52 protein-coding genes and 1 riboswitch (2 of these 53 only partly in view) are annotated in these 57,671 nt (G+C 35.1%); of the genes, 20 read left to right on the forward strand and 32 right to left on the reverse strand.

Features of this window, described 5'->3' with window-relative positions; all coding sequences use genetic code 11:
* On the forward strand, positions 1-192 hold the end of the coding sequence (locus tag KO527_RS15075; RefSeq protein ID WP_216041105.1) for a methyl-accepting chemotaxis protein. The gene continues 2,133 nt to the left of window position 1, outside the view; only the last 192 of its 2,325 coding nucleotides appear in the window; the start codon falls outside the window, past its left edge; its stop codon occupies positions 190-192.
* 80 nt (positions 193-272) lie between these two features.
* Here KO527_RS15075 and KO527_RS15080 read toward each other — a convergent pair whose 3' ends face one another.
* Both KO527_RS15080 and dapA read right to left on the reverse strand, forming a co-directional pair.
* Positions 273-1,481 (reverse strand): DUF3300 domain-containing protein, encoded by a 1,209-nt coding sequence (locus tag KO527_RS15080; protein WP_216041106.1) that lies wholly within the window; start codon positions 1,479-1,481, stop codon positions 273-275.
* Between the two features lie 160 nt (positions 1,482-1,641).
* Entirely contained in the window at positions 1,642-2,556 is a 915-nt protein-coding gene (dapA, locus tag KO527_RS15085; protein WP_216041107.1) for a 4-hydroxy-tetrahydrodipicolinate synthase, read from the reverse strand.
* A 184-nt stretch (positions 2,557-2,740) separates the two neighbouring features.
* Between dapA and KO527_RS15090 the strand changes: the two genes are divergently transcribed.
* On the forward strand, positions 2,741-3,391 hold the full coding sequence (locus KO527_RS15090; protein WP_216041108.1) for a DUF6058 family natural product biosynthesis protein: 651 nt from the start codon (positions 2,741-2,743) through the stop codon (positions 3,389-3,391).
* A 4-nt stretch (positions 3,392-3,395) separates the two neighbouring features.
* On the opposite strand, the gene KO527_RS15095 is transcribed toward KO527_RS15090, so the two are convergent.
* The 5 genes from KO527_RS15095 to KO527_RS15115 all read right to left on the reverse strand — a co-directional run bounded on the left by KO527_RS15095 (position 3,396) and on the right by KO527_RS15115 (position 9,125).
* Positions 3,396-3,650, reverse strand: coding sequence for a hypothetical protein (locus KO527_RS15095; RefSeq protein WP_052379996.1), 255 nt, complete (start codon positions 3,648-3,650; stop codon positions 3,396-3,398).
* A 149-nt stretch (positions 3,651-3,799) separates the two neighbouring features.
* Complete coding sequence (locus tag KO527_RS15100; RefSeq protein ID WP_216041109.1) at positions 3,800-4,195, reverse strand: cytochrome b562; 396 nt, start codon at positions 4,193-4,195, stop codon at positions 3,800-3,802.
* Positions 4,196-4,300: 105 nt separating this feature from the next.
* Positions 4,301-5,665: a hypothetical protein gene (locus KO527_RS15105; protein WP_216041110.1), complete on the reverse strand. Its 1,365-nt coding sequence runs from the start codon at positions 5,663-5,665 to the stop codon at positions 4,301-4,303.
* Between the two features lie 83 nt (positions 5,666-5,748).
* On the reverse strand, positions 5,749-6,648 hold the full coding sequence (locus KO527_RS15110; RefSeq protein ID WP_216041111.1) for a Dyp-type peroxidase: 900 nt from the start codon (positions 6,646-6,648) through the stop codon (positions 5,749-5,751).
* A gap of 233 nt (positions 6,649-6,881) precedes the next feature.
* Positions 6,882-9,125, reverse strand: a complete 2,244-nt coding sequence (locus KO527_RS15115) for an acyl-CoA dehydrogenase (RefSeq protein WP_216041112.1) — start codon at positions 9,123-9,125, stop codon at positions 6,882-6,884.
* A 442-nt stretch (positions 9,126-9,567) separates the two neighbouring features.
* Between KO527_RS15115 and KO527_RS15120 the strand changes: the two genes are divergently transcribed.
* The 7 genes from KO527_RS15120 to KO527_RS15150 all read left to right on the forward strand — a co-directional run bounded on the left by KO527_RS15120 (position 9,568) and on the right by KO527_RS15150 (position 17,418).
* Complete coding sequence (locus KO527_RS15120; protein ID WP_216041113.1) at positions 9,568-11,871, forward strand: TonB-dependent receptor; 2,304 nt, start codon at positions 9,568-9,570, stop codon at positions 11,869-11,871.
* Positions 11,872-11,930: 59 nt separating this feature from the next.
* Complete coding sequence (locus KO527_RS15125; RefSeq protein WP_216041114.1) at positions 11,931-13,070, forward strand: alkaline phosphatase family protein; 1,140 nt, start codon at positions 11,931-11,933, stop codon at positions 13,068-13,070.
* A gap of 9 nt (positions 13,071-13,079) precedes the next feature.
* A complete protein-coding gene (locus KO527_RS15130; RefSeq protein WP_216041115.1) occupies positions 13,080-14,135 on the forward strand; it encodes an alkaline phosphatase D family protein in 1,056 nt (351 codons plus the stop codon).
* 355 nt (positions 14,136-14,490) lie between these two features.
* Positions 14,491-15,237, forward strand: a complete 747-nt coding sequence (locus KO527_RS15135) for a DNA alkylation repair protein (RefSeq protein ID WP_216041116.1) — start codon at positions 14,491-14,493, stop codon at positions 15,235-15,237.
* 101 nt (positions 15,238-15,338) lie between these two features.
* Positions 15,339-15,719: an HsmA family protein gene (locus tag KO527_RS15140; protein ID WP_216041117.1), complete on the forward strand. Its 381-nt coding sequence runs from the start codon at positions 15,339-15,341 to the stop codon at positions 15,717-15,719.
* Between the two features lie 118 nt (positions 15,720-15,837).
* Positions 15,838-16,086 (forward strand): hypothetical protein, encoded by a 249-nt coding sequence (locus KO527_RS15145; RefSeq protein ID WP_042145501.1) that lies wholly within the window; start codon positions 15,838-15,840, stop codon positions 16,084-16,086.
* Between the two features lie 609 nt (positions 16,087-16,695).
* Complete coding sequence (locus KO527_RS15150; protein ID WP_216041118.1) at positions 16,696-17,418, forward strand: methyltransferase; 723 nt, start codon at positions 16,696-16,698, stop codon at positions 17,416-17,418.
* Positions 17,419-17,468: 50 nt separating this feature from the next.
* Here KO527_RS15150 and ybaK read toward each other — a convergent pair whose 3' ends face one another.
* From ybaK to KO527_RS15215, 13 genes are all read right to left on the reverse strand, one after another.
* Positions 17,469-17,933, reverse strand: a complete 465-nt coding sequence (ybaK, locus tag KO527_RS15155) for a Cys-tRNA(Pro) deacylase (RefSeq protein ID WP_216041119.1) — start codon at positions 17,931-17,933, stop codon at positions 17,469-17,471.
* A gap of 10 nt (positions 17,934-17,943) precedes the next feature.
* Complete coding sequence (locus KO527_RS15160; protein WP_216041120.1) at positions 17,944-18,366, reverse strand: hypothetical protein; 423 nt, start codon at positions 18,364-18,366, stop codon at positions 17,944-17,946.
* 75 nt (positions 18,367-18,441) lie between these two features.
* The gene (locus KO527_RS15165) at positions 18,442-19,059 is read right to left on the reverse strand and encodes an ATP-binding cassette domain-containing protein (protein ID WP_216041121.1); all 618 of its coding nucleotides are present in this window, start codon (positions 19,057-19,059) and stop codon (positions 18,442-18,444) included.
* Complete coding sequence (modB, locus tag KO527_RS15170; protein WP_216041122.1) at positions 19,046-19,735, reverse strand: molybdate ABC transporter permease subunit; 690 nt, start codon at positions 19,733-19,735, stop codon at positions 19,046-19,048. Before modB ends, KO527_RS15165 begins: the two co-directional genes overlap by 14 nt.
* Complete coding sequence (gene modA, locus KO527_RS15175) at positions 19,732-20,460, reverse strand: molybdate ABC transporter substrate-binding protein (protein ID WP_216041123.1); 729 nt, start codon at positions 20,458-20,460, stop codon at positions 19,732-19,734. Before modA ends, modB begins: the two co-directional genes overlap by 4 nt.
* A 76-nt stretch (positions 20,461-20,536) precedes the next feature.
* The gene (locus KO527_RS15180; protein ID WP_216041124.1) at positions 20,537-20,989 is read right to left on the reverse strand and encodes a molybdenum cofactor biosynthesis protein MoaE; all 453 of its coding nucleotides are present in this window, start codon (positions 20,987-20,989) and stop codon (positions 20,537-20,539) included.
* Between the two features lie 4 nt (positions 20,990-20,993).
* Positions 20,994-21,242 (reverse strand): MoaD/ThiS family protein, encoded by a 249-nt coding sequence (locus tag KO527_RS15185; RefSeq protein ID WP_216041125.1) that lies wholly within the window; start codon positions 21,240-21,242, stop codon positions 20,994-20,996.
* Between the two features lie 69 nt (positions 21,243-21,311).
* Positions 21,312-21,785, reverse strand: a complete 474-nt coding sequence (moaC, locus tag KO527_RS15190) for a cyclic pyranopterin monophosphate synthase MoaC (protein ID WP_252733733.1) — start codon at positions 21,783-21,785, stop codon at positions 21,312-21,314.
* A 2-nt stretch (positions 21,786-21,787) separates the two neighbouring features.
* Positions 21,788-22,333, reverse strand: coding sequence for a molybdenum cofactor biosynthesis protein B (moaB, locus tag KO527_RS15195; protein WP_042145519.1), 546 nt, complete (start codon positions 22,331-22,333; stop codon positions 21,788-21,790).
* Positions 22,334-22,348: 15 nt separating this feature from the next.
* A complete protein-coding gene (locus KO527_RS15200; RefSeq protein ID WP_216041126.1) occupies positions 22,349-22,906 on the reverse strand; it encodes a molybdenum cofactor guanylyltransferase in 558 nt (185 codons plus the stop codon).
* A 3-nt stretch (positions 22,907-22,909) separates the two neighbouring features.
* Entirely contained in the window at positions 22,910-23,881 is a 972-nt protein-coding gene (gene moaA, locus KO527_RS15205) for a GTP 3',8-cyclase MoaA (protein WP_216041127.1), read from the reverse strand.
* Positions 23,871-24,027: riboswitch (molybdenum cofactor riboswitch) on the reverse strand. Its footprint overlaps the gene before it by 11 nt.
* Before the next feature lie 128 nt (positions 24,028-24,155).
* On the reverse strand, positions 24,156-25,352 hold the full coding sequence (locus KO527_RS15210) for an alginate export family protein (protein WP_216041128.1): 1,197 nt from the start codon (positions 25,350-25,352) through the stop codon (positions 24,156-24,158).
* Between the two features lie 378 nt (positions 25,353-25,730).
* On the reverse strand, positions 25,731-26,561 hold the full coding sequence (locus tag KO527_RS15215; RefSeq protein WP_216041129.1) for a LysR family transcriptional regulator: 831 nt from the start codon (positions 26,559-26,561) through the stop codon (positions 25,731-25,733).
* Between the two features lie 182 nt (positions 26,562-26,743).
* On the opposite strand from KO527_RS15215, the gene KO527_RS15220 reads away from it, so the two are divergent.
* From KO527_RS15220 to KO527_RS15255, 8 genes are all read left to right on the forward strand, one after another.
* The gene (locus tag KO527_RS15220) at positions 26,744-28,363 is read left to right on the forward strand and encodes a hypothetical protein (RefSeq protein WP_216041130.1); all 1,620 of its coding nucleotides are present in this window, start codon (positions 26,744-26,746) and stop codon (positions 28,361-28,363) included.
* A 63-nt stretch (positions 28,364-28,426) separates the two neighbouring features.
* Positions 28,427-29,152 carry a 3-oxoacid CoA-transferase subunit A gene (locus tag KO527_RS15225; protein WP_216041131.1) on the forward strand — a complete coding sequence of 242 codons (726 nt, stop codon included), beginning with the start codon at positions 28,427-28,429 and terminating at the stop codon, positions 29,150-29,152.
* Positions 29,149-29,853 carry a 3-oxoacid CoA-transferase subunit B gene (locus KO527_RS15230; protein ID WP_252733741.1) on the forward strand — a complete coding sequence of 235 codons (705 nt, stop codon included), beginning with the start codon at positions 29,149-29,151 and terminating at the stop codon, positions 29,851-29,853. The genes KO527_RS15225 and KO527_RS15230 overlap by 4 nt, the downstream gene beginning before the upstream one ends.
* The gene (locus KO527_RS15235) at positions 29,846-31,177 is read left to right on the forward strand and encodes an aspartate aminotransferase family protein (protein ID WP_216041132.1); all 1,332 of its coding nucleotides are present in this window, start codon (positions 29,846-29,848) and stop codon (positions 31,175-31,177) included. Before KO527_RS15230 ends, KO527_RS15235 begins: the two co-directional genes overlap by 8 nt.
* Before the next feature lie 4 nt (positions 31,178-31,181).
* A complete protein-coding gene (pcaF, locus tag KO527_RS15240) occupies positions 31,182-32,390 on the forward strand; it encodes a 3-oxoadipyl-CoA thiolase (RefSeq protein ID WP_216041133.1) in 1,209 nt (402 codons plus the stop codon).
* Positions 32,391-32,884: 494 nt separating this feature from the next.
* Positions 32,885-35,695 (forward strand): TonB-dependent receptor, encoded by a 2,811-nt coding sequence (locus KO527_RS15245; protein ID WP_216041134.1) that lies wholly within the window; start codon positions 32,885-32,887, stop codon positions 35,693-35,695.
* A 180-nt stretch (positions 35,696-35,875) separates the two neighbouring features.
* Positions 35,876-36,622 (forward strand): molybdopterin-synthase adenylyltransferase MoeB, encoded by a 747-nt coding sequence (gene moeB, locus KO527_RS15250; RefSeq protein WP_216041135.1) that lies wholly within the window; start codon positions 35,876-35,878, stop codon positions 36,620-36,622.
* A 207-nt stretch (positions 36,623-36,829) separates the two neighbouring features.
* A complete protein-coding gene (locus KO527_RS15255) occupies positions 36,830-37,753 on the forward strand; it encodes a glycoside hydrolase family 16 protein (protein ID WP_216041136.1) in 924 nt (307 codons plus the stop codon).
* 17 nt (positions 37,754-37,770) lie between these two features.
* Here KO527_RS15255 and KO527_RS15260 read toward each other — a convergent pair whose 3' ends face one another.
* The 5 genes from KO527_RS15260 to KO527_RS15280 form a co-directional block, all read right to left on the reverse strand.
* Positions 37,771-39,381, reverse strand: coding sequence for a winged helix-turn-helix domain-containing protein (locus KO527_RS15260; RefSeq protein ID WP_216041137.1), 1,611 nt, complete (start codon positions 39,379-39,381; stop codon positions 37,771-37,773).
* 168 nt (positions 39,382-39,549) lie between these two features.
* Positions 39,550-41,058, reverse strand: a complete 1,509-nt coding sequence (locus KO527_RS15265; protein WP_216041138.1) for a polysaccharide deacetylase family protein — start codon at positions 41,056-41,058, stop codon at positions 39,550-39,552.
* A gap of 294 nt (positions 41,059-41,352) precedes the next feature.
* Complete coding sequence (locus KO527_RS15270; RefSeq protein WP_216041139.1) at positions 41,353-41,535, reverse strand: hypothetical protein; 183 nt, start codon at positions 41,533-41,535, stop codon at positions 41,353-41,355.
* 30 nt (positions 41,536-41,565) lie between these two features.
* Positions 41,566-43,320, reverse strand: coding sequence for a bifunctional protein-serine/threonine kinase/phosphatase (locus KO527_RS15275; RefSeq protein ID WP_216041140.1), 1,755 nt, complete (start codon positions 43,318-43,320; stop codon positions 41,566-41,568).
* A 111-nt stretch (positions 43,321-43,431) separates the two neighbouring features.
* A complete protein-coding gene (locus KO527_RS15280) occupies positions 43,432-44,916 on the reverse strand; it encodes a NarK family nitrate/nitrite MFS transporter (RefSeq protein ID WP_216041141.1) in 1,485 nt (494 codons plus the stop codon).
* 315 nt (positions 44,917-45,231) lie between these two features.
* Between KO527_RS15280 and KO527_RS15285 the strand changes: the two genes are divergently transcribed.
* From KO527_RS15285 to KO527_RS15295, 3 genes are all read left to right on the forward strand, one after another.
* Positions 45,232-45,672 (forward strand): phosphate ABC transporter substrate-binding protein, encoded by a 441-nt coding sequence (locus KO527_RS15285; protein ID WP_252733742.1) that lies wholly within the window; start codon positions 45,232-45,234, stop codon positions 45,670-45,672.
* An 11-nt stretch (positions 45,673-45,683) separates the two neighbouring features.
* Positions 45,684-46,871 (forward strand): porin, encoded by a 1,188-nt coding sequence (locus KO527_RS15290; protein WP_216041142.1) that lies wholly within the window; start codon positions 45,684-45,686, stop codon positions 46,869-46,871.
* Positions 46,872-47,049: 178 nt separating this feature from the next.
* The gene (locus KO527_RS15295) at positions 47,050-48,564 is read left to right on the forward strand and encodes a sensor domain-containing diguanylate cyclase (protein WP_216041143.1); all 1,515 of its coding nucleotides are present in this window, start codon (positions 47,050-47,052) and stop codon (positions 48,562-48,564) included.
* Here the strand turns inward: KO527_RS15295 and KO527_RS15300 are convergent.
* The 7 genes from KO527_RS15300 to KO527_RS15330 form a co-directional block, all read right to left on the reverse strand.
* The gene (locus KO527_RS15300) at positions 48,561-49,559 is read right to left on the reverse strand and encodes a glycosyl transferase family protein (RefSeq protein ID WP_216041144.1); all 999 of its coding nucleotides are present in this window, start codon (positions 49,557-49,559) and stop codon (positions 48,561-48,563) included. The two genes, KO527_RS15295 and KO527_RS15300, sit on opposite strands and share 4 nt — an antisense overlap.
* Positions 49,546-50,430, reverse strand: a complete 885-nt coding sequence (gene cobA / locus KO527_RS15305; protein WP_216041145.1) for a uroporphyrinogen-III C-methyltransferase — start codon at positions 50,428-50,430, stop codon at positions 49,546-49,548. The genes KO527_RS15300 and cobA overlap by 14 nt, the downstream gene beginning before the upstream one ends.
* Positions 50,431-50,503: 73 nt before the next feature.
* Positions 50,504-50,845, reverse strand: a complete 342-nt coding sequence (gene nirD / locus KO527_RS15310; protein WP_216041146.1) for a nitrite reductase small subunit NirD — start codon at positions 50,843-50,845, stop codon at positions 50,504-50,506.
* A gap of 10 nt (positions 50,846-50,855) precedes the next feature.
* On the reverse strand, positions 50,856-53,384 hold the full coding sequence (gene nirB / locus KO527_RS15315) for a nitrite reductase large subunit NirB (protein ID WP_216041147.1): 2,529 nt from the start codon (positions 53,382-53,384) through the stop codon (positions 50,856-50,858).
* 361 nt (positions 53,385-53,745) lie between these two features.
* Positions 53,746-54,117, reverse strand: coding sequence for a hypothetical protein (locus KO527_RS15320; RefSeq protein ID WP_252733745.1), 372 nt, complete (start codon positions 54,115-54,117; stop codon positions 53,746-53,748).
* 91 nt (positions 54,118-54,208) lie between these two features.
* Positions 54,209-56,131, reverse strand: a complete 1,923-nt coding sequence (locus tag KO527_RS15325; protein WP_252733785.1) for a DmsC/YnfH family molybdoenzyme membrane anchor subunit — start codon at positions 56,129-56,131, stop codon at positions 54,209-54,211.
* Between the two features lie 65 nt (positions 56,132-56,196).
* Positions 56,197-57,671: the 3' portion of a nitrate reductase gene (locus KO527_RS15330; RefSeq protein ID WP_216041149.1), read on the reverse strand. 715 nt of this gene lie beyond the right edge of the window; the window shows 1,475 of its 2,190 coding nt (coding positions 716-2,190); its start codon lies beyond the right edge, outside the window — the gene reads right to left on this strand; it ends in the stop codon at positions 56,197-56,199.

Consider the following 57,671-nt stretch of genomic DNA (forward strand, 5'->3'; position numbering starts at 1 on the left):
CAAAATGCTGAAAATGCAACGGTTGCCAGTAAACAAAATGCCAATGTAGAAGAGGTACATAATAATATTATTGAGATATCTCGTTATACAGAAAATACTGCTGGCGCATCATTACAAACTGCGCAAGCATCTGATGAATTGGCCAAATTAGCGATTAATATGTCAAGTATTGTTAGGAAGTTTAAGTACTAGTTATTATTAATTAACGAGATAAAAGCCTAGTCTTTTTAATAAAAACCCTGCAATGCTGCAGGGTTTTTTTCGTTATAGAGTTAGTGATGCTCTCTTCTATTTTTAACTTTATTGCTCTGATTTTTTCTCTTAATTTTGTGTTTATGTCTATTTTGATGGTTGTTTTTTCTTACGCTACTTTTTGTTGATTTATTGCTTTTAGTTTTATGAGTATTGTTTTTTGTCACTTTTATTTTTGATGATTTAAAGTGAGTGGTTTTATGTTTTCGATTGTTAATTTGTTTTACAACTTTTTGTTTGTTGTAATTTTGATTTTTAATTACTTTGGTATGTTTTGAGCTGGCTTTTGTTACCTTCTGATTATGGCGAGTATTGGCTTTAAAAGATGTTTTGTGTTTATTTACCAGCACATTTTTTTTATACGGTTTTTGTATGGCTAATTTTTTAACTATGTTATTTTGTGATACCACAGCTCGGTTGGTTTGATATTTTTGCTTTACTTTAACTGAACGGTAAGCAACATTGTGTCTATGTTTTGGGTTATGGTGCCAACGTTTAGGTTTTACTATTGTGATATTGTGATGATTCCTTGGGTATTTTTTCCTAATAATCACATGGCGATTATGCCAATGGAATGTGGTAAAAAAATGATTAAACGAAATATGTACCCTAGGTGACCAAGAAAATACATCTCGGTGGTAGTAATTATGATGACGTGCATACTGCCAATATACTGGCGGGTGATGTGACCAATGCCAATCTCCATACACTACACGAGTATCATAGTAAGGCACATATACCACTTCCCTTTGAATTGTTTTGATAATGATATTGTCATTCGTTTGGCTGATCTGAACATTACCCATTTGGGATAAATTACCAGCTTGCTTTGCTTTATGACGTAATATTTGAATGCTTGCTAATATGCTTTGCTCATCATTTAAAAATGCATCACCTAAGTTTTGTGTCCAATTTAAGTCTGTATTTAATTTTTCAATGATCTTAGGAAATGGGATCAGGGCTTTTATGCTGGGATCCCAAGTTTGACTCTCTAATGTTGGGCGTGAATATTCACTCTCTTGCTGCCATCTGTGTGCTTGCACTATTTCAAGAGGATAGGTTGATGCAATCAAGATATGTGTTAATAAACTATCGGGATATAGCGCGATTGGCGCGAGCATTTGAGCCAGTTCTGCTTCAGTGAATTCATATTCTTCGTTTGAATAACTCGATAAAGACGTTACAGCAATTAAAATATATATGGTAAATCTAATTATTATATTTTTCATTTCAGCTTACTCTTTTGGTATTTATTACCTTATTAAAGAGCAAGTAAACTGAATCTAATATGAATCGCGCTTTAGGGTTACAATTTAGTTGGGTACAACCTATGACCAGAAAAAAAATGCCTTTTAGATGAAGGCATTTTTTATATGACTTTTGCGCTAGTTAGCAAATAATGAAATCATCATCAGACATAACATTAAGTGTAGTTCCCACTAAATCTGAAGAGTTGATATCAGACATTAATGCTAAGCCTGTTTCTCTTTGTTCAAGTGTTAGCGGCAAATATGGCAATCTAAATACTGGATTAGCAGCTGATGTCATTGCTAATGCTGTATTGATCGCAATTGGATTAGGCTCACAAAATAACCAGTTCATTAAAGGTATTAATTGTTTATTTAGCACATCATCTTGCTTATCCATTAATTGTCGCATTAATGCTGGTGATAAATTAGAAGTCACTGAAATAACACCGTGAGAGTTAAATAAATGGCGACCATCGTGACATTCATCATCATTACCTGACCAACATGCAATGCCTTTACTTTCATAGGCAGCAATGCGTTCATTACCGGCACATTCTTTTACGCCGATAAAGTTTTCATGTTTGGCTAGTGGTTCAATGATTTCAGGTGTTAAATCTTGGCCTGTACGCCCTGGTACGTTGTAAACAAAAGCAGGACCTAATGCTAATAGTCTCTCAAAGTGCTCTTTAACACCGCGAACTGATGTGCGTCCATAATAAGGGTTTATTTGAAGAGATGCATGCATGCCTGTCGCAAACCCATATTCTGTGGCTTTTATGGCTTCTCTTGTATTATTACTACCTGTATTACCGATAATAATCAGTTTATCCGAAAATAAAGTAACGGTATGGGCGATTAGCATAAGATGCTCTTCCCAATTCATTAATTGACCTTCACCTGTTGTACCGCCAACAACAATACCTTCTACGCCATTGTCTATTTGAGCATTAACTAATGCGTCGTAAGTTTTAAGGTCAATATCTCCGTTGCTTAAATACGGTGTTTTGATCGCTGTGATAAGACTTGCTTGTTTGATTTGTTCTATAGAGCGCATTAGCATAATTTGATTATTTAAAATTTTCCTATTTGTACCATATTTTTCGCAAAATTAGCATCTTTGAAGCCAGTTTTTTCAGCTTTTTTTGTTACTGATTATACTAAGTGATAAATATCTGCTTGAAATAAATGCTGATATCTTGCATTATACAACCACTGTATAAATCAACAGTATTAACCTAATGAGCTTATTTGAATATTTATCTTCACATTTTTACGATCAAAACCAGGTTTTAGAGTCGTGCTCTATTGATATTGAGCAATTAACTAGACTCCAAGAACTGGGTATATTCCCCAAACCAGCGTATCGATTAAATAGTCAAATCGAGTGTAGCTCTTATTATGGTTTACATGAATGTAAAGAGTATTGGGATTTTTACGCTAGAGGCTGTGATAAATGGGCTAAATTAATTAATAGTATTGAGGATTGCACGCCATCACAAGCATTTGAGTTATTTTTTAATAAGTATTGTACGCATTTATCTTATTTACAAAATCTAGGCTTTTATTGTGAAGATGAAACCTTTACTGATCAGCTTCAAGAACATGTTCAGAGTCAATGGCAGCATTTTATCAATGGCAAGTTTAGTTTAACGACACAAAACGGCTATATAGAAGAAATTGTTGAAGCTGAGGTTGGCATGATGGTTATTATGAATATAACACATTGCCATAGTGTTGATGAGCTCACTGATGAAAATAAAAATGAGGTCAGACAAGCAATAAAGTATTTAAATAAATCATTGAGTAATTTTGCGCCACATGAACGAGCACAAAGTTATCGAGCAAGGTTTATAGATAAAACTATTGCTCAGTACGATTTATCTAATTAAGGCGTTAATGACCTTGTTCGTAACGACCTCGAGCAATTTCAAAGGCTTTTAAAATTTGGCGGTCAACATCAGAGAGGCCGTCTAACCAAGTATCAGCAATATCATCATCATCGTTTTCACTGATAGATTGATATTGAGCAAGTAATGAGATCACTTGGGTCAAATTTAAATTTTGTTTTTCTAATTCTTCAAAAATATCAAGTTTAACATCATGAGACTCAATGGCTGTTAAACATTCACGGCTTAATTCGGTATTCATATCTGCTCACTTATAACAAACCTTCTACTATTTGTTATACCAGTGTTTTATGAATATTCCAGTATATTTATCAATATTATGTTTGTTTGCTGATAAAGTGAGCGTAGTGATTAATTTGTATCATATTTTGATGGTTTAAAACTAAATTTCTAACCAAAAATCAATTTCCAAACACTCGGTGGCTTATGGTGCTCATGATATTCTTTTCTTAAGTTATCCACCTTCATTAGTGTTTCTTTTGCTTGCTTAAACTTCCCATCAGAATTTAGCTTTTGAGATAACTCTATTTGTTTAATTACTTTGTTTAAACCTTCTATAGAGATGGATTTTTTACCATCTGGAAATTTAGCGGTTTTACTTAATTTAACAAGCTTAGTCAGTTTTAATAATTGTTCAGTTAATACCTCTTGATTTGGGGCTTTAACTGCTTTTTTAAATTGTAATCCCATATTTTTCATATTTGCTTCGAGATCAAATGGTTTTACCTCAGGTTTTGCCAATGCAAGAGTGCTAAATAAACAGAGAAGTAAAAATATGGTTTTCATTTGATAGCCTAAAGTGTGATTTCTCCGAGAGTATAACATTTGGGCATACATTTTGAATGACTATTTTGTAAGGGGCTTTACAGAAAGTAAAAAAACTAATTACTATTATTTTGTGGTGATCCCTTCAATATTTATAATACCAGAACGATTTAAAGTTACTTTATACCTTTGTAACTCTTGCTTATTGTCTTTATTAGTTTGCACCATAACTAAATTAATTTGATATCTGCGTTCAACGGCTTGCTTGCTGATCTTGTTACCCTCAAAGTTATATAATTTACCATCTCCTTTTTTTAAATATCTTACAAATGGCGCTAAGCTAAATAATATTTGCTCTTGGATCTCGTCATAACCGGGCATAAAGTCTTTTACAAGTACTTTGGTATCGCTTCTGAAGTGCAACAATTGAGCATCTTGTTTGTTTTGTTGTCGACGGCTTTGAAAAAGTTTATTTACTTGTTCCGGTAAATCTGTTTTTGAAATATATTCTAACCAAATGGTTTGCACGGCAATTTTGGTTTTTGTTGCACTATTAGTGAAGATATTCTGCCATTTGGGTCTGCCTTTTTTCAAATAATTCCAAATGAGTGTTGTGATATCATCTTTAAATATTTCACGTAAGCCATAAATAAACCCAAGAAAAGAGACTAATAACAATGTGATTTCAGTAAATGTTGTACGGGCACGTAATATCAACATCATCACAAAAGCCATAATAACTGCTGTTACTAAGCCGCGAACAACTTTTTTATAGTTAATGTTTAATTTTCTATTTTCTTTTTTAAATACAACGCCATATTCAATTAACCTTTGCAATAAACGCATTTTATTGGAGATCCGATTGGGATCATCAATTGTTGTTGCCGAATTATATTGATTGGTGGTGCGATATTCATTTTCGTTTCGACAAACTTCAAATAGCTTTTCTCTGACTTCTGCATGTTCACTGCTTTTTGGACCATTGCTGAGTAATTTTAAAAATGATTGCTCAACATTCCAACTTAAATAGTTATCTGCATTTTCAAAAAATGAACTTAGCTTTTTATCTGGAGGAGTATAACGACGTAGCTTCTTAAGTAATGAAGTAATTTGTTCTACAATTTCATCGGCTTTAGCATAAAACTCATCAGCATCTTTTATTAATAAGGTTTGCTTAATATCTGTTTTTAAGGCAATTCTTATTTGATATGAAAATAAGTTTAGGTTTACACGATAATCTGTTTGCTCACCTTTTTGTTTTGCAATAAAACGGCTTCGTACTAATGGTAAATGTAGTTGGTCAGAATAATAAGCGCTTCGGGTATTGATACTGCTATGAAAAAAATTTTCTTCAGATAAAGTATGTGGGTTGATCCCCATTTCAACTGGAATTGAAAAGTAAAGGTCTAGCCTTTGATGTGCTTGTGGTAATAATTGATGACTAATAGCAAAAGAAAGATTTTCTTCTTGATTTAAAGATGTTTTATTCACTCGTGTATATACCTCAGTCAAAAGACTAATATCTTATGAATTTCAATATTAGTCTAGCTTATCAATGAGTTATTATAAAGTTTTTAATTACACTGAATAAAACGTTTTAAATCATCTACAGCAGGCGCAAACCAATATGAGCCAGTTTTAGCACTAGAAAATTCAATTAATTTATCGTGGATACCATCTTCAGTTAAACCATACATGCTATTTAACTGGCTGGTGAACCTTTGCATTTCACAAGCAAAAGATAAGAAATACAAACCGTTTTGGCTAGTATTACCAAAAGGCGCACTGCGGCGATACATTTTCATTGCCTGACCATCTACTTTCACATCTGTGCGACTAACATGTGAATTTATTGGCATGTCTTCGCCTTCAAGTTCAATTGAGTCTATTTTAGTACGCCCTACTGTTTGCTCTTGTTCAGGTATTGGTATTTTATTGAACTCAGCTAAGTTATGACACCACTTCTGAGTAAGCATGTAGCTACCGCTGGCATACTTTTCGCCTTGAGGGATCAAGGCGACTTGATGTTGCTCTGCAAGTTTTGGATTGGCAGAACCATCTACAAAGCCAATTAAATCTCTATCGTCGTGATATGTAAAACCGCGTAAATCGAGCTCAGCTGTGGCGATTGATTTCATTGCATTATGAATTGACATCATAGCATCAAAGTTTTTTCCGATATTATTACTGTGGATCCAAAATAACACATCTCTTTGTGTGCCTTCAGCTGTGAAATTTTTAACGCCATTAATGGTTTTAAACTCGTTTAGTTCTAAGATGCTTGTTTGTGTTTCAAGCTTATTAAGCAAAGATTTACCGAAGGCAATCACCAGATTGACATTGTTTTGGTTATCGAGTGCTTTTGTAAGCTGTTGCTTGATTTCATTTAACGGTAAGTTGTGATCTACTTGATATTCAAGAAAATAGAATTGGTTACTTGTTTCTACAAATATGCCAGGTTGAGGAGAAGACATATAAGGCCCCTGTCAAAAATTAACAAAATAAGATAACAGGATATATGATTATTGGTATTAATACAGGCTTGTGCGTTGTAATACACTTAATTTATTTATATATACGAGTCGGTAATAAAAAAGCCTTGTTAATCCATTAACAAGGCTCCACGCTAGTTTACTTGTTCAACAATTTAAAATAAAAACGTCACTGGGTTAAAGTGACGTTTTGTTACAATGTTGATTTGGGGGGATTATGCAATTTTTCTTTCTACTTCATTGGTATCTGTACTTAATAAATTCATATCAAAATCAAACTCGTCTACACGAATTGCAAGTTCACGTTTAGTATTATAATCAAGTAGCTTTTTAAGTTCATCGGCTGTAATGACATTTGCAGTAAAAGCATTGCCTAAAGTATCAGGAAATCTCACACCTGATTTAAATACTTTGGCACGTAAACCTTTTTTAACTTTAGCTAATAAATCTAAACATTCTAATTTCGCTTTATATGCATTCTCATTAATTTCATGACCGCTACCAGGTGTTACTTTTACTAAATGTGTTAGTTGCTTTTTAATTTGTGTATCTAGCTGTGCTTGTTTTGCAAGTTCACGTACTAAATCATCACTAATTTTAGGCATTTTTTCATTGTAAGTTAGTGTTAATAATTTCATCAAATGTTTAGTGGCTGTTGATGGGAAGTTATCTAAGAACTTAAACAATGCTTGCTCTGCCTGTAATAAAGACCAACGTGTCGCATAGTGGAAATAAGCTTTTGCTTGCTCTTTATCTTCAGTTGCTACTTTTTGTTCGTAGTATCTAATTGATGCCATAGCAGCATATAAGTAGCTCATAACGTCACCTAAGCGGGCAGATAACATTTCAGCTTGCTTTAATTTGCCACCAAGTACTAATAATGAAAAATCTGCGTATACAGCAAGTTTAGAAGCGAGTTTGTTTATCGCTTTTTCGTAAGGGCGTACTTCAGCTAAACTTGAGTTTGCACTTGCCATAAATGGCATTAAACCTAAACTGAAAGCACGTAAGCTATTAGATACACTATAACCAACAGTACTTAATAAGATTTTGTTAAACTTTTTATCTGAACCATTTTCGTCACTATGAATTGTTTCTACCATATTTTGTAAATATGGGTGACAACGCATCACACCTTGACCAAATATCATTAAGTTACGGGTTAAAATGTTTGCACCTTCTACTGTAATACCTATCGGCTGTGCAATATAACCTTGTGCTAAGGTATTTTGTGGACCACATTGAATTGCTTTACCTGCTTGAATATCCATAGCTGAGTTCAATACATCACGGCCAATTTCAGTCATATGGTATTTTGCAATTGCAGTAACAATAGCCGGTTTTAGACCCATACCTAAACCTTCAGTTGTTAATACACGCATAGACTCTTGTAAGAATGCTTTACCTGCAATATCAGCTAGTTTTTCTTGGATACCTTCAAATTGACCGATTGATAAGCCAAACTGTTCTCGAACTGCACAGTATTCAGCAGCACTTTTAAAAGACACCTGAGCTGTTGATGCACCCATTGCTGGTAATGAAATACCACGACCTGCACCTAAACAACTTACAAGCATTTTCCAGCCATTACCTATATTCTTTTGACCACCAATAATAAACTCCATTGGGATAAATACTTTATCACCACGAGTCGTACCATTATAAAAGTTTACGCCCATAGGTTTATGGCGATTACCTAATTCAACACCTTTATGATCATGTGGGATCAAGGCACAGGTAATACCGAGGTTTTGATCGGCACTTAATAAATTTTGTGGATCTTTAACTTTAAAGGCTAAACCTAATACTGTCGCGATAGGCGCTAAAGTAATATAGCGTTTATCCCATGTCACTTCTAAACCTAAAACTTGCTCACCTTTGTATTCACCCATAGTGACGATTCCTTCATCAGGTATACCGCCAGCATCAGAGCCCGCTTCTGGGCTTGTAAGTGCAAAACAAGGGATATCTGTACCATCAGCTAATCGAGGTAACCAAAATGCACGTTGCTCATCGGTACCGTAATGCATTAGTAGTTCGCCTGGACCTAGTGAATTAGGAACCATCACAGTTACTGCAACACCTGAACTTTTAGTAGAGATAGTGCCTACAATTGTTGAATTTGCATAAGGGCTAAATTCACGACCACCATATGCTTTAGGAATAATAAGAGAAAAGAAGCGCTCTTTTTTAAGGAAGTTTAATATTTTTTCTGGAAGATGAATGCTATTTTGGATTTCAAAATCATCAATCATGTCTATTAGTTCTGCTACAGGACCGTCTAAAAAAGCTTGTTCTTCATCGGTTAACTTTGCAACTGGAATTGATCTTAGGCCATTAAAATCAGGTTTACCTTGATAAATACCAGTTTCTAACCATACATCACCGGCATCCAATGCTTCTTGTTCTGTTGTTGAAATTGTAGGTAATACTTTTCTTAATGTTGTTCTAAGGCTCATAATCGACTCATCTGACCAGTTTAATTATCCCTATTACGTCATAAAAATCCGTTTAGATCAATTACTCTATTCGTTTTTTTAACAAAAAATTATCATTTTAGATTTTTTTATTTATATAACCGAGTAAATTCAACAGGTTAGAGTTTTTATACTAAATTAAGAGGTTGAAATTAATTATTTCTATTATGGTTAAGGGGTCTTAAATATTATTTTTCACTGGTTAATTATTGATTTATATACACAAAAGTGACTTGTTAACTTCACCAAATTGACTTTTCCTTGTAATGCACTTGTCATTAAATTTATTAAAAATAGCCGCAAATTTAAAAACAAACTTTTATTGTTGACTGTTTTGCTGCTAGCAAAATATTTTTTATAAAGTTAGCTCGTTACTTTTAACTATGAAGCATGATTCATTTAATGATTAATAATGGAGTTATAAATGATTTTTTCTAAATCATCTAATCTAGTTGCTACTGCAGTATCTTTGGCGCTGTGTAGTTCAGCGTCTGCACAAGAATTAAATAATAAAGATGATAAAGTCATAGAACAAATCTCAGTTGTTGGAAAGCGGGTTTCTCATGCAAATAACGTGGTTAAGCTTGATGAAATTGAACGCCAATCACCTAATAACAGTGTTTTAGCGGCCATAAAAAGTATACCTGGTGTCATTATTAGTGAAGGTGACGCTTTTGGCGGTGATGATTGGTCAACGACTATCAGTATGCGTGGATTTTCGACTAATCTTAATGAACAACAATTAGGCATGACAATTGATGGTGTGCCTAATGGTGGCTCAGGATATGGCGGTGGCGCTAAAGCTAATCGTTATATTGACAGTGAAAATATGGCAAGCGTTGAAGTAGCGCAAGGTACTTCTGATATTTCATCTGCATCACTAGAGGCTTTAGGTGGAAATTTAAACTTTATAACAAAGCGCTTAAGTGAAGAGCAAATGACAACTTTTGCTTATACAAATGCCGATCATGATGCAACGCGATATTTTGTTCGTCATGAAACTGGTGAAATTGCACCAGACACTTATGCCATGTTTAGCTATTCTCAAACAAGTAATAAGCGTTGGATAGACGAAGGTTCAAACGCGGGAGCTGAACGTCAACACTTTGAAGCAAAACTTGAGTCTTGGGTTGGTGACTTAGCAATTACTGCACGCTTTTCTTATGATGATACTGAAGAAGATAATTATAATGGTGTTTCAATAGAGCAATTTAATGGAAATCCTGATTCAGATCGACTCACTGGTGATTGGACTGGTACACCTTATTACGATCAAAACTTTGCTGAAGGTTGGTCTACTTTACGTGAAAATAGTTTAGCGTATGTAAAATTAGATTATGAAATTTCAGATAATTCTTCTATCCAATTTACACCTTATTATCATGTAAACAAGGGTCGTGGTGATTGGATGCCTCCGTATATGAATGCCGCCGTTGATGCTGAAGGCAATATTGTTGATGAAGATGTTGAAGACGGAAGCACCATTAAATATGGTTTTACCGACCCAGATGGCAATCCATTACAACCAGATGAAAATTGTATGGCAGAATATGGCGGCGATCCTATGTTACACCCTGATTGTTATCAAGATGATGCGGTTGCTGTCATGTCATATCGTCATACCCATTATCAGAAAAACAGATATGGTTTTACAACGAACTATAATTTAGAACTTGATCAGCATAATTTAAAAACTGGATTTTGGTATGAAAATTCAGATAGAAGTGAGCAAAGAGATTGGCATGAAATAATCGATGCTAGTCAAGGGCCTTCTTACGATGAAGCCGCTTATAGAACGCAATATGATAGAAGTTACACAACCAAAACATTTAGATGGTATTTGCAAGATAATATCAATTTTGATGCGTTAACACTTAATGCAGGGGTACAGCAATATTTAGTTGATATTAATCGGGTCGATAATTTTATTGATAAAGAAACCGGTAAAATTAATAGTGATTCAGACTTATTAGCAAGTTTAGGTGCAGTTTATGATATTTCAGATTCATTAGAGATATTTACAGGCTTTAGCCAAAACTTTTCAGCGATAAAAGATGAAATCTTAGAATCAGGACTTGCTGATTTATCCGAAATTGCGCCTGAAACAGCTGATAATATAGATTTAGGGTTACGTTACCAAACACAAGACTTAAACCTATCACTGACTGCCTACACAATTAATTTTGATAATCGTATTACTTTTATTTCTGCTAATACACCGGGGGCACCTGATTATGATGGTGAAAATGGCACTTATCGAAATGACGGTGGCATTGAATCACAAGGGGTTGAATTAAGCGCAACTTATCATGTGTCATCAAACTGGTCTATTTTAGGTTCATATACAAATAATCGCTCTGAATATGCAAGCACCGAAATATCAGAAGCGGATGGCACTGCGGGTAATAAAGTCGCAGGTGCTGCAGAAGATGTTTTATCTTTATCAGCTAATTACTTTAACGGGGATTTACGTTTTGGCACTAGCATGAAATACACATCAGACAGGTTTGGTGATAAAGACAATACTGACGTATTAGAAAGCGCAACCATAGTTGATTTTAATTTAGGATATGCCATTCCAATCGGCGCAGGTAGCATTAGCGCGATGGATGTATCTTTTGTCGTAAGCAATGTATTTGATAAAGACTATTTAGCAGGTGGTATCGAAGGTTCTTACTTTATCGGTGCACCGCGTACCGCGAGTTTAACATTCACAGCTAATTTTTAATTAACTTTTAATGGTTAATGAGCAGGCTTATGCATTGCTCTATTTTTAAGGTTTTAAATATGTTTAAAAAATTATTGTGCCTTAGTGCATTGTGTGTGAGTTTTGTAACGAATGCTGCTGACAATGTTGTCTTAGTGACAATTGATGGTTTACGTTGGCAAGAAGTGTTCAATGGTGCGCAACTTAGCATGATTAAAAATGAAAAATTTGTATCTAACCCATCGAAGCTAGAGCGAGATTTTTGGCATCAAGATATCGCTGTTAGAAGAGAAAAACTAATGCCATTCTTTTGGCAAAGTATTGTTACACAGGGCGCTGTTATTGGTGATAGGAATAAAAATTCTAATATGTCAGTGGCAAATGAATGGTACTTTTCATATCCCGGTTATAGCGAAATTTTAACTGGTTTTGCAGACCCAAAAATTGATAGTAATAAAAAATTTAATAACCCAAATATTACATTTCTTGAATGGCTCAATGCACAAAAAGAGTATAAAAATAAAGTTGCCTCTTTTGCGAGTTGGGATGTATTTCCATACATCATCAATACCGATAGAAGTAAATTGACAGTGAATGCTGGTTTTGCCAAATCTAGTGAAACTGATAACTACAGTCAATTATTAAATACCTTGCAAGATGAGATCCCAAGTCCTTGGCATAATGTGCGACTTGATTCTTTTACATATAGATTTGCAAAACATAATTTACTTAAAAACAAACCAAAAATGACCTATATCGCACTGGGAGAAACTGATGATTTTGCTCATGATGGGCATTACGATCAATACCTCTATGCAGCTAAACGTACGGATCAATATTTGGCAGATTTATGGCAAACTATTCAGTCAACACCAGAATATAAAAACAATACAGTGATGCTAATCGTTACTGATCATGGCCGTGGTGCAACAGCTGATGATTGGCAGCATCATGCATCAGAGCAAGCAACTACGGGTTATTTAAAAAGTTTAAAGGATTTTAAAAAAGGCATTATAGGTTCGGAACAAATTTGGCTTGCAGCTATTGGCCCTGATATAACCCCCTCAGGTATTACGCCAACCCCTTATGAAGTGAAGCAAGATCAGGTTGCAGCAACTGTTTTAACCATATTAGGGCAAGATGCAAAGCAGTTTAGCGCTGTCGCAGGAAAACCTATTAACTTTATTCTTAAAAAATATCAGCAACATGCAAGTTTGTAGAGACTTATAATGAAAAAAATTGTATCACTGTCAATTGTACTCTCTTTATTGGCATTACCCAATTTAGCGTTATCGCAAGAGCAAAAAATCATATTTGCCTCTTGCGGTAATCAAACTAAACCTATGCCTATTTTAGATGCGATTAATAAAGAACAAGCCGATCTGTTTATATTCCTTGGTGATAATGTTTATGGCGATACAGAAGATATGGACTTACTTGCTGATAAATATAAACAACTTGGAAGCATTCCTGGCATAAAAACCCTGAAAGAAAATACCGAAGTAATTGCTATATGGGATGATCATGATTATGGCGAAAATGATGCGGGCATTGAATATGCGAAAAAAGAAGAGAGCCGTCAAATCATGCTCGACTTCTTTAACGAAGACAAAAACTCAATAAGGAGAACACGGTCTGATGGCATATACACTTCATATATGTATGGTGAAGCAGAGCAAAAAGTTCAGGTAATATTACCAGATTTACGTTGGAATCGCTCTAAACTCGCAGCGTTATCAAAAAGTGAGTATCAAAATATACGAAAACCTTTAAATATGGGTCCGTATAAAATTCATAAAGATAGCAAAGCTTCTATGTTAGGTGAGTCTCAATGGGATTGGTTAGAAATACAGTTACAAAAACCATCAAAGATTAAAATCATCGGGTCTAGCCTTCAATTATTACCTGAATTTACAGGGTGGGAATCTTGGGCTAACTACCCTGAAGATCGTGCGCGTTTAATGGATTTAATTCAGCAATATCAGGTGAATGGCATTATTATCGTTAGTGGAGATACACATTGGGGGGAGGTATCTAAAGTTGATAATTTAATAGACTACCCCTTGTGGGAAATAACAAGTTCTGGTCTCACTGAAAAATGGAAGCACGTTAGCCCTAACAGTCATAGAGTTGGAAATTTTACAAATCAGGTTAATTACGGTGAGATTTTAATTGATTGGCATAAAAAAGATCCTAGTATTTCATTTGGTTTAAAAGATATTGGTGGCAAAGTAACTCACAGGCATCAAGTTATGCTATCTGAGATCAGTCCATATAAAATCTAAATTTAATTTTAACCAAATAAATCAACCATCTAGGTTGTTATTACTAAATAAAAGATCTAAATCTTTTTGGTTTGGATCTTTTATTTTTTAAAGGCTAATTAATGCAAAATAAAAAGATCTTTTGTAGAATTTAATCAAAAATATAATTATTAGTTATATGCTTTCAAAGTTAATAAGCACCCGCTCACACTACGTGCACTATATTTCTTACCAAAAATGTATATAAATACACCTATCGGTGTGAAATTTATACAGGGATTCCGTTTTTGTTGGTAATTAAGTTGATTGGGATAGCTTAAATAAACATGCTAAATTACTTTTTATGGTTCCAAGATATTTAGCACGGTGTTTAATTATGATAGAACATGAAAATTATATTCAAGAATTGAAAACTCAGCTAGCTAAAGTGAGCTCGCCTTTAAAAGCAAAAGCGACCAAACGTTACTTCCCTAGTGGGATCCATTGTATTGGGGCTAATGCATCTGATATAAAATCTGTCATTGCTGACTTTCATTTTAAGCACAACGGACTTAGTCCACATGAAGTACTTTCACTATCAGAGCGCCTATTAACTAAAGCAGAATATACTGAAGAAGTTATGCTGGCTTTTGGTTTAATAAATAAATTTGTTAAAAAATATTATAATGATGATTTACTGTTTCGTTTTGAGTTTTGGTTAGAAAATTATGCATCTAATTGGTCTTTAGTAGATGATTTATGTATTAAAACCATTTATCAGTTTTTACTTACTCGACCGCATTTAATTGAGCAAACCCAACATTGGATATATTCAGAAGTATCTTGGTGTCGCCGTGCGAGCAATGTTGTTTGGGTTAAGTTTATTAACAGAAAAATAGGAAAATCAACATACTGTTTAGATAAAAGGTTAATTTTTAAAAACTGTGACACCTTACTTAATGACCCTGATGAGTATGTGCAAAAAAGCATAGGTTGGTTATTAAAAGTGACATCCCTACATCATGAAAAAGATGTGGCAACCTATATTGAGAGTAATTATAAAATAATGACACGTGCTACGATCCGTTATGCAATTGAAAAAATGCCTGCCGACACTCGAAAAAGGCTTTTATTATTATCCTAATTAGTTCGTTACGCGTTTACGTCATAATTTAATGCATATAACTTAAGTGCAATTGATTCTCAATTAGATTAAAGTCCATTTTTTAATCTAAGGATATTTTAGTGAGTTTATTTATTTTATGGGGAGCAGTATTTTTTACCCTTGCCCTTGTATTTTATTCCGTTGGTATTTGGAATGACTATTGCCATAAACAATTAAAAAAATGGCATATTACAATGTTTGGCTTAGGTGTCTTAACAGATACACTTGGTACGCTATTAATGTATTTGCATGTTGGCTATTTAATATTCACTGCTCACTCGATTTCAGGTTTTCTTGGGCTTTTCTTAATGATGTCTCACTTTTGCTGGGCATTTCTAGCTATACGTAATAACGATCTTCAATTATTAAATAACTTTCACCGATTTAGCATTTTAGTGTGGTCTTTTTGGATGATTTCGTATATTTCAGGCTTATATTTAGGCATTAATGGTTTAGGATAATGTTTGAAAAATATTAATAAGTTTTAGTTTCAATTTTTCAAGTATCAACTGTAAAATACACCTAATTAAAACTTTAGCTGCAGTAGTTGCAGTGAGATACAAATTAAGAGTATAAAAAATGAGTAGCGAACTAGACATAATTGATAATTTGGTTGAATTAGAACGTTTTTTACTATCAGTTGAAGATGGTAGCTTGGGTCTAAACGGTGTTGAAGGTGTTGGTTTAGCAACTAATAACGCTGATGGACGACATTTTGTTGCTGTATTTGATAAAAGCCAGAAACTTCTTTTTTCCAAATGGGTGACTAAAGAAGTATTTGAATCAGGAAAAGATATGGTACGTAATGGTGTAAAACCAAAGCATTAAAGTTTTTAGGTTATTCCTTCGGTTCAATTTCCACAAGTGAATTGGTACTTATTACACCTTGATAAGTACCCTTTTAATTATTTGCTCCTCTCAAAATCCAACTTCATTCTTGCAAGTAGATTTACTTACAAAAATTAAATAAACTTCATATTATAAATTACGTACGATAAGTTCATTTCATCTCGTAGTTGTCATGCACAATTAGTCACGAATTTGATATACAATAGCATTCAGTATGGGTTTAAGGCTATATTTACAATGTGGTTAAGAACAAAATTTCTAACCAAAAAAACAACAGTTTGAAAGCCTTCTATCAAGAAAATGGCATAGATTTAAATTAAACTCTACTGGCTGCTCTAAGTTGATAGATAAACAATATTAATCCCTGATTGTAACTTTTTATTTTCTATAATTTTTCAATAAAACAGATAAATAGATTTATTATAAGACTAATTTTCAAGTACTTGCTTTCATATATTGGAAATCCTATATGGGCAATTTATACATATTGAATATGCCTATTTAACCAAAATAAATGGCTGATGGATTTGTTATCCAAATATTCACACCATTGATGAGTATATCAAAATAGAAATAAAAGGAAGTACGATGAAAAAATACTTGTTCCCACTATTAATTACAACAACACTAATCGCACCAAATCTTTTAGCTGGGACCTTTACTGATAATATTAAACTTGCGATGGTTTCAGAAACTCGTACAGATAAAGAAAAAAACAGAGACCGTAATAGAAAGCCAGCTGAAACACTTGAGTTTTTTGGCATTAAAGAAGATATGAAAGTGCTAGAAATTATTCCTGGAGGTGGCTGGTATACAAAACTATTAGCGCCCGCTTTAAGAGATAAAGGGCAATTTTATTTAAGTCTTGGCACTAAACGCTTGAGCGATAGTTTATTGACTAAAAAACCTTTTGATAAAGTCAAAGCGATTGGCCCTGTTGATTACAAGCTAGAAAATCTTGATTTTAATGTTAGTGATTTAGACGCGGTTTTAACCTTCCGTAATTACCATAACTTTGATGAAAAAGAACGTTCAAGTATTAATAAAGCCGCGTTTGCAGCCTTAAAACCTGGTGGGGTTTATGGTGTTGTTGATCATACTCGCAGACACATGCAAAAAAAGAATGATGAAAATGGCAGACGTTTTGATCCTGTACTGGCAATTAAAGAAATTCAGCAAGCGGGTTTCACTTTGGTTGATTATTCAAATTTACACTATAAATCGGATGATGAATTACGTTTCGAAGTGGGTCGTAAAACTGTACGCGGCAATTCAGATCGTTTTACTTTACTGTTTAAAAAACCAGAATAAGCACTTATTAATTAATGAATAGCTGTTTAATCTTATAAATTAAACAGCTATTAAACTAAATCATAAAAGTTAGCTTGTAATAATAGCGATAGGTCATTTGCAGCTAAAGACACTTCGAGACCACGACGCCCAGCACTAATAAAAATTTGCTGATAATTTAATGCAGTTTCATTGATAAAAGTTGGTAAACGTTTTTTTTGACCTAATGGGCTAACGCCACCTAGTATATACCCAGTGCTGGCTTGAACTTTTATTTTATCAGCCATAACCACTTTTTTAACTTTACATGCTTTAGCTAATTTTTTTAGATTAACCTGATTATCGACTGGTACGATAGCAACGATTAATTTTTTTTGATCAGTTTCAAGCACGATTGTTTTAAAAACTTGTTGCTGTTCTATCCCTAGCTTTTGTGCTGCTTCAATACCAAATGATGCCGCATCTGATTCGTGTTGGTATTGGTGAACATCAAATGATACTTTTTTCTTTTTTAAAAATACAATTGCTGGTGTCATAACTTAATTCTTAATCTAATTTTTGCCATACTTCTTTGATATATACATTGGATTCTTGTCCTTGTGTTGTCCAAATATCTCCATTAATGACAAAATCAAACTTTAAGGTTTTGCCAATCAGATGCTTACCAGAACTTTTGAGTGGTTTTTCTATGATAGTACCCGTAAGCGTATGACTGTCATATTTAAGTGTATAGCTTCCTTCAATAAAACCTTTATATTCACCCATTCCCATATTAATAGCTGAAAAATTATTATCTGAATGGGTTCTGAGAGCTTTAAATTTACTGTTATCCACTTTAGTTACTTTGCCATCTTCAGCCGTGTATTCACCGGATATAAAATACCAAGTCCCTAATAGTGGGTTTTGTTCAGTGTGTGCGAATACATGTGAGCACAATAATAAGGTTGATAGTAGAATAAAACGTATCATTTGAATATTCCTTTATTAAATTTAACATTGATAATAAAGGAATATTTTGAGAATCGCAGTTGAAAAATCTTAATGTTATAAATAAATGATCTCATCGCTGAGTTCGTTAAGTTCTTGCTCAATATGCGAGACATATATAATAGGAAGATTAAACTCAGTTTTTATTTGATTAAAATATTTCAATAAATCATTTTTTTGCGCTAAATCTAAACCACTTAAAGGTTCATCCATCAATAATAATTTAGGCGAGCTTAAAATTGCACGCGCAATAGCAACTCTTTGTTTTTCACCGCCAGATAACATTTGCGGCATCCTTTTTAATAAAGGCGTGAGAGAAAACGCATTTATTACTCGCTCTAAACTAAAATTTTTATTTTTAGCACGTTTTAATGCGTAATTGAGATTGGCTAATACATTTAAGTGTGGAAATAAGCGGGTATCTTGGAATACAAAACCGATATCTCGATTATATGCAGGTTGCACATATGCTTTATTGGAATTTTGTAATATACAATCATTTAATGTAATTATGCCGGTAGCACGTGTCTCAAGGCCTGCAATAATACGCAGTAGCGTTGTTTTTCCGCAACCTGAATCACCGCTAATGCCAATGCAGCGGTTTTTAAGATCTAAGCTTTGTTTATATTCAAAGTGTCTTTGATTTAATGTGATAGCGCAATCAATCTGTAGCACGTAATTGCCCTCTTTTTAGAATATTCATTACAATTAAAATAACCATAGAAAAAACTAATAACCCAGCGGCCATCATGTGGGCTTTTTCATATTGCAGTGATTCGACGGCATCAAATAATGCAATTGACAGTACTTGCGTTTCACCTGGAATATTACCACCTATCATCAAAATAACGCCAAACTCACCAACGGTGTGTGCAAAACATAATAAGGCAGCACTAATAATGCCGTTTTTGCAAATGGGCAATACAATTGAAATAAAGGCATCTAAAGGTTTAGCACCTAATGATTGAGCGGTTTCTAACAATCTAGTATCGAGTTGAGAAAACGTTGCTTGCAAAGGCTGTATGGCAAAAGGCAAAGAGTAAATGAGAGAAGCAAACAAAATACCATAAAAAGAAAACGCAAGTTGTTGCCCTGTGAGAGCAAGGTATTGTTCACCAAGTATTGTTTGCGGTGAAAAGGCAATCAGTAAATAAAACCCTAGCACCGTAGGTGGTAATACAATAGGTAATGCAACAATAGATTCTATGATCATGGCAAACCACGATTTGCTTTTTGCTAACCACCAAGCAAGTGGAATACATATTAACATTAGAATAATGGTTGTTGATAATGCCAGTTTAAGCGTAAGCCAAAATGCAGTTATTTCTGCAGGACCAAGTGATATATTCATGGCATCACCTGATATCCATACTGCTTAATAATATTTTGAACCTCTTTTGATTTGAGGTATGTCATAAATTGTTTTGATTGAGACATTTTTTTTGTGCGCGCTAAGATCACTGCTGCTTGAGGAATATATGCATTGTCATTGTTTAATAACACATAATCATTTTGATTAACTTCTGTTGATACAATATGGCTTAATGAGACTAATCCAGCAGGGGCATTGCCTGAATGCACAATCTGAAAAGCAGATGCGATATTGCTACTTGTTATATAAGTCCCTTTAAAAGGGGTTTTTAGAATATCATTTAATACATTTTTTGCTGCAACGCCATAAGGTGCATGTAATGGGTTAGCGATCACGAGTTTATTATTGGCTTTATTTACCTGTGCTAATTTCATTTTTTGGTTAGGTGAATAAAAAACGAGTTGGCCTCGTGCATACACATACATGCTTTGTTTTAATGCAAGATCTTCATTAACGAGCATTGTAGGTCTGTTTTCATCTGCTGATAAAAACACATCAAAAGGCGCACCGGCCTTTATTTGTTGGTATAAAATACCACTAGAGGCAGAGGAGACAGTTACTTTTTGATTTGTGCTCTTTTGGTATTGTGAAACGATTTTATTTAGAGGCAATTTAAAGTTACTGGCAACCGCTATTCGAAGCGGTGTAGCTAAACTTTGAAAGCTAAAAACCGTGATTAATAATAATAAAAATCTTGTGAGCATATATGTTTATTTTTTCTCTTTTTATACTTTAAGTGCTTTAAATACTCTGAAATAGTGATGTTATAGCAATATTATTCTATTGCCATTTTTTTAGGGCTTCTTTGTCTTTTTGGTTTGTTTCAACCCAAACATCTTGTTGTTGATCTTTTCTGGTTTCTTTTTTCCAAAAAGGTGCTTCTTTTTTTAAATAATCCATTACAAATTGCGCGCAAGCAAAAGCTTCTTCTCTATGTGGACTACTCACGCCGACATATACAATTTGATCGCCTAAGGCTAATTGCCCTACTCTATGAACAATATCTAATTGATTTACTTTAAATCTTTCTTTTGCACGTTCAGATATTTTTTCTAAAGATTTAACTGTCATTGCAGGATAATGTTCTAAAAATAAACCGGTTACATCATGACCTTGATTAAAATCTCGTACTAGACCGATAAAAGTAACAATCGCACCATCAGTATTATCTTTAGCACGTAACATCTCATATTGAGTGCTTAAATTGAAGTCGGCTTCTTGTACGCTGATCATAATACTAACCGCCTGTTACTGGTGGGAAAAAAGCAACTTCATCACCAGATTTAACCAAGCTAGTTTCTTCTACCATTTCTTGATTAACTGCAGCAAGTGCATTGTTACCTGCAATAAATTCCGCCCATTTGGCTCCTTTATTGGCAAGCTCTATTCTCAACTGCGCAACTGTCGTTTGTTCAAAATCAGTGACTTCTAATCCAGAGCAATCTAATAATTCTCTTAGTCGCCCAAAAAATAATACTTTTATCATTTTTAACCCTTAACTACAGATTTTATATGTCAGGCTTAAAATGAAGTTTAAGCCTGATAATTGACGGTGTTATTGAGCTTGATAATGCCCTGATTTACCGCCAAGCTTTTCTAATACTTTTATATCGCTTATGCACATAGCAGGATCAACGGCTTTACACATATCAAATATTGTCAGCGCAGCGACAGAAGCAGCAGTTAATGCCTCCATTTCAACACCTGTTTGCCCAGCTAATTTAGCTAAAGTTTCGATATCAATGCATGATTGTGCTTCATTGAAAGTAAAATCTACTTGTACCTTAGTAAGCATTAACGGGTGACATAATGGGATCAGATCAGAGCATTTTTTTGCGCCTTGGATCCCAGCTATACGTGCAACTTGTAATACATCACCTTTTTTATGGCCATTATCACGGATCATGGCTAAAGTTTCAGGTTTCATGTAAACACGCCCTGATGCACGAGCGATACGTTCTGTAACTGCTTTTTCAGTTACATCAACCATATTAGCTTCGCCGTGTTCGTTTAAATGTGTAAAGCCCATAATTAACCTCGGCTCTCACATAGTTCAACGGTAGATTCTTTTAGTTGAGGGACAAAGTTACATGGACGATGAGAGGCATCTAGTTGCTGCTTAATCACGTCATTCCATGCCGTTTTACAGGCGTTTGTTGAACCTGGCATTGCAAATATAACGGTTTTGTTAGCCATGCCAGCAATTGCACGAGACTGTATTGTTGAAGTTCCAATTTGTTCATAAGAAATTTGACGGAATAATTCACCAAAGCCATCCACTTCTTTATCAAATAACGGTGTTAATGCTTCAGGTGTAGAATCTCTAAATGTAAAACCTGTACCACCCGTAATAACGACAGCTTGTATATGATCGCTCGCAATCCACTGGGATACAATTGCGCGTATTTTATAAACATCATCGATTACAATTTTTTTGTCAGCTAGGTTATGGCCAGCAGTTTGTAAACCATCAACTAAAGCAGCGCCTGATGTATCATTTGATTCATCACGTGTATCAGAAACCGTTAAAACAGCAATTTGTAATGGTTGGAAAGGTTGTGGCGTTTTATGTCCCATAATGGAAGTCCTTAATTAAAAGTGAGTTTTAACAGTTTGCCAATCATTTGGTGTATTAGCATTTGTTAAGTAAAGCGGTTCGTCCTGTGCCAAAGTATGTGCGTTTTGTGTCTTTAGCATGGCGTAAATTGAGTTTTTATATTTGCCTTCTAAGGCATCTTTTAAAAATTCTTTTAAATCAATAGTGACTTTAACTACGCAAGGCAACATATGAGATTCAAAATAAACAGCATTTTTTGATTCTTGTGCTGTTTTTTGTAATTGCACTAAGTCGCTACTGCGAATAAGTGGCATATCTACTGGCAAGATGGTCAGCCAAGCACCACTTGGTACATGCTCGATTGCGGCTTCAATACCCGCCAGAGGTCCTTTATCTAAATAGCGATCACGTATCCCTTGTTCGGTATTTCTGCTGATCAATACTTGTTCACATAAGCTTGTTGATAAACAAAGTTTTGCATTGTCAAGTAAGTTAACATTGCCTTTAACAAGCATTGCTTTATCGCTACCCATTCTCGAAGAACGGCCACCAGCAAGTACTAAACCAAAATGAATGTGATTTGAAACAGACATAATTTAGCCTCCAAGCATGGCTAAATCAGTCGTACCACCGGAAATGCCTTCATGTAAAAAATGGGTATCGGGCTTATCTTTTAAAACGTTTTCGATAAACTGATCAAGTTCAGTTTCGCGGCCTTTTACAAGTAAATCTCTTAAACTGTAACCAGACTCACCAAATAAACATAAGTGTAATTTTCCAACTGAGGATATTCTTAATCTATTACAACTGCCGCAAAAATCATTGCTATATGGTGCGATAAAACCAACATGGCCATCATATTCAGGGTGACAAAACTCTTTTGCAGGCCCTGCATTTTTACCCCGTAAAATTTGTGCCCAACCTGTATCTTCTAGGCGCTTGCCAATCTCTTCAGCGCTGACATGATTCGATTCAAAGTATTCTTTATTATCAACGGTTTGCATTAACTCAATAAAGCGTAGAGAAATAGGCGTATCTTTTACCCAGTCAATTAATTGATCTAATTGTTTGTAATTATATTTTTTGAGTAGGACAGTATTTATTTTAATTTGCTTAATACTGCTCTTTAATGCGATATCGATACCTGCCATCATCTCTGCAAGATTATCGCGACCAATAACGGCTTTCATCATGCGCGCATCTAAGCTATCGCAGCTGATGTTGATTGCATCTAAACCACAATCAGCCCATTGTTGTACTTTACGATCAAGTTGATGGGCATTTGTTGTTAAAGCTACTTTTTCTATGCCTGGGGTATTTTTCACCGCTGTTATGATCTCAGGTAGATCGCGTCGTAAGCTAGGTTCACCACCTGTAATACGCACTTTATTAATGCCGTGACGGGCAAAAGAAGCAACAACTAATTTTATTTCATCAAGAGATAAATAGTCAGGTTTAGAATCGCACTTATAACCATTGGGCAAACAATAATTGCAACGATAATTACATAGATCTGTTATTGAGAGCCGTAAATAACTAAATTTACGCCCTTGTGGGTCTTGTAGCATGTCAACACCTTTCCAAGTAGTGGGAGGTCTAAAAATTTCTTTTTAAACCCTGGTGATCAACTTAGTGTTTAAACTAACGTGATCACGGCCAGAATTCCTTGAACGCTCTGGAACGAAGGTATAAAGGCTCGGAGTTGTTAAAATCTTATGTTTAATATAATGATACTTTATACATAAAGCTAGTATGAATTTAAACAATGATATTATTTCATGATTTAAATCATCAAGGGCTCAATTATTGAGCCCTTGATAGTTGATGCTGGAAGCTATTTATTTAAAAATTAACGTTAACCATAACCCATAGTTTGCTTGTATCTACTGAATGTTCGTCAGCACTGTAATCTGCATATTTAACTAAACCAGTCACTTTTTTGTTAAACTTGTATTTAGCTGTTAAATCTAATTCAGAACCATAATCTATGCTATCTACATCAGATGTAAAATCATGGTACGTTGCGCTTACTGCAACAGGTCCAATTTTAGTTGCCACGCCTGCAAATACATCTTGGATACCTGTAGCAGGAGTGCCTAAGAACTTATCAGCAAAACCTTGGTATTTATGTAAAGTTGCAAGTGGTGTAGAGAATGCTACGCCGTTATCACTACCAAGTACTTCTAAACCCGCCTTAATCTTAAATGAGCTTACTTTGATACTTGCATCAACAGCATAATAATCTGCACTGAAATCTTTTGTACTATCTGCTGTATCTGATTGGGTAGCATAGCTCGCATGCACATTTACTGGGCCAAACTTACCGTTATAGTCAAAACCTAAAGTTTGTGTTGAGCTGTCAGCTGATGCATCGTAATCAAGATCGTAAACAAAGCCAGTTACTTTATGTTCTTTATTAATTTTGAAATTAACATTTGCTAATTGAAAAGCACCATGTGCATCAGGCTTGCCATCTGAATTACCAAAAATTTTATTAATGTTATGAATGTACGCGTAATCAAAATTAAGTGCTGAACTTAATGCATACTCTACACGTAAACCATCATATGTTTGCTCATTTTGACGCCAGGCTACACCGCCTACAAAACGTTGACCTTGATGTAAAATACGTTGACGACCAGCAGTTGCTTTTAGGCCACCATTTTTATAGCTTAGCGCAAATTGATTTACATCTGTGCCTTCTGGATCTGCAACTACTGAGTAATCTGCATTGCCATTATCTGTACTATTGTACTGGCCTATTGCTGTTACATTATCAACTTCAGCAAGTACATTAAAACCTTTAAAGTCAGCCGTTTTATATGTTAAACGTGTACGTAAAGTACCTGCGTTTGCATCTTTTTTAGCGTTATCTTCATCAACAGTTTCATAACGTGCGCGCATATTGATCTTAACTGTGCCATTAGCAACAGCATCTGTAATTGATGGACCTTGATTTGCCATCGCCATTTGGCTCATGCCTAAAACACTTGAAAGCGCTAAAACTATTTTAGATACAGAGAAAATTGCTTTTTTCATATTAATCACCTGATTAGTTAACTTGCTACTTAAATTTATTATTAACTTCTTGGCGCTAAAGATACGCCTATTTCTAGACGACAAATTGATTAAAATCAAATTTTAGAATTAATTAAGAATTATTTTGAACTTTATATGATTTAAACTTGTCTCGTTAAAAATTAATTAACATTTAATTGTGTTTATTAACTTAGTTTGAAAAGTTGATTCATGAAATCATATATTTATAAAGCTTCTTCAATGATTTTGAATTTAAGTCACCAGAACTTTAATTGCAATCTCAGTGCCAGTTATATAATTCAATTAATTCAAATAGTTATGTGTTTTTGTATAATATATTGCACCTAGCAAGCACACTCATGCACTATTGTAACTTTCTTAGTTTGTACAAATATCCATCAACGCCGTTACTAGGGCATGGCTTTTATTTTCTTCTTTATAGGCAAGGCCAATTTCTTTAAAAAAATTGACATGTTGAATAGGCTTAAAGGTAATGATATCGGCATCTATAATTTCTTGCCATTTTGGTAATAACGCCGCGCCCACTCCGGCACTGACTAACTGCCACGCGTATTCTATTGTTCGGATGTTGGCTCGAGTTTGAAATTGAATATCTAACATACCAAGTTGTGACTTCAATTTATCTAATGCATCACATGGATTGCGATTGATAAATGGTAACTTATCAAGATCCATTAATGAAATGATGTGTTTTTGTGAAATATCCCACTGTTTAGGTAATGCCAGTTCATAATCATCTTTGAATATTGGCATAAAAATCTCATTAGTATTGGCTGATTGTGTCAATACCACTCTTGCATCACAGGTTTCGTGGGGATCTACCAAAGTTATTTCTAAATTTTCTATTTTGTCATTGAGTTTTGTCAGCAATTGGCTCATTCGTTTGGCTCCTAATGATCGCATGATCCCCAATCTGACAGGAACAGGAGTGGGTCCATCTTTAAATAGACTGAGAATTGTTTTTGATTTTCCTGACATATCTTTGGCATATGGATATAGCTTTTGAGCGGCTGCAGTCGGTATCACGCCTCTAGCATGTCGGTTAAACAATTGGGTCGATAAAGTTTGTTCAAGTTGTAGAATTGCTGTAGTGATCGAAGGTTGCGATACATAGCAATGCCTAGCAGCTGCGCTCACACTGCCTTGTTCATATACTGCTTCAAAATACTTTAGTGCTCTTAAATCCATATTTACAATTTTATGCTTGGTTTTTAAACAGGTTAACGTATCTATATTCGTGATTATTTGATCTATATCAAGCTATAGTTTTTAGCTATATCTGGCATAAAAATTAAATATTTCTCATATACCTCTATAAAGAATAAGGTTAAAAAATATTCTATTTAAGATTCATTTCATAGGGCGATAAAATGAGTGTTCAAAGCAAGGCAAGTAATATTGCTGTTCAAGTAATTCCATCTGAAACAATAAATAAAACAAAACATTTGGTTGTATCACAGCAAGATATTAGCGATACCATGGACAGATATGGTTATTCTGACGAAATAATAAATACAATAAACAAAGAGAACCTATTACCTGTTGGTTTGTTAAGCCGTTTACATGCCTCGTACCCACAGCATTCTGGCTTTATGGAGAAAAAACCATTTATATTTACAGATAAAGAGCATTACTCAGGATTGTCTGGCTTTAGAGAAGTATGTGCAATTTTAAATGAAAATGGCATAGATATAGGCCATATAGTAGAGCGCGAATTTTTTGTAGAAGTGTATCGTTTTCTTGCTACTCGTCACTCGCTCAATAGTATTAACTGGGATGACTACCCTACTGACTCTGTATTTCAGTTAGTGTTCCCACAACCAAAAATGATCAACGATGAAACGACACAAAAATACATTGATGCAAGTGACGCTAAGGCACGCACTCAGGTTGCGATTGATTATACTGAGTTAACAAACCCACATGATGGTAATCAGCAATTAAATAAACCATGGTTTGAAAATGACGAAGGTGAAATAGAGTTTTTAGATGGCTCTCAACATAAATATCCACAATGTCAGCTGATTTTTGATAAAACAACACAAAACTGTTTTTCATTTTGTACATATTGTTTCCGTCATGCACAAGTACGTGGTGATGAGGATATGTTTATTCAAAATGATATTAAACAAATCCATGACTATGTGCGATTACATCCTGAGATCACAGATTTATTGATCACGGGGGGCGATGGTGGCTATATGCCTGCTAGCCGTCTAAAACAATACATAATGCCATTAATAGAAGATCCAAGCTTATTGCATGTTAAAAATGTGCGTTTAGCGACGCGTTCTCTTACTTTTCAGCCTGAAATGATATTAAGTGAAAAATATAATGGCATGCTAGAAGTATTTGACTTACTAAGGGATAACGGAATTCAACTTGCATGGATGGCCCACTTTTCTACTCCAAGAGAATTATTAAACCCAAGTACGATAGCTGCAATTCGAAGGTTACAAGATCATGGTGTAAATATTCGTTCACAAAGCCCAATCATGAACCATATCAGCTTATTTGAAGACGATGATGGCAAAGTCGATATCGATAATTCTGCTCAAAACTGGATAGATCTAGCTGAAATTTTGGGAATGATGTGTGTTGGCTTTCATTCTATGTATTGTGCGCGACCTACTGGTGAGCATCACTATTACACTGCGCCGCTTGCAGATATTGAGCAAGTATTTAATAAAGTATATCGCTCATTAGCTTCTATAAATCGCCCTTCTCGTCATATTTCAATGACTATTTCAGCGGGTAAATTGGCTATATTAGGTACTTCAGAAATCGGTGGAGAAAAGTGCTTTGCTCTAAAATTTACAGAATCAAGAAATATGAAGTGGATGGATAAAGTATTCCACGCAAAATTTAATGAAACAGAAAATACCATAGATTTCCTAACGCCATTTGATACCGAAAAATACTTCTTTGCTGATGAGTTGAAACAAATCGAGCATGACTTAACGGCAGCATTGGCTAAGAAATTAAACTAACCATGAAAGCGCGAATTAATTTGCGCTTTTTATTTTCTAAGAAATAATTTTTTGGAAGTTGTAATGATAGATAAATCTATTGCAAGTTTAAAAGATGCTGTTGCCGATATTTTTGATGGTGCGACAGTGTTGATAGGTGGTTTTGGTGAAGCTGGTAGTCCAATTGAGTTGATACATGCACTCATAGATCAAGGTGCAAAAAACTTAACCGTTGTTAATAATAATACCGGCAGTGGTCATGTGGGTTTAGCGGCACTGATTGAAAATGGCCAAGTAGGTAAAATGATTTGTTCATTCCCTCGTACCGCAAATTCAACAGTATTTCCTGATTTATATAATGCAGGCAAAATTGAACTTGAATTAGTACCACAAGGCACATTAGCTGAGCGTATACGTGCTGGTGGCGCTGGTATACCCGGTTTTTATACTGCTACTTCAGTCGGCACGGTTTTAGCAGATGGTAAAGAGCATAGAAGCTTTGATGAACCGAGTTTTTCTGGCAAACAATTTGTACTTGAAAAAGCAATCACGGCTGACTTTGCATTAATAAAAGCAGAAACTGCCGACAGATACGGCAATCTGACATTTAATAAAACAGCGCGTAATTTCGCACCTATAATGGCAATGGCTGCAACAACAACGATTGTACAAACATCACAGCAAGTTGAAGTTGGCGAGTTAGAACCAGAACATGTGATAACCCCAAGCATATTTGTTAATCGTATTGTTAAAATCAGCGATCCTCAACAAGAATCTAAATTAATTGCCCAAGGAGTTTCTTACCCATGAGTCAAGTCGCTGATGTTAAGACTGATTTAAACAAAAAAGGTTGGGATCGTAATGAAATGGCGCAGCGCGCTGCTCAAGATATCCCTAATGGCGCTTATGTTAATTTAGGCATAGGTATTCCGGAGCAAGTTGCAAAATATGTCCCTGATGGTCGAGAAGTAATTTATCACACCGAAAATGGCTTATTAGGCATGGGGCCGACTCCTGAAGTAGGTTGTGAAGATCCTGAATTAATCAATGCGGGTAAAAAACCGGTTACAGCGGTTAAAGGTGCTGCATATTTTCATCATGCAGATAGTTTTGCCATGATCCGTGGCCAGCATATTGATATTTGTGTATTAGGTGCAATGCAAGTATCTCAAAATGGTGATTTAGCAAACTGGTCAACTGGTTCTAAAAATGCCATTCCAGCTGTGGGCGGTGCGATGGATTTAGTGGCAGGTGTTAAAACCATTTATATTATCACGCAACATGTCACAAAATATGATGATGCCAAGCTATTAGAGCAATGTACTTTTCCTTTAACGGGGCAAGGTGTTGTAAAACGTATTTATACAGACTTAGCAGTAATAGAAATAACAGATAAAGGTTTTGAATTATTAGAGCTTGCACCGGGCATTAGTTTTGAAACAGTAAAAAACAAAACCGCAGCTAACTTAATTGATTCTCGTTTGAAATACTCTGGAGAAAACAATGACTGAGCAAATAAATAAAAGCGAAATATTATTTGAGCGTGCTAAAAAAGTACTGCCTGGTGGCATAAGCCGAAATACGATTTTTAAATTACCACACCCTGATTATGTTGAAAAAGGTGAAGGTTGTATTGTTACTGATATCAATGGTAAAGAATATATTGATTTTGCAAACAATATGGCATCGCTAATTCATGGTCACGCTCACCCTGTGATCACTCGCGCTATCATAGAGCAAGTATCAAAAGGCACTGCTTTTACAATGGCCAGTGAAGTTGAAATTGAATTTGCTGAATTGTTATGTGCTCGTGTACCGGGCTTTGAAAAAATTCGTTTTGTAAACTCTGGTACCGAAGCTGTAATGGCAATGATCAAATCAGCGCGTGCATTTACAGGTAAAGCAAAAATAGCCAAAGTAGAAGGCGCTTATCACGGAGCTTATGATTATGCAGAAGTGAGCCAAACTGCTAACCCTAATAATTGGGGTGATGAAGATAAGCCAAACAGTGTGCCTGTCGCTGTTGGTACGCCTGAAAAAGCCCTTGAAGATGTCATTGTTATTCCCTATAACAATACACAAAAAGCATTTGAGATATTAAATCAGCATCAAGGTGACATTGCTGCGATCTTACTTGATCCAGTTTCACATCGTGTAGGCATGATTGCGGCTGAAGATGAATTTGTAGAAGCTTTATATCATTGGACACGAGAACAAAATGCCCTACTTTTATTTGATGAAGTGATCACCTTTAGAGTTGGTTTTGGTGGTGCACAACAAAGGTATAAAGTATCGCCTGATTTAACCGCTATGGGCAAAATGATTGGCGGTGGCTTCCCTGTTGGCGCTTTTGCAGGCCGATCAGATGTAATGTCAGTATTAGATCCATTACAACCTAAAGTGTTACTGCCTCATTCAGGTACTTTCTCGGCTAATCCTGTGACTATGGTTGCAGGTCTAACAGCCATGAAATTATTTGATCACAAAGCGATTGAAAAAATAAATTTGTTAGCGCTTAAAACAAAAGAACTTATTACGCATTCAATTGAAAAAGTAGGCATTAAAGCATGTGTGACTGGTGAAGGTACTATGTTAAGAGTTCATTTTAAATCACTCCCCCCAACAAACTATAGGCAAAGCTTTTTAAATGAAGATGAAGCAAAGGCTTTAAAAATAATGCTGACCCATGCCAATGAGCAAGGGATTATGTTGATCAATACGTGCTCCATGATGCTTTCAACTGTCATGACAATTAATGAGATTAAAAAACTTGTTGATGTATTAGAGAAAGGCTTTGAGTTAGTAACGCAACAGCTACCTAGCCTTATAAGGTAATGAAATGAAAGATGTTTATATATGTGATGGGATCAGAACACCTATCGGAAAATATGCAGGCTCTCTTGCAAGTGTTAGAGCTGATGATTTAGCTGCGCTACCTTTAAAAGCATTAATGGACAGAAATCCACTGTGTGATTTTTCAAAAATCGACGATGTAATTTTGGGTTGTGCCAATCAAGCAGGTGAAGATAATCGCAATATTGCCCGTATGGCTACTCTTTTGGCCGGTTTACCTGTTGAAGTACCAGCAACAACAATAAATCGTTTGTGTGGTTCAGGATTAAATGCAATTGGCATTGCCATGCAGGCGATTAAATCAGGTGAAGCAGAATTGATTATTGCGGGCGGTGCAGAATCTATGACACGTGCCCCTTTTGTTATGGGCAAAGCTGTTAATAATTATGATCGTGCACAAGAAATGTTTGATACTACTATGGGCTGGCGTTTTATCAATCAAAAGTTAGATGAGGTTTATGGTACTGAAACTATGCCAAAAACTGCTGAAAATTTAGCTGAAGATTTCAATATTAATCGTAAAGATCAAGACAAGTTTGCTTTTTACAGCCAAATGAAAACAGCCAATGCACAAGAAGTTGGCTTATTTGTACAAGAAATAGTGCCTGTGGTTATTCCCCAAAGAAATAAAGAAGATCGTGTTTTCGATAAAGATGAGCACCCAAGGTTAAGTCGTTTAGAAAAGATGTCTTCACTTAAACCTTTTGTAAAAGCTGATGGCACAATCACAGCGGCAAATGCTTCGGGTATAAACGATGGGGCTGCTGCTTTATTAATTGCATCTAAAGAAGCTGCAATTGAACAAGGGCTTAAACCGGTTGCAAAAATACTGGGTATGTCTGTTGCTGGGGTTGAACCTGGGATTATGGGAATTGGCCCAGTGTCTTCAACTAATAAGTTACTAAAAAGGCTCAATCTTAGTTTAGATGATATAGATATTATTGAAATAAATGAAGCTTTTAGTGCCCAGGCATTAGCATGTATTCGTGAGTTAGGTCTTAAAGATGACGATGCTCGTATTAACCCACAAGGTGGCGCTATTGCACTAGGTCATCCATTAGGCATGAGTGGTTCACGTTTAATTATTACTGCTATGCGCCAGTTACAAGTAACTAATAAACGTTATGCATTATGTACTATGTGCATAGGAGTAGGACAAGGCATAGCTATGATCATTGAAAATTATGAATACTAAATAGGAAAATTAGCACCTACTAGATTCTGTTTATTTATGGCAATGAGTAGGTGCTATTGTGCTTCCATACATTATTTTTTAACAAACCGAGGTCAAGAGCATGCAAGTTGGTTTTGGATTTAAATCGGTATCAGAAAAATAATTAATATATCAATCAGGAAGATAATTATAAATCAACGTATATGTTTTTCACCGTAAACTTAAATTTATTAAGTTATTGAATTAAAGTAAATTTTTATAAATAGTGTCACTTTATAGATGTTGATGTAATTATCAAATTGATTCCGTTTCTATTTTTATACAACTATACAGATAGTAAATGTAACTATTTCACATCGAACACAAGATTCCCTCCGTTTGCCACTCGTTAATGTCCCATCACGTAAATGTAATAGAAGTGTTAGTAACCAATGTTATTGTTAATTTCGCACGCGAATATAACTTAGAAGTAAACATAATAAACGTGTCCATTTAACTCTCACGGGGAAGAACAAATGTATCAAAAAAACAAAATATTAAAGGCAATACAATTTACTTTGCTTGGCGGCGCGGCTATTACAGCTGTGCCTTTTACTGTTCAAGCTGCAGAAAATGAAACTCAGGCTGAAGTTGAACGTATTGAAGTTACAGGCTCACGGATCCGCCGTAGCCAAATGGAAGGTGCTAACCCAGTTCAATTATTAGGTAAACTAGAAATTGAAAAAATGGGTTTAAGCAGTGTTGGTGAGGTTTTACAAACACTTACCGCATCTGCAGGTGCAGCTTCAAATACGCAAAATAATAATGGTTCAGATGGCGCTACGCGTTTCTCTTTACGTGGTATTGGTGAGCAAAGAACACTTATATTGATTAATGGCCGCCGTGTTGTGGCGGGTGGTGCCGGTGCTGATACGTCTGTAGATTTAAATGCAATACCAGTAAGCATGGTTAAACGTATTGAAGTATTAAAAGATGGTGCTTCAGCGGTTTATGGATCAGATGCCATTGCGGGTGTTGTTAATATTATTACACGTAATGATTTTGATGGTTTTGAAATTAATACAACAGCAGGTGTTACAGGTGAAGGCGACGGCGAACAAATTGGCTTTGACGTAACTTACGGTTCTACTTCAGATAAAGGAAATACAGTTGTTAATTTTGGTTACCATGAGCAAAAAAGCATATTTATGGGAGATCGTGGGTTTTCAGAATATGAATTACGTGCATATCCAGACGGCCATACTGAACAAGGTGGTAGCTCGGCTTCACCTTGGGCAAATGTAGATGGCGCGCCAGGTTCTGCAAACGATCCAGATGACCCATTAGCGGATGCCAATGTAACTCGTGGTCCTGAATTTGGTGATTGGCGTACCAGAGATGGCGGGACAGATTCTTATAACTATAATCCTGTGAACTATTTACAAACACCAAGAGATCGTTTTTACATTGCAGCTTTAACAAATCAAGAGCTAGGTAGCGCAGGTATTTTTGAAGATGTACGTGCATTTGGAGAAGCAAGTTATTCTCAAACAAGTGGTGATGTTTTGATTGCGCCAGAGCCTTTAGCACCACTTATCTTTTTTGGTACAGCTGCTCCCTACTCACCTGATAACTATTATAACCAAACACAAGGCCCTAAAGACGCACAAGGTAATTCTTATGAATTAAATGATTGGCGACGTAGAATGCTAGAAAGTGGTGGGCGCCAAGATTCTCAAGAATCTCGTACATCACGTATTGTTGTTGGTTTAGAAGGCCAATTTACAAATGGTTGGGACTGGGAGCTATCTTATAATTATGGTGAAAATAGCTATAACCAAGTATCGGTTGGTAACTATCATTTAGACCGTGTTGCAGAAGCTGTTGGCCCTACTCATTTTGATTCAGATAATGTTTTACGTTGTGGCGCAACAGCAGCTGATTTAATTGATGGTTGTGTACCGTTAAATATTTTTGGTGAGCCGGGTACTGAAAACGAAATTTCTGATGAAATGATGCAATATATTAGTGGTAACTATCCAACAATGCGTGATGGTGGCAATAAACAAACATCTTGGCAATTTATTGTAAGTGGTGATTTATTTGAAATGCCAGCCGGTGCAGTTGGTTTTGCATTTGGTTTAGAAACACGTAAAGAGACTGGTTTTTATCAGCCAGATTCATTGTTAATGAACGGTATTACAACAGCTGGTGATTCTCAGCCAACTAAAGGTGGTTATAGCGTTGATGAATCATTTGTTGAGTTAATTATTCCAGTATTAGATACCGTAGAAATTGACTTTGCTGCCCGTTTTTCTGACTACAGTAATTTTGGTTCAAATACCACAGGTAAATTAGGTGTGCGCTGGCGTCCAAGTGATAGCTTATTAGTACGTGCAACTGCGTCTCAAGCTTTCCGTGCGCCAAATCTAGATGAGTTATTTAGAGGTGCTGCGATAGACTTCCCTGAAGTACATGATAGATGCGCTGATGATAATGAAATTGGCAATGTAAATTGTATTGCATCTGGTGTACCTGCTACAGGCTACAACGATGATGGTGTTGAACAAATTCCAACACAAGAAGCCGGTAATGCAGATTTAGAACCTGAAGAAGCAGATATTCTTACTGCAGGTATCGTTTACAATACTGATTTACTAGATAATATGTCGTTCACTTTAGATTATTGGTCAATTGAACTTGAAAATGCAATCAGCCAAGTGGGTGCACAAAACAGATTAGACGGCTGTGTGGATCACGGTATGTTCTGTGATGATATGGTTAGATTTTCAGAAGGTGCTGCAACTGGCCAGTTCATTCATATTAAAGACCCGTTCTTAAATATTGGTGGCATTAATACATCAGGTATTGATTTTAATGCTAAGTTTACTGCAGAATCTTCATTTGGTGAGTTTGCATTTAACTTTAATACTACTTATCTACTTGAATACGATAAAATTGTGCATGATAAATTAACAGTAGCACATGAAGGTCGTTTTGATGTTCATAATGATGGTCACTTTGCTAAGTGGAAATCTAACTTTTCTGTTGATTGGACCTTAAATGATTTTGTTTCTAATGTGACTGTTAATTATATTAGCGGCGTTGAAGAAACAGAAAAAGGCTGGTGGACAGAACCTTTCCAAAGAGATGTTGAAGCTAATACAACTGTTAATATGCAAACTGCTTATTACATGAATGATAATGTGAATATGAGCCTAGGTATTAACAATGTATTTGATGAAAAACCACCATATGTTTTCTCAGCTTTTGGTGCCAATACAGATGTAAATACTTACCAAGTTATAGGTCGTTATATGTATCTTAAACTTGGCGTGAAATTTTAGCCCCTCATAATTAACTTTATAAAAAGTTAATACAAAGCGATACATTCCCGGGTGTATCGCTTTTTTATTTAAATAATATTGATATAGAATAACAAGGTGTAAAAAAGTAAAAATTAAATATTTATCTCTATATTTAATTGGTTAAAATACATTATCAATTTTGCATGTAATGATTTTTTAATGAAACAACTCTCAGATAAACAATCTTTAAGATATTGCCGCCATGTTTTAATTCCATTTATAGACTTCGAAGGTCAAGAAAAACTGCTCAACAGTAAGGTTTTACTGATAGGTTTAGGTGGTTTAGGTTGTAGCTGCGCGCCGTTTTTAGCAAGTTCTGGTATAGGTAAATTAACATTAGTTGATTTCGATACGGTAGAAGTAACTAACTTACAAAGACAAATTTTACATACAGAAGCTGATGTTGGCGACTCTAAAGTCGCTTCAGCACAAGCGAGTTTAGCCGCAATTAACAGTGAATGTGACATTAAAATTATTAATAAAAAGCTTGAAAACGACGAATTAAACCAACTCATTTCTCAGCACGATATTGTTGTAGATTGTACTGATAATTTAACAACCAGAGAAATGATCAACCTTGGGTGTTTTAACTCAAAAACGCCACTTGTTTCAGGTGCAGCCATTCGTATGGAAGGTCAAGTTACCAGTTTTACTATGGCTGAAGATGCGCCTTGTTATCATTGTTTTAGCCACAGATTTGGTGAACAAGATTTAAGTTGTGTTGAGTCAGGAATAATCGCACCCCTTGTTGGTATTATTGGTTCATATCAAGCTTTAGAAACATTGAAAATTTTAATGGGTGTAGGTGAGCCACTTGAAGGTAAAATACTGATGATAGATGCCATGACAAGCCAAACGAATAGCTTTAAGTTTGCTAAAGTAGCAAGTTGTAAAGTGTGTAGCTAAGGTGAAAAGCAATAAATAAGCTTACTTAATGGAAAATAATTTTAATTGTTTTGTTACGAGTTAAATATCTAACTACATGTTATAAAGCAAGTTTAATATAATTTAATTGAAAAAATGACCAATTTAATAATCTTTAATTGGTCGACTACAAAATAAAATGTTCCTGTGTTTGTCAGAACCATAAAAACAAATATTCAAGGAATAAAAATGAATAATCATTTTAAATTTATCTCGCCAGTTATTTTCACTTTAACAACAGGCATCGCTTCACCAGCTATCGCAAATTCAAAGCCCTCGAAAGTAATGTTTGATGATTTTAATTATCAAACATTAGCCGACGCACAAAAAAATGGTTGGGTTGCCAGAACAGAAAAAGGTCACCCAGGAATTAAAAATGCGACTTGGTGGGATGATGGTATTAGTTTTCATCCTGATGCATTAGATCATACTAATTTTGTAATGCGTTTAACATCTAAAACAGATGGCACAGCGGCTAATACAAGACACACTCAAATATGCCACAAACGAAAATATTTAGAAGGGACTTTTGCAGCGCGTGTTTATTTTAATAACACACCTCAGTTTGGTCCTGATGGGGACAGCGTGATAGAAACTTTTTATGCAATCAGCCCATTAGAATATCCAATGGCACCTAATTACAGTGAAATGGATTTTGAATATTTGCCTAATGGTGGTTGGGGTGAAGGCGATCACGCGTTATTTGCAACTTCTTGGGAAACCTTCCAATTAAAACCTTGGACTAAAGTAAATGAAAATACAGCTGATATAAATAGTTTGCAAGGATGGAATACATTAGTACTTCAAGTTACTGATAATAATCTTAAATATTATATTAATGGTAAGTTATTTGCTGAGCATAGTGAAGTGGTATATCCAGAAGTCGCCATGTCTATGAACTTTAATTTATGGTTTGATCCTAATCAACTAGTGCAGGTACCTCAAATGAGGCAATACTTCCAAGAAGTTGATTGGGTATATTTTAATGCGGATGAAATATTATCTACCCAAGAGATTAAACACAATGTAAAAGCATTTCGTGAAAAAAAAGTAAAACAAACAGATACAGTGCCTGATTGGAGCCCAAAATATGATAGTTACTGTGGTTTATAAAGTCCAAGCTAATTATTTTAGTTAACTTCGTATAGCGGGTTATGATCGCTCCAGGCCTTAACCCGATATATTAAATGCTCTGAGTTTGCAGCTTGGGCAATTGACATTGCTTGCACTATTAAATGATTAACTTGTAAGTTTTGATTTAACCCTCGTTTGATATTTGCTTGAGCTAATAATATCCACACTTTATTAGTGGCAACGCCATTCGCAATTGCGATATCCATCGCTTGACTAAAATAGTCTTCGCTACTCTTTTCATCATTAAGTTCATGTGAGACAAGCGCTAGCTCTATTAATGCGGTAGTTTGACCATAACTGCCTTCGAAAGATTGATGGTAATCTAGTGCTGAGTTTAGAAATTTGATAGCCTGCACATATTGCTTGTTTAATCGGTATATCTTTCCAAGTTCGTGATGAGTATAGGCAATAAATAACTTATCTTGATGATGCTCCGCTAGTCTACGGGCGTTTTCTATATAGTGCTTGGCTTTTTTAAGATTCTTTTGCTCATCTGTATTTTCATTACGCCAATTAATGAGCAGGTAACCTATCATTAAATTATCTCTGATCTCTTCTCTGCTATCTCCTTTATTTTGTGCAAACAATATATTACTTTTTAATAAGCGTTCTCCTTTTTTTAGATCGCCAGTATTGGCATAACTGGCAGCTAAATATCGCCTAGCAGCTAACAAGTTTGGATTTGATGATAGTGCTGTTGAAAAAAATGGCTTGGCTTTCTCATATTCTCTTTGTAAGTAGTGTTCTATGCCACTCACAAAGGCTTCATTGCTAAAGTCACTGGTATAAGAGAGTTTAGCTTGTGCATCAAACTGGCTATATCGCAGTGCTATTTGCTTAGTTAGTTTATCAAATGTCTCATTAACACTATCAGCAAACTCAACACCTCGTTCTACATTATGAGATGAATATATGATGTAGTGTAATTGAAAATCATGTGGATAACCCATTAGTCTCGTAGATACAATTAATTCAGCCCCAGTATTTCTACGGATCAGGTGAATTTTATCTTCAACTTTTTGGTTAGAAAAATCGTTACTATTGCCAATTGCATCCAACAGATCATAATTGTTTATCACATTGAGTGTTGTTTTTGAGGTAATGTTTTGGTTTAAATAATCCATACCTTGTAATGGCACCCAATCGTGGATCAGGTCGGGCATTTCATTATTGATAGGTAAAATGGCAATGCTTAATGCTTTGCTTTTATTGGGAGTTTCGTTAGTGATGATGTAAAGGCTCAATAATAAGCATAAAGTCATTAATAAAACCACAGGCCATTTTAATTTAAAAAACGCAGGGAAATTTGACCTGGTTTTTTGTAATTGGGCTGTCCACTGATACCCTTGTCTTGGGTAGGTTTTAATTACATCAGCGCCTAACAGATCACGTATTTCTTTGATTGATTGCACCAAAACTTGCTCTTGAACTACCACATCTGACCAAACCTGGGCTAATAAAGCTTTTTTACTTACAATTTGATGTTTATTCTCGATTAAAAACTTGAGAACTAACAAAGTTTTAGCTCTGATAGTTATTTTTTTACCATTTTTAAATATTAAACCTGAAATCAGATCTAGTTTAATATCGTCAAGAATATACCGCATAACGTTTAATCAACTACCCATGTTATTGAATTTATTATCTTGTCTGATTACATATGCCATATCAAGTATCAATATATCTTATTATCAATTATTTATTGAACTTAAATAAACAAAAATTGAAACTCTGATTGGATCTTCATAATCATTCATAGCTGACGGAAATATATTTTAATACGCTTTATTAATACCTAAAAGTTTATCTACAGTAACAAATTCAAAACCAAGCTCTTTATAATATTGGATAATATGATTTAGTGCAGCAACTGTATTGCTTCTATCTCCACCGCCGTCATGCATCAATACTATCGCTTCAGGATGTTGATTAGTAATAACTGCATTTTCAATGTTTTCAACTGTGTTTGTATTTGGGTTCCAATCTCTGGTATCTATTGACCAATTAACTACTAAAATCCCTTTTTGTGATAAATAGTTAATTTGATCATCTCTGATACGACCAAAAGGAGGTCTAAAAATCGCAGCCCTATAGCCTATTGCTTCATAGAGTAAATCATTTGTAGGTTTAAACTCTTGCTGCCACCATCTGTCGTTATTTTCAAATAAACTGGTATCTGGATGTGACCAAGAATGATGAGAAATTGTATGCCCTTTATCAGATATATTTTTTAAAACAGATTTGTTTGCAGCTATGTTATTACCTGTCACGAAAAATGTGGCTTTAATATTATTTTTTTCTAGTACCTCTAAAACGCCTGAACTGTATTGTGAGGGGCCATCATCAAAGGTTAAAGCAATTTGTTTTTCATGGTGTAAACCTTCAAGAAAATATAGCTTAGGAAATAACTTAGCCTGCCTTGAAAACTCTTCGTCAGGCACTTGATTAAATTCATCAATGTTAGGCGTTCTAACATAGGGATTACTTTTTTTATTTCTTATAGGGGTTAGATACCATTTTAATAATTCATTTGTTGGTATCTGCCAAATATTATGTAGTTTGGCTGCAGGATTATCATTAATGTAATTATTGATTGCAGTTTCAACGATATTAATGCCGTTGAACGACTTGTTATCTAATGAAAACCATACTGTATCTGGGATATAGGGTTCATTAATGTTATTTAAAAAATCTTGAAACACTTGTTCACTTATAATTGTATTATCTACAAATAATTTTGAACCATACTGCATTTCAATTAAAGCGTTGGCGATTGATAAAAATTTAATTACTTGCCCTGAATCTAATGTGTTTAAGGGTTGTCCATTTTTATTCTTTAAAATTTCATAAATAAAAATCAGTTCAAATAGTTTAGTATCTTCATTATCTGTTAATGATTTTATCATTGACTCTTCTATATTAATTAAGCCATTTTCATTTATCGCAGTATCAAATAAACTTTTTCTGACAGCGCTGTCTTTGTCAGGCGAAATTAATATCGATAAGTCAGTTATAGATATTTTATTAGAAATTGTAGATTCGATATTTTTTAAAACCCGAATCGCAGTTTCAAGGTGATTGGCAGACAAAGAGGTGTTTTTATTAAGATATAAACCTGTAAACTCAGTTTTAAAATCCTGTTTAGTATAAGTAACTCCGTTAAAGTTAAGATCTGAGTGTAATTGTTTATTGTTTACCTCTTGAGTGACAGTCGCGCTTCCACCTCCGCAGCCAATTAAGATAAATATAATAAATATTGCTGAAATTGAATTCCTTTTACTCATAGTGTTCCTTTATTTTTGTATTGTTGATATTAATTTCATTGATTGAATATAAGTTGCGATATATTTAATATCATGTTCATTCAAATTTTTGCTAGTTTTTGCTTTACATAATCTAAATTATTATCTGTAGTTCTATGACCATTTTTGTATGCCGATAATGTCATTCTGACGTATCGCGCATATTGATTTGTTATTCTGAGTGCATTGAGTTTGGTTTACCTTTCCCTGTCTTATCGTGGCACGTGCTGTTATATTGCTATTTTGATCGCCTATTAAATAAAGCGTTTTACCTTTTTAAAACCCATTTTTATCGTCTTGTATACTGTGCTTTAGTGAGTCGATTGTAGGGTTTAAGTTTGCAGGTTTTGTATGTTCTTGGTTAGAAAAATACTGCGCTATGGCACGTATTTCCTTGAATGTATAATATTTAAAGATATCATCCATGTCTTTGTTTGTTTTTTGACCTAATTTAAACATGAGCAACATGTTACAACAATAATCGGTACGTTATTTAAACGCAACTATCAATAAGGTTAAGAATAAAAATAAAGAAACGAGTTTCCAAAACTTCACTGGTTCTCGTTCCATAAATGGTATTTCTTTATAATGACCAATTTGTTTTATATTTTCAGCACAAATATCTGCTTCGAATTCAGAAAATGCGTTATATCTCTTTGTATGATCTGGTGAACATGCTTGTCTGATAGCTAAGTCGATTTCTAATGGGCAATCACAACGGAAGTTTCTAATCGTTTTGTATTGCCAAAGTGCTAAGTTATGATTTATTTCATACTGATTTTTAATCAATTTGTAGGGATATTTCCCAGATAATAACTCATAAACAACAATCGCAATTGAGAACATATCGCTTTTAAAATCAGCTTTACTTTCTATTAAGTATTCAGGGGCGCTATACTCTAACGTTCCCATAGGCATGTGTTTAATATTTTGATAACCATCATAAAATGACTTTATTTTGGTTGCACCATAATCAATTAACGTGATGTGCCCATTGTCATCAATAATGATATTTTCAGGCCTAATATCTAAGTGAACAATTTCCATTCTTTGTAAAACACGAACAGCCATTATCAATTGTTTTAAAATGTTTTGTATTTTGTAAATATCTGGTTTTGGATTGTGCGTCATCCATTGTCTTAATGATTGCCCTTTAATGTGGTCACTTAAGTGATACAAAAACTGACTCTTTTCTGGTGCAAAGGTTACCTTCATTAAATTTGCATGATCAATTCGCTCTCCTATCCATGCTTCTTGAACAAATGAACGTAAAAATTGCTTATCCTCAGAGAAATTTAATGATGGTGCTTTTAAAATTTTAATATTATCTTTTTCTTGCTCTTTGACCAAATAGATATGTGAGCGGGTATTATGCACAATGACTTGTTGAACTTGAAAATTGTCAATTTTGTCACCCACTTTTAGAGGTGGCGGAATCACTTTATTTTCAAAATAATGTGATAACGCTTGTTGATCATCTGTGACTGTTTTATCAATTTTGATAATCAAACAAGTGACGTTATCTGTACTACCTGATTCGATAGCTTTATCTACAAATTGTTTACTGAGTTGTTCTAAATGGATTCTGGTTTGTGTGTTGTTTTTTAGTTTAGATAGCTGATTCTTAATATATTTGTCAGTTAAATGGTTAAAAACACCATCACTACTAAGTAAAAACATATCGCCTTTCTCTATAGGTACTTTTTTATAATCAACGTCAAGTCGGTTATCAGCACCCATAACCCGTGTTAAAACAGTCTTTTTTCCACCTACTTTATGATTATGCTCTCTCGTTAATGTTTCAAAAATATTATTTTGTAGACGTGATATTCGACAATCACCAACATGAAAAATATGCGCAGTTGAGGATTTACATACAATCGCTGAGAGTGTTGTTAGCCATTGACTGGTTTTGTTTATTTTTGCTTGACCGTATAACCAGTTATTTAAGCTTGTTAATACTTTAGCACCCGATTTTTGCACTGACCAGGTATCTGGAGTAGCATAAAAACTGTCTATAAATTGAGTCACACTCAATTGTGACGCTTCAGCTGCATTATCTGCACAGGATAAGCCATCTGCAATCACGGCACTTGCCCCTTTATTTGTCAGTAAAGCGGCTTCGGGGATCAAAGCTGCAAAGGCATCTTGATTTTCACCTTTTACCCCTGCGCTTGAATAACCGCCAATAATGACTTGAATTGCTGTTGTTGTTTTATCCGATTTTTGCATTTTTATTTTCACATAATGCCTTGTTGCGCCTTAACTAATTATACAATTCACATTGATATCAAGTGTGGTGTAAAGGCATTGAGTTTACTGCCTTTGCATCACTACCACGAAAGATATCAAGGATTAACCTACATTGATCAATTGTACTGTTCCATCGGCATTTACCTCTGCCATAGCGCCTTTTGGCTCGCTCATAAATAAAATAGCGATAAAGCCTACGACAGCACTTGCTGCTATTACCAAGAAAAAGGTTTGATAATCAACTAAAGATAAAATAGTTAAATATACAACTGCACCCACATTACCATAGGCCCCTGTCATGCCCGCAATCTGTCCTGTTAAACGTCTTTTTATTAATGGTACAGCTGCAAATACCGCGCCTTCACCGGATTGAACAAAGAAAGAACACAGCATAACTGCAGCGACTGCTAAATACAGCGGCCATTCACTGTTCAATTGAGCAAGAATAAAATAGCCTCCAGCAAGCCCAAACGTTAAAATTAACAATACTTTTTTTCTGCCAAACTTATCACTTAGCCAGCCGCCGATAGGACGAGATCCTAAATTCATAAATGCATATAATGAAGCTAGAAAACCTGCTTGCACTATATCTAAACTAAAAGTTTCACTAAAAAATAGTGGTAGCATTGATACAACTGCTAACTCAGATCCAAATGTCGCAAAATATAAAATATTTAAAACCGCAACTTGTTTAAATGAATATCTGTGAACTTCTTCTACTGGTGTTTTAAATATATGACCATTTACTTTCCAAGTTTGTTTAACTTCATATAAAAATAACAAAATCAAACTGAAGTAGATTACAATAGCAAAGTTATCGGAAATCATATTGACAGCTGCAGGAGATAATTTCCAAGTTAGTAATGCAAGTGCTGCATAAAGTGGTAATTTCATTAATAATAATAAGAAAAAATCACCTTTTGATGTCACTTCCATCGCACCAGTGGTTTTAGGCTTAAAATATGTTGCGCCTTTTGGCGTATCAGAAACATTAAAATACCAAATAAAGCTAAAACCTAAACATAATAAACCCGTTAATCCTATTGAATATCGCCATGCATTGTCACCGGCAATGCCGATATCGACAAAATATAAAGTTAATACAGGTAATAACATGGCCGCGGCTGCCGAACCAAAGTTACCCCAGCCACCGTAAATACCTTCTGCGGTACCTAACTCATTTGCGGGAAACCATTCACTTACCATGCGGATCCCAATAACAAACCCCGCGCCAATGAACCCTAAAGCAAACCTTGCAATCGCGGCTTGCATAAAGGAATCAGATAATGCGAAGGCAAAACAAGGTATGCTCGATATGGCGAGTAAAAGTGCATAAGTTATTTTAGGTCCATATTTATCAGTTAACATACCGATAACAATTCTAGCTGGGATAGTGAGCGCTACGTTGAGAATGAGCAATGTTTTTATTTGATCTGAAGTTAAACCTAAGCTTTTTGCTATCATACCCAGCAATGGCGCGTGATTAAACCACACTAAAAATGTGATAAAAAACGCCATCCAACTTAAGTGTAGTATTTTCATCTTTCCTGAAAAAGACCTGAGTTTAATGCCCGCTGCATCAGTCATATGTGAATCCTTATCATCTAAATATCTAATTTTTGATTAGAAATTGAAGTTTAAATTTATCTAAAAGATTAAGAGCAAAGGCAATGCCAATATAATTATTCAATATAAAACAATGAGTTAATGTTTTTTCGTTTGCTATGTATGGAATTGAAGCACCAAACAATCACACAAATGCACAGCTTAAGTGCAGCTAATTCAGAGTCTTGATTGTTTGTTTATTAAACTAAAGTTTGATAAATAGTCAGATAATTCTATATTTAGCAATGAACCTTTTCTTGTGTGTTAGTTATCAACTGCTCTATAAGGAATCAAACAATGTTTAAACACTATAATAAAAAACAGTTCAGCATCATGTTCACTTCAATGCTTGTTGGGATGTTATCAATTCACTCTGTATCTGCAGAAATTGCAGTAATAGTTAACTCAGCCAATGGCTCTGCTTTAGATAAAAATTCAATTGAAAGAATATTCATGGGAAAAATGAAAAAATTCCCTAATGGTCAAGTAGCATTGCCTATGAATGCATCTAAAGGCATGAATTCTCGTGATGAATTTAATAAAGCCGTTATTGGTCGCTCTAGCAGCCAAGTAAATGCATATTGGTCCAAATTAGTTTTTACCGGTAAAGGCAGCATGCCTAATGAGCTTTCATCAGACGCAGAAATTATTGCAACCATTTCATCAAATCAAGGTGCGATAGGTTATATAAACTCAAGTTCTGTGACAGACGCCGTTAAAGTTATTGCTAAATTTTAAGTGAGGACAAAATGAAAGATTTAAAAAAATCACTATCAGCCTTACTTGTATCAAGTGTTTTTATATCAGGCTATACAGTTGCTGATGTGAAAATTTCCGGCTTTGGGTCTGTGGTTGCTGGTCGAACTCTAGATGATGTAACGTTGGATAATGTTAACTATGATTGGAGTCAGCCCCCAAGTGCTTCTAACCCACCATCAGTTACAAGAGAGCAAATACTAACAGCTGATTTCTATGACGTAGGCCAATATAGTAATGACTTTAGTTTTAAACCTGAAACTGTATTTGCGTTACAAGTTGTTGCTGATATGGGAGAAAATTTAAAAGTAACAGGCCAATTGGTCGCTAAAGGCACTGACGATTTTAGCCCTGAGTTTGACTGGTATTATTTAACTTATCAAGCGACAGATGATCTAACTTTAATGGCTGGAAGGCGGAATATCCCTATGTATTATTTTTCTGAGTTTTCAGAGGTGGGTTATGCGTATCCTTGGATGAGGCCGCCTTCAAATCTTTATTGGTGGCAAGTGACTCAGTTTAATGGTTTACATGCCATGTACGATTTTTCATTGGGTGATTATTCAAATACGATTAGTGTCTTTTATGGTAATGAATATTCCAATGATAATAAAGAAATGAAATATTACGATGAACTATATGGAGGCAATGCAAAATCAGTCAATGAATTATGGACAGACATCATGGGATTTAATTGGAATCTTTCAGGTGATTTTTTTGATGTACGTCTTGTATATTTTCAAAATGATAGAGACAGAGAAACCATAGCTCAGGATGGCAGTATCGCTGATTATACCCCTTTCTCTCAGGAGTTTCTGGGCTTTGGTGGTACTGTCGATTTAGCGATGTTTACATTTCTGTTTGATTGGAACCTGGTAACTTATGATGACGCTAATGGCACAGAGTTTCCTACATACTTAATTTCCGTTGTTTATAACCTAGATGAGTTCCACCCATTTATTAGTTACTCAAAAGCTGATCATAAACGTGAGAAACGTAGTAACACTGAAGATTACGAAGAACATTACATGTTAAGTTATGGGGTTCGTTACGATTTCCACCCGAGTGCATCTTTTAAAATACAATATGATAAATTTGTAGATGAAGCTGTGCCTGAGTCTGGTTGGCGTTATCACGGTGATTCAGATACAGTAACAGTAGGAGTAGATTTTATTTTTTAGAATTAGAGAAATAGCTACTGGGTGTTTTGGTAGCTATTTTCTTGGGTTTTATTGAAGTACATTAATTTAAATAATTAAAATTATTAGTTATTTTTATGCAATATTGTTTTTTTTCGCTATTATATCTTTTAAGATAAAAATATAAATAAAATTGCAATTTAGGATATATTACTTCCCGATGGAATTTGAACAATCCCTCAACTCAGGAAAAGATAAATACAGAATTGTGCTTGTTTATTTATTTTTGGCGTTGTTCAGTATCTTATCTTTTGTGGGGGTGAACTTTTTTGTTATTTCATCAAATATCAATGATGCCAATGATGACTTTGTAATACATACAAATGATATTCATCAACATTTACTTCAGGTCACACAAAGCACAAACTTTATTTTAGATGGGTTTTCAGCTTTATTATCTAGCATAGGATTGGAAAACTATGAAACTGTAGTGACGTATTCTAATCAAGTTCTTGAACGTGTGCCTTACATATATCAAATACAAGCTGCTCAATTGGTCACTAGAGAGAACTTGACTGAGTTTAATGATATTCACAATACATTTTATAACTATCAAGTAAAAGTATTTGATGGCAGTCAATTTAAAGGTGCAACGCAAAGTAGCGCTGATGTATTTTATCCAATTACATTTTTTGCTGACAAAGAAAATTTATCCTTTAATAACTATGGTTTAGATGTGCAATCATTGCCGTTTTTAGCTAAATCCACCCGACTTGCACAACGTCACAATAAAACAGTTATTTCGGAGCCTTTTGATACGCTTGATGATGAGCGTGTATTCGTAATGGTACAGCCAGCCTATTTTGAACAAAATACACAGCCTGACTTTTTCTCTTTTTTTATTATAAAGTCGGATATATTATTGAAAAAAAATACGCTTATATCTGACTATGTCATAGATATACGTCTCAAAAAGCAGGCGGAAGAACCTTTATTTGAGCAAGTTCAAACTCAAGTAACGTTATGGGAAAAGAATTTACTACCTGAATTTAAGTATGAAAAAGAAATCTCAATTGGTGCACAAGTATTGGTATTAACGGTAAAGCAGCAATTAAGTTGGGCTGCAATAGAGCTTAATATCTTAATCGCGATATTTTTTGGTTCTATGTTATTTTTATTGTCATTTTACTTAATGTTTAAAATCCATTTTGATTCAGAGCTTGTTAAAGCAAAACATAGTAAACAACTTTTCGATTTAGCTAATTTTGATGGGTTAACATCATTAGCTAACCGACATGCTTTTAATAATATGTTAGTTCATAGTCTTAAAGTGGCCAAACGAAATAATAGCCAAGTTGGCATACTATTTTTAGATTTAGATGGCTTTAAAAATATTAATGATACGTTAGGGCATAATATCGGTGATTTAGCACTTAAGTTGTCTGCTGACAGAATTAAAGAAACAGTACGTGATATTGATAGTGTTGGACGATTAGGCGGCGATGAATTTGCAATTATCTTATCGAATATTAATGGCCCTGAGTTATGCGAAGAAATAAAACGTAGGTTAAAAGTTGCTGTTGCGTCCATTAAAGAAATAGAAGGAAATGCTGTTAGCTTGGGGACGAGTGTTGGTTATGCCATCTACCCAAGCGATAGTGGCTCAGCTAATGATTTACTCACATTAGCTGATAAACACATGTACAAAGATAAAAAAGAAAATAAAAACGTTTAAAAATATCTGCTTGTATCTCTATTACGCCAAAGATCACTGGCTTTATTTAATGCGTCCGTACTATTTAATCCTTGAGTTAAACTTATCATAACGGCCAAAGTGCCCTTTATTGCAGATATTGCATACTCATCTTGCAATTGACCTTGCCAAACAGACTTTAATTGTGAAATATCTTCCATGTTTGCTTTGTGCTGCCTGCCAGAATATAACTGAGGAAAATTTACTGTATGATTTAACCCCTCGTTATCATTTAAATGTAATGTGAATTCTCTATCTGATTTAACTTCGACTTCCCCACCCTCTCCTCTAAAACACGCAACATTGGTATCATTAACTAAATTAGCAACTTGGATATGGCGTTCATCAAATTCTTTATGATATACCCCATGTAGGCTATAAGCAGCATTTGTAGGGTTTAACATTCTGGCTAAAGTATTTGCGCAGGTTCGCAAACCGAATAGTTCTCTTAAATCAATGAGTTGCTTTAATTTAGGGTTGAGAACGCCTAATTCTACGTAACAAAACCCATGAGCTTCTAAAAAGAGGTTTGCTTCAACCGTATTGGTACTAATAGGTAAGTTTAATAATTTGAAAACTTGGTCAAGATAAAGTCTTTGTGATTGCGGCTCTTTAGTGCCATGCAAAAATACTTTTTGTCCACTATCTGCGAGAGTTAATACCGCTAATAAAAACCAAGGAAGTTGTCGGCGTTTACCTGCATAACAACCAAGGTCTAAGTTAATACCTTTAATACTTTTAAATTCAGCTATTGTTGACTGACGCACTGCTTGTAAAAAACCGGCCAATTCATCTTCACTTTCTTCTCGTACTCTCAGCAGCATTAAAAAAGCGCCAAGTTGTTCTTTACTTACTTCACCATTAATTGCTTGGTTCATAGCATCAAAGGCTTGTTCTTGGGATAAATATTTACCTGCTTTTTTGCCTCGACCAATATGACGGATATATTCAGAAAAAGGGGTTTTAACTTGACTCATTCACGACTTCACTCATTTTTAGCATATCTAAATCAACAATTTGACGGGCATTGATCACTTCACCCACAACAATCAGTGCAGGACCTAATAATTTTAACCCTTTCATTGTTTCAGTGATATCTTTTAATGTACTAATAATGACTTGTTGTTGCTCTGTCGCACCTTTATCAATAATCGCAATAGGCATTGTAGTTATCATGCCATGTTTGATCAGGCCTTCTCTTATTTGATTAATGCGGTTTAATCCCATGTAAAATACTAAAGTATCTTTGCTGGATGCTAAATTTTGCCAATCAGCTTGTAATTCTTCCCGTTTTAAATGGGCAGTAACAAAACGAACAGATTGGGAATATTCTCTATGGGTTAAAGGTATGCCTGAATAGGCGGCACAACCTGATGCAGCTGTAATCCCAGGTACAATCGCAAATTTAATATTATTATTTTTTAATGCATCAGCTTCTTCTGCTAAACGTCCAAAAATACTGGGATCCCCGCCTTTTAATCGTACAATATTTTTTCCTGATAAACCCGCTTTTACTAGTAAATCACATATATTGTCTTGTTTGATGCTATGTTTACCACAACGTTTACCTACAAAAACTTTTTGTGTTTTACTTGGGATCAATTGCAACATTTCATCTGTGATCAAACTATCATAAAAAACAATTTCTGCTTCTTGTAGTAGTCTATATGCTTTAATGGTTAATAATTCAGGATCACCAGGACCTGCACCTATTAAGTAAACTTGCCCAATAGGATCGTTACTTTCATTTATGTTTTTAACGTTATATTTTGCTAGTAACTTTTTTATACCGCCAAAAATTGTCAAGTCACTGCTTATTCTCAATTGTGGCCAATTTAGCGCTGTCATACAGTAACTCCTGAGCTTAAGTTTTGATTCATGGGCGATAATCGCCCATTGTTTTTATCTTTGTTTAAATATTCTAAGCAACTTTAAGTTGTACTAAATCATCAATAATGCGTGTTTTAAATACGGAAACTGACTTAGTTTCATCTTGTATGCATACACCTGAAGTTAATGAAAAGTGTTGTTTATATAATGGTGATGAGACAACGATATCTTCATCAATTGAGCCTATAATGCCTCGGTATAAAACATTTGCTTCACCAATTGGATCGTAATTACTGATCGCATAAGCTTGGTTAGTAGCTTTAAGATAAAAGATTGCGACTTGTTGTTCATCATTAAGTAATGCGCAAATACCAGAATCATGTATTAAATCTTGTTGTTGGCAAATTGTTTGCCACTTTGTTGCAGAAGTCATTGTGTTCTCCTTATAATTCTTTTATTGGGATCAGTTGTTTTTCAGCTGGTGTTGCAGGTCTTATTTGCTCACGTTCTGTAACAAACTGAATATTGCTATCGGTCAGTTCGCTATTAACAAATTGACGGAAACGCTTAAGAGACTCTGGGTTTTCAATCGTGGTTTTCCATTCACATTGGTAACTGTCTACAACCCTTTGCATCTGACTTTCTAACTCAAGTGCTAATCCTAAGCTATCTTCAATAATGACTTGTTGTAAATATTCTAAACCGCCATCAAGTGCCTCTAACCAAACTGAAGTGCGTTGTAACCTATCTGCGGTGCGAACATAAAACATCAGAATACGATCAATATATCTAACCATAGTTTGCGTATCTAAATCAGTTGCAAATAAGTCGCCATGACGTGGTTTCATACCGCCATTACCACACACGTATAAATTCCAGCCATTTTCAGTAGCTATGATCCCGATATCTTTACTTTGTGCTTCGGCACATTCACGTGTACAACCTGATACTGCAAACTTTATTTTGTGAGGAGAGCGCAGACCTTTATAACGGTTTTCAAGTTCAATTGCTTGTCCTACACTATCTTGCACACCATATCGGCACCAAGTACTACCCACACATGATTTAACGGTACGTAATGATTTACCATATGCATGACCTGTTTCAAAACCAGCTTGAATTAATTCTTCCCAAATAGGCGGTAGTTGATCAACTCTGGCACCAAATAAATCAATACGTTGACCACCAGTAAGTTTGGTATATAAATTGTATTTTTTAGCAACTTCACCAAGCACAATGAGCTTGTCAGGTGTTATTTCGCCACCAGCAATACGAGGCACAATTGAGTAAGTACCGTCCTTTTGCATGTTACCTAAGTATGTATCATTGGTATCTTGTAAAGGTAAGTGACTTTGCTCCAGAATATAATCATTCCACACAGATGCTAAAATATTGCCCACTGCGGGTTTACAAATCTCACAGCCATGGCCTTTACCATGTTTATCTCTTAACGCATCAAAAGATTTTATTTGCTCTACTTTTACAATGTGGAATAACTGTTTACGGCTATAAGCAAAGTGTTCACAAATGTCATCTTTTACTTCTACGCCCAAAGCAAGTAATTCTTTATCGACTGTTGTTTTTAATAATGCAGTACAACCACCACAGCCAGTACTGGCTTTAGTGCATTGTTTAAGTTCAGATAAATCGGTTGTACCATCAGCAATTGCTTGTTTGATATCGCCTTTAGTTACATTGTGACAAGAACAAATCATTGCACAATCTGGTAGTTCAACTGCGCCCATAGGCTCAGCACCTGATGAGTTTGGTAAAATCAAAGACTCAGGAGCGTCTGGTAAATCCATATCGTTAAGTGAAATCTGCAATAACGAATCGTAATCACTGGTATCTCCTACCAATACAGCACCTAAAATTTTATTTTTATCTTCATCAATGACAAGTTTTTTATAAACGCCTTTGATTTGGTTTTCAAATATATAAGATTTTGAGCCAGGTGTTTTAGCATGTGCATCGCCAATAGAACCAACTTCTACACCCATTAGTTTTAATTTAGTGCTCATATCAGCACCATTAAACATCATTGAACCGCCACTTAATTGATCGGCCACAACACGTGCCATGGTATAACCTGGTGCAACTAAGCCAAAAATGAAGTTTTGCCACAATGCACATTCTCCGATGGCGAATATGTTTTCATCTGAGGTTTGGCATTGGTCGTTAATTACGATACCGCCACGTTCACCTATTGCTAAGTCGAATTTTTTAGCCAATTCATCTAGTGGTCTAATACCGGCTGAAAATAAAACCAGATCGGTTTCTAACTCTGTACCATCTGAGAACTTCAATTTATAACGGCATGAATCACCTTGTTCGATAACTTGTGTGACTTTTTGGGTATGAACGGTTACACCTAAATCTTCAATTTTATTTTTTAATAAATTACCACCAGCTTGATCAAGTTGAACAGCCATTAGCTGAGGTGCGAATTCAACTACATGGGTATCTAATCCTAGCTGTTTAATTGCGTTAGCAGCTTCTAGGCCTAATAGCCCGCCACCTATGACAACACCTACTTTTCCTGATTTAGCAGAAGCACTTATTGCCTCTAAATCTTCTATTGTGCGATAAACTAAGCAATGTTCTTGAGTGTTACCGGGGATGGGCGGGACAAATGGATATGATCCTGTCGCTAAAACCAGTTTGTCGTAACGATACGTTTGGCCAGAACTTGCTGTGACAAATTTATCAGTGCGATTAATCTCAGTTATTTTTTCATTGGTAACAAAGTTAACGCCAAGTTCATCATAATGCTCTGATGTTGTTAAAGCTAAATCTTCTGCACTTTTGCCACCAAAAAATTCAGATAAATGCACTCTATCATATGCTAATCTTGGCTCTGCTGACAAAACTGTAATATCATATGCTTGCTGCTTTTCAGCCATACTTTCAACAAATTGATGACCAACCATGCCATTGCCAACGACTAATATTTTTATTCTATTCGTATCCATTTGAGCCCCTATCATGTTAGTGAATTTCACCTCACTTTCATTACTACTGTTATCAATGCTATATATTAGAATGGCAATAACAGTGCCACTATTTAACCTTCTAAATTTCAATGGCTTATTGTGTTTTATGTTTTTTAAATCAGCTGCTTGCACTATTATGAAAGGGGAATGCACTTAGGGTGTGCATTAAAACTAAGGCTAAAAATGGAGTAATTCTGTGCGAATAAATTCCCCCTACAAATTTATTTAAATACAAGGTTCTGATAACGACTCAATATAAAACAAAAAAGCGTATCAACTCTCAAGGTAAGATACGCTTAGGTTTTGGTTGGAGCCAAATAGGTTAATTTAAAACCATTGATTAGTTAATATTAGGTTTTATACATCTGGGCTGCCACTGCCACCATTGTTGCTCACCATCAGGGGTATTGTCTTTTGTTTGATGTATATCCCAAGTGATCAAATATTCAGGGTTAATCACTTTAATGCCAGATTGGCTGGTATGAAAGTCTCCCTTAGGGGCAACAAACCAGCAAGATAAATCACTAGGGATAATAAATTCAGCTTGGTTCGTTTTATCTGAATCAAGTTGTATTGTTATGCCTGTTTCTTTATCAACAGATTTAACTGTACCTGCTAAAACAGTTTGTTTAAGGGTTTTACCGCTTATGTCAAAATAACTCAGTGCAATGACGCACGACTTGTTAAGTGTATCATTAATATTTTTTAGCAATTTAATACCTTAATACTATTGTTATACGTTTAGGAGAGTCATTAGCCTTGAAATAACATATTCGCAGCTAAAGCCTGCTCCTACTTCATATTTAATGAGCTAAAGGCGCGACACCTGTTGCTGGGTTATCTGCTAAACCTACATCTCTAGCATGTTGTTCAAATCCTTTATTTTTCCAAAAGAATGCACCAGGCATGGTTGTTGGAATAACTAAAATATAAAACAAAGCACGACCAATTAGCGATGTAACACAATTTAAAGTCGCGAATAAACCCCATAATATTAATTGATTGTCTTCTAATATATTAAGAAGCTGGACACTCAATAAAACACAGGTGAATAAAATATTTATAGCTAATAAAGTATTTCTTAAAAGGTAGGTTTTACCAAAAGTTGTATTTTGCACATAATGCGCTGCACCGCCTTCATTTTCATTACGGTTTAAATCTGAGTTATGTTTTATTAAACCTAGGCCTTCAATAAACATGCCTAATATAAATACCATGCTAAATACTAATAAAGACTGAGTTAAATCAAGATTCATTACATATAAAGTCGGTAATACGATCATGGCACTTGTCATAGCGCCTAAAGATAAAGTATTGCCTATGAAAGCGGTTACAGTTTGTAGATGATTCCAAAATGGACGTGCTTTTATTTGGTAACATTGATTCATATAATACAGACCTGCTAACCCTGAAATAACTGCAAATATACCAGTGCCAATAATGATATTGTTTAATGGCAATGTTTGCGTTAATACGACTAAATCTATCTCTATAAATGATAGAGTTAAATTTACAACAGTTTCATTTAAAGGTAATGAAAATAGCGCCGTAAGGCCACAACCCGCACTAAACATGGCTAAACCAAATCCTTCTCTGCTCATTGGGGAATGCCTTAAATTATTAAATCCACGGTAAAATCTAAATGGTTTGCCTAAATGTGTCACGCTCATAAATAAACCAAATGAGGTCATGAGCAAAGCGATGACAGTGAGTGGTAAAAACATGTCTGAAACCATGAATTGCTCAAATGATTTAATACCACATAGGGCTGCAATAAATGGAATTAAAAATGTACCTAAAGCTGCTTGGGAAAATAAAGTAAATAAAACTAAAGGGTTTTCTCTGCTATTTAACTTCCCAAAATTCCAGCTCCTGGCTTTGCCTTTCTTTTGATCAATAACAGGTTTGTAATCACCTTTGTCATTTTTATGATATTTAACGGGCATATCATCAGTTCGTGTCATTTCATCTGGTAGGCTTTTGGTTTGTTGAAAACGTATATTTGGGTTTGTAATGCTTGGATCAGGGAAACCTGGTATAGATGTTTTACATTGTTGACGTTTTTCAGGCGTATTTTCAATTACGCCAAAATCTAATGCATTGCCAACACAGGCGGAGACACAAGCAGGCTTTAGTCCAACCTCTAATCTATCAACACACATATTACATTTTGAAACTTGGCCTTCTACTGGGTCTAACTGAGGTGCATTATAAGGGCACACCCAAGTACAATAACCACAACCAAAACATGTATCCGGATCTTGTAAAACAGCGCCATATTCAGCATGTTTAGTATAAGCACGCGTTGGACAGCCCTTTAAACAAACAGGATCATCACAGTGATTACACGCCATAGAAATATTCATGCGTTTATAATCAGGGTATGAGCCCCCTTCAACATAACCAACAGATCTAAATGATAAGTGGGCAGGAGTTTCATTTTTTTCTGCACATGCAGATTCGCATGCATGACAACCTATGCAGTTATCTGCTGTGAAAAAGAAACCATGTTGTTTATTTCTATTAGGGTTCGAACCCACTTCTGGATTTTCATTAATAAACATTGATCGCGCTTTTGGATGATCGGTAATATCTATTAAATCAATACGTTTACCATAACGATTGGTCTCTTTTGCTTTAACATCAGGTAAGTACGCATATTTTTGCTCATCAGTTCTCACTTCCCAATGATTAGAGCGACCTGCCTGCTCTTGTGAAACTTTCATCGTTTTAGGATCAAAGCTTTGTACATTCAATTCTTCTTGTCTGGCTTTAGTCATAATAATCTCTCCTAAAATACGCGACGTTCAACATTCAAACGTGCCGCTTCAACTTGATCTATTTGTTCAATTTTTACTGAGCACTGCTTAAATGCAGGTTGACGAGAATAAGGGTCTAGTAGACCTAAAGTTAAACGATTGACACAATCGTGAAAATGAAATGGAATAAACACCATATTGCGAGGAACCCGTTGCGTAAGTTGTACCATGACAACCGCATCTCCTCGCCTGCTAGTCAATCTAACGTAAGACTGGTGGCTAATACCTAGCTCAATAGCTGCATCTGGGTTCATTTCCATATATGCGGTTGGGCTAAATTTATTACAGTTACCAATTTTCCCTGTTCGAGTACGGGTATGAAAATGTTCAACGACCCTGCCGCTGTTTAACCAAAAAGGAAATTCATCGCAAGGTTGTTCGTTATTGTTGTAAAATTTAACGGGAATTAAGTTAGCTTTGCCTGATTGTGTTTGAAATTTTCCATCAGTATATAAACGCGGATCTCCTTTTAAACTGCTTTGTCCTTCCCGGTAAGGCCATTGAATACCTTTCGCTTTTTCAATTTTTTCATAACTCATGCCTGAAATATCTAATGTTCTATCTTTGCCTTTAGACAGTTGCTTCATTTCATTAAATACCTCTTCAGGAGCGTCAGGGAAGTTAATAACCTTGCCATTATCAAAGCGTTTGGCTAGTTGGTTAAAAATCCAAAAATCAGGTTTAGCGTTTTTATATGGAGGCATGGCATTGTTTATTAAATTCACACGACGTTCTGTATTGGTATGACACCCTTGTTTTTCAGCCCAAACAGCGGCAGGAAAATAAACATGGGAATATTGGTTCGTTTCTACATCTTCATAAACATCCTGAATCACTAAAAAGTCTAAATTTTCTAATGCTTTGCGAATACGTGCTGTATTTGGCATCGAAGTCATAGGATTGGTTGCAACTATCCACATGCCTTTGATTTCACCGGTTTCGATCGCGGGAAAAATATCAGTTTCAGCTAATCCGCGTCTTTTAGGGAAAAACTCAGGATCGATACCCCAAAACTGTGCTATTTCTTTTCTATCGGCTTCGTTTTCTAGATAACGATAACCAGGTAAGCCAGAACAAGATGACCATTCTCTTGTGCCCATAGCATTACATTGACCTGTAATTGATAAACTCGTACCTCCTGGCTTGCCTATATTACCTGTTATAAGGTTAAGGTTATTAATATTAGCGACACCGTCTGAGCCATGAGTTGATTGATTAATGCCCATAGTCCAAATAGACATAGCAGCGGGTGCTTTTGCGTAGATTCGTGCCACGTTTCTTATGGTATCTTCATCTATACCACAAATATGTTGTGCTGTTTTTGGTGAGTAGTCTTGTACTAAATTTTTTATTTCATCAAAACCTTGGGTATGTGCATTAATATAGTCTTGATCTTGTAACTCTTCATTGATGATCACATACATCATTGAATTGATTAATACACAGT

The organism is Pseudoalteromonas sp. C2R02 (assembly GCF_018860845.1).
GTDB lineage: Bacteria > Pseudomonadota > Gammaproteobacteria > Enterobacterales > Alteromonadaceae > Pseudoalteromonas.

Excerpts from the sequence above, each read along its gene's own strand:
- KO527_RS15080 (WP_216041106.1), bottom strand. The coding sequence starts at position 1,481 with ATGAAAAATATAATAATTAGATTTACCATATATATTTTAATTGCTGTA.
- dapA (WP_216041107.1), bottom strand. The coding sequence starts at position 2,556 with ATGCGCTCTATAGAACAAATCAAACAAGCAAGTCTTATCACAGCGATC.
- KO527_RS15090 (WP_216041108.1), top strand. The coding sequence starts at position 2,741 with ATGAGCTTATTTGAATATTTATCTTCACATTTTTACGATCAAAACCAG.
- KO527_RS15095 (WP_052379996.1), bottom strand. The coding sequence starts at position 3,650 with ATGAATACCGAATTAAGCCGTGAATGTTTAACAGCCATTGAGTCTCAT.
- KO527_RS15100 (WP_216041109.1), bottom strand. The coding sequence starts at position 4,195 with ATGAAAACCATATTTTTACTTCTCTGTTTATTTAGCACTCTTGCATTG.
- KO527_RS15110 (WP_216041111.1), bottom strand. The coding sequence starts at position 6,648 with ATGTCTTCTCCTCAACCTGGCATATTTGTAGAAACAAGTAACCAATTC.
- KO527_RS15115 (WP_216041112.1), bottom strand. The coding sequence starts at position 9,125 with ATGAGCCTTAGAACAACATTAAGAAAAGTATTACCTACAATTTCAACA.
- KO527_RS15120 (WP_216041113.1), top strand. The coding sequence starts at position 9,568 with ATGATTTTTTCTAAATCATCTAATCTAGTTGCTACTGCAGTATCTTTG.
- KO527_RS15125 (WP_216041114.1), top strand. The coding sequence starts at position 11,931 with ATGTTTAAAAAATTATTGTGCCTTAGTGCATTGTGTGTGAGTTTTGTA.
- KO527_RS15130 (WP_216041115.1), top strand. The coding sequence starts at position 13,080 with ATGAAAAAAATTGTATCACTGTCAATTGTACTCTCTTTATTGGCATTA.
- KO527_RS15135 (WP_216041116.1), top strand. The coding sequence starts at position 14,491 with ATGATAGAACATGAAAATTATATTCAAGAATTGAAAACTCAGCTAGCT.
- KO527_RS15145 (WP_042145501.1), top strand. The coding sequence starts at position 15,838 with ATGAGTAGCGAACTAGACATAATTGATAATTTGGTTGAATTAGAACGT.
- KO527_RS15150 (WP_216041118.1), top strand. The coding sequence starts at position 16,696 with ATGAAAAAATACTTGTTCCCACTATTAATTACAACAACACTAATCGCA.
- ybaK (WP_216041119.1), bottom strand. The coding sequence starts at position 17,933 with ATGACACCAGCAATTGTATTTTTAAAAAAGAAAAAAGTATCATTTGAT.
- KO527_RS15160 (WP_216041120.1), bottom strand. The coding sequence starts at position 18,366 with ATGATACGTTTTATTCTACTATCAACCTTATTATTGTGCTCACATGTA.
- modB (WP_216041122.1), bottom strand. The coding sequence starts at position 19,735 with ATGAATATATCACTTGGTCCTGCAGAAATAACTGCATTTTGGCTTACG.
- modA (WP_216041123.1), bottom strand. The coding sequence starts at position 20,460 with ATGCTCACAAGATTTTTATTATTATTAATCACGGTTTTTAGCTTTCAA.
- KO527_RS15180 (WP_216041124.1), bottom strand. The coding sequence starts at position 20,989 with ATGATCAGCGTACAAGAAGCCGACTTCAATTTAAGCACTCAATATGAG.
- KO527_RS15185 (WP_216041125.1), bottom strand. The coding sequence starts at position 21,242 with ATGATAAAAGTATTATTTTTTGGGCGACTAAGAGAATTATTAGATTGC.
- moaC (WP_252733733.1), bottom strand. The coding sequence starts at position 21,785 with ATGGGCTTTACACATTTAAACGAACACGGCGAAGCTAATATGGTTGAT.
- moaB (WP_042145519.1), bottom strand. The coding sequence starts at position 22,333 with ATGGGACATAAAACGCCACAACCTTTCCAACCATTACAAATTGCTGTT.
- KO527_RS15200 (WP_216041126.1), bottom strand. The coding sequence starts at position 22,906 with ATGTCTGTTTCAAATCACATTCATTTTGGTTTAGTACTTGCTGGTGGC.
- moaA (WP_216041127.1), bottom strand. The coding sequence starts at position 23,881 with ATGCTACAAGACCCACAAGGGCGTAAATTTAGTTATTTACGGCTCTCA.
- KO527_RS15210 (WP_216041128.1), bottom strand. The coding sequence starts at position 25,352 with ATGAAAAAAGCAATTTTCTCTGTATCTAAAATAGTTTTAGCGCTTTCA.
- KO527_RS15215 (WP_216041129.1), bottom strand. The coding sequence starts at position 26,561 with ATGGATTTAAGAGCACTAAAGTATTTTGAAGCAGTATATGAACAAGGC.
- KO527_RS15220 (WP_216041130.1), top strand. The coding sequence starts at position 26,744 with ATGAGTGTTCAAAGCAAGGCAAGTAATATTGCTGTTCAAGTAATTCCA.
- KO527_RS15225 (WP_216041131.1), top strand. The coding sequence starts at position 28,427 with ATGATAGATAAATCTATTGCAAGTTTAAAAGATGCTGTTGCCGATATT.
- KO527_RS15230 (WP_252733741.1), top strand. The coding sequence starts at position 29,149 with ATGAGTCAAGTCGCTGATGTTAAGACTGATTTAAACAAAAAAGGTTGG.
- KO527_RS15235 (WP_216041132.1), top strand. The coding sequence starts at position 29,846 with ATGACTGAGCAAATAAATAAAAGCGAAATATTATTTGAGCGTGCTAAA.
- pcaF (WP_216041133.1), top strand. The coding sequence starts at position 31,182 with ATGAAAGATGTTTATATATGTGATGGGATCAGAACACCTATCGGAAAA.
- KO527_RS15245 (WP_216041134.1), top strand. The coding sequence starts at position 32,885 with ATGTATCAAAAAAACAAAATATTAAAGGCAATACAATTTACTTTGCTT.
- moeB (WP_216041135.1), top strand. The coding sequence starts at position 35,876 with ATGAAACAACTCTCAGATAAACAATCTTTAAGATATTGCCGCCATGTT.
- KO527_RS15255 (WP_216041136.1), top strand. The coding sequence starts at position 36,830 with ATGAATAATCATTTTAAATTTATCTCGCCAGTTATTTTCACTTTAACA.
- KO527_RS15260 (WP_216041137.1), bottom strand. The coding sequence starts at position 39,381 with ATGCGGTATATTCTTGACGATATTAAACTAGATCTGATTTCAGGTTTA.
- KO527_RS15265 (WP_216041138.1), bottom strand. The coding sequence starts at position 41,058 with ATGAGTAAAAGGAATTCAATTTCAGCAATATTTATTATATTTATCTTA.
- KO527_RS15270 (WP_216041139.1), bottom strand. The coding sequence starts at position 41,535 with ATGTTTAAATTAGGTCAAAAAACAAACAAAGACATGGATGATATCTTT.
- KO527_RS15280 (WP_216041141.1), bottom strand. The coding sequence starts at position 44,916 with ATGACTGATGCAGCGGGCATTAAACTCAGGTCTTTTTCAGGAAAGATG.
- KO527_RS15285 (WP_252733742.1), top strand. The coding sequence starts at position 45,232 with ATGTTTAAACACTATAATAAAAAACAGTTCAGCATCATGTTCACTTCA.
- KO527_RS15290 (WP_216041142.1), top strand. The coding sequence starts at position 45,684 with ATGAAAGATTTAAAAAAATCACTATCAGCCTTACTTGTATCAAGTGTT.
- KO527_RS15295 (WP_216041143.1), top strand. The coding sequence starts at position 47,050 with ATGGAATTTGAACAATCCCTCAACTCAGGAAAAGATAAATACAGAATT.
- KO527_RS15300 (WP_216041144.1), bottom strand. The coding sequence starts at position 49,559 with ATGAGTCAAGTTAAAACCCCTTTTTCTGAATATATCCGTCATATTGGT.
- cobA (WP_216041145.1), bottom strand. The coding sequence starts at position 50,430 with ATGACAGCGCTAAATTGGCCACAATTGAGAATAAGCAGTGACTTGACA.
- nirD (WP_216041146.1), bottom strand. The coding sequence starts at position 50,845 with ATGACTTCTGCAACAAAGTGGCAAACAATTTGCCAACAACAAGATTTA.
- nirB (WP_216041147.1), bottom strand. The coding sequence starts at position 53,384 with ATGGATACGAATAGAATAAAAATATTAGTCGTTGGCAATGGCATGGTT.
- KO527_RS15325 (WP_252733785.1), bottom strand. The coding sequence starts at position 56,131 with ATGAAAGTTTCACAAGAGCAGGCAGGTCGCTCTAATCATTGGGAAGTG.